The organism is Rhodoferax saidenbachensis (assembly GCF_031457975.1).
Taxonomy (GTDB): domain Bacteria; phylum Pseudomonadota; class Gammaproteobacteria; order Burkholderiales; family Burkholderiaceae_C; genus Allorhodoferax; species Allorhodoferax saidenbachensis_A.
In genome coordinates, this window is record NZ_JAVDXO010000006.1 from 167,043 (window position 1) to 224,146 (window position 57,104).

The window sequence follows — 57,104 nt, forward strand, 5'->3', positions numbered from 1 at the left end:
GTCGCCACCATGGTGCGCATTTCTTCCTGCGTTTGCAGGGCACGCTGTTTCGCATCTTTTTGTTTAAAGATAACGTCTTTTAAACGCCGTTCAACATCATCTAAACGACGTAGTGTTAAAGGCGGGGTGGCGGCTTCCATCAGCGCGTCCATCTGTCCCTTGAGCCACTGCTCGTCCAGGCTCAGCTCGGCCACGTTTTCAAACACTAGGTGCAACAGCTTCAACAACGTCACCCGAATCTCGGCCTGGTCTTCGGCCGCAAACGAGAGACGGTGGCTGTAGTTCACCAGCATCAGTTTGATGGCGGTCACATCGGCGCCGGGCTGGCGCATGGCCTTGAGCAGGTTGTCCGTTTGTTCGTTGAAACGTGGATCGTCCGAACCGAGCGCAGGCAACGCGTATTCGATCAGTCGTCCCATCTGGCCCAGAAACTCTGCGGAAATAGCGCTGCCCACGGCAGGTGCTGCAGCCGCAACGACATTGAGTGCTGGCGCCGCTGCACCATCGCTTCCACTTCCATTAACGGGCACAAAACCGCCGTAGGCAATCAGTGCCGACTTCACGCCTTCCCAGTTCAGACGATCAATCGCATAGTCCAACAGTCCTTTTTGCTTTTGCTGGCCCGGTGTCTTGGCAGGCAGTCCCTGCGAAATGTCCCGCAGTATGTCTGCGGGGAAATGCGGCACATGGGGGATGCCGGCAATTTCGTTATAGAGGGCCAGGTAATTGGCAGGCGTAGGCGTCAGCTTGCGGGCGGTCAGTTGCTTCAGCGTTTCCCGGGCAATTTCAAATGCTTTTTTATCAGCCATAAACACCGTTTCAGGTAATTTTCAGGAACTCTTTGACCGCGTGTACCGTGCTTTGGGCATCCTCTTCCTGGGGCACATGCCCCAGCTGCTCAAAAACCACCAAGTGTGCACCCGCAATATCGGCTGCAAAGTGCCTGCCATTGTCCAACGGAATCAGTCTGTCCTGCGCGCCCCAAAGGATCAAGGTGGGCAACTTCAAGGTTTTAATCTGTTCCACATGGTCCCAGCGCATTTGCCCGAAGCGCTGGACCAGTGCCGCACGGTTGCCCGCCCGCAGCGTCAGCTCGTAATAGCGGTCTACCAACTCCGCCGTCACCTTGGCAGGGTCACCATAAACATTGCGCACGCTGCTCTGGATCACACCACGCGGCAGCGTGTATTCCATGAGGCTTCCCAAGACAGGAGCGCGTGCGAGCCGAAACCCGAGCGGCACCGATTGCGATTGCATGGGATAGCCGCCTGCGTCCACCAAAATCAGCTGCGTCACCCGCAGGGGTTGGGCCAAAGCAAACTCCCAGGCGATCTGCCCACCTAGGGAATTGCCGCCCAGCACCACGTGCTGCAGACCGAGGCTGTCCAACACCTGTTGCACAAACTGCACATAGGCGGCCATCGAATAGTCGTTCTGCGGATGCGGCCCAGTCAAACCAAAGGCTGGCAAATCAAAGCGAATCACACGCCGTGTGGCAGTCAGGTTCTGTGCCCAGCCGTCCCAGGTGTGCAGGCTGGCCGCCGTGCCATGCAGCAACACGATGGGGTTAGGGTCATTGCGCGGCCCTTCGTCACGCAAATGCACCTGCATGCCCGCTACCGACACAAACTGTGACGGTGCCCGGGCCCACCGAGCCGACAATTGCGCCACCGAACGGTCTGGTGCCCAAGTGGCAATGACACCCGCGAACACAAACACCAGCATCGCGATCAGCGACACACCCAAAATACGGACAGCAAGTTTCATGGGGCTGAACTCTACCTGTCTCCACCCCCACCGTGTCAAAGAATAAACCTGTGCATAGATTTCGCATAAGTCAGTAGTTATCCACAGGCGGATGCCAAAACCCAAAGTTATCCCATTTCACGAAGCAAAACCAAAGCACAGTCACCCACAATGGTTAAGGTTGTCTAAGTCTTTGATTCTGTTCAACAAAAGAGGCTTGTCCACACCCAAGGGCTCCCCTTATCTACTACTACTATCTTTAAATAAGTAACTTAAGTAAATAGCAAGGCGCGCAACTTCCCTTCGTTGTTCCACTTTTTTAGAACAATAAAAAAAGATGTGTACATCTGCAAAGAAGCCATCGCCAAGTCCGTGTTTGGGACCATCCATCAAGTAAGATTTGCCCGCTTCACACAACCGCCCTTTGCACATTTCCTCCATGCCAGTTTCTTCTGCGGGTTCCGCCCCAGGCAACAGCCCTGCAAGTTTTGAAATCAAAAGCGCCCAGCTCCCGTTGGTGGCCTTGTTGCTCAAAACTTCTGACTGGACGCTCTTGGCCGAGGAACTCACCGCGCAATTTGGCAGTGAAAGCGACAGCGCAGACTTTTTCGACCATGACGCCCTGGTCATCGATTTTTCGCATCTGCCGGTGGATACCCCGGTGCAAGACATGGTGCCCTTGCTCAAGGTGCTACGCACCTGCAACCTGGTACCTGTAGCCGTGCGGGGCGCTAGCCCGGAATGGATGGCGGCAGCACTGGCGGTCGGACTGGTGGAAGCCCCGGTAGAGATCGTGCGCAGCAAGACGGTAGACGCCGTGGCACCCACTAAAACTGTGGTGCAGGAAGTGGTCAAAGAGGTGGTGCGCGAAGTGCCCGGTCCCGCCACCATGGTGATCGACAAGCCCTTGCGTTCCGGCCAAAAGGTCTATGCGCGCAATGCCGATCTGGTCGTGTTGGCCATGGTCAACCAGGGTGCCGAGGTGGTGGCCGATGGCAATATTCACGTCTACGCACCCCTGCGTGGCAAGGCCATGGCAGGTGCGCGTGGCAACACCAACGCGCGCATTTTTTCGCTCTGCCTAGAGCCAGAATTGATTTCCATCGCCGGTGTCTACCGCACCAGCGAAAATCCCTTGCCCAAGGATGTGCAGGGCAAGGCCGCCCAAGTGCGACTGAGTACCGATGGCCAGGAAAAGCTGCTCGTAGAGCCGCTCAAGGCCTGATTCGGGTTTGATTTTTAATTTCGAAAGACATTTCACGCATGGCAAAAATCATTGTGGTTACCTCCGGCAAAGGTGGTGTGGGCAAGACGACCACCAGTGCCAGTTTTGCAACCGGTCTGGCCCTGCGCGGCCACAAGACGGCCGTGATCGACTTTGACGTGGGCTTGCGCAACCTGGACCTGATCATGGGTTGCGAACGCCGTGTGGTGTACGACCTGATCAATGTGATCCAGGGTGAGGCCAATCTGAACCAAGCCCTCATCAAGGACAAGCAGTGTGACAACCTCTACGTGCTGGCTGCCTCGCAAACGCGTGACAAGGATGCCCTGACCCAAGAGGGTGTGGAAAAGGTACTGAACGACCTGAGCGCCATGGACTTTGAATTCATCGTCTGCGACTCCCCCGCCGGCATTGAAACCGGTGCGCTCATGGCCATGCACTTTGCTGACGAAGCCTTGGTGGTGACCAACCCCGAAGTCTCCAGCGTGCGCGATTCCGACCGCATCCTGGGCATGCTGGCCAGCAAGACCAAGCGTGCGATGAGCGGGGGTGACCCCATCAAGGAACACCTGCTGATTACGCGCTACAACCCCGCCCGGGTGGACCAAGGGCAGATGCTGTCGCTGGAAGACATTCAGGACATCCTGCGCATCAAACTCATTGGCGTGATCCCTGAAAGCGAATCGGTGCTGCAGGCGTCCAACCAGGGTGTGCCTGCCGTGCACATGCAGGGTAGCGACGTGTCCGAGGCTTACAAGGACGTGATTGACCGCTTCCTTGGCACTGACAAACCCATGCGCTTCACCGAAGCACCCAAGCAAGGCCTGCTCAAGCGCCTGTTCGGAGGGAAATAAACCATGGCCTCCCTTCTGTCTTTTTTTCTGGGTGAAAAGAAAACCACGGCCAGTGTTGCCAAGGAACGCCTGTCCATTCTTCTGGCCCACGAACGTTCTGGTCGCAATGCGTCCGAACCCGACTACCTGCCCGAACTCCAGCGCGAGCTGGTGGCGGTGATCAGCAAATACGTGAAGATCAATCCCGCCGACATCAAGGTCATCCAGGGCCGCCAGGACAATCTGGAGACGCTGGAAGTCAAGATCGAGCTGCCGGACGCCCGCTGAAGCAGCGGTAGTTCGCTACGGTATTGATAGCTGCTGGCGCAATATCTACGGGGGCTAGAGGCCTATTTGGCTTTTAATCATGCTGGCATCAGGCGCAAAAGCGTGATTTCCGACGGGGCGCCAAAGCGCTTGGGTGGGCCCCAGTAGCCCGTGCCCCGGCTGGTATAGACCCATAGCCCGCCCAGCTTGTGCAAGCCCGCGGTGAACGGCTGCTGAAAGCGCACAAAGTAGCCCCAAGGCCAGAACTGCCCACCATGGGTATGGCCTGATAGTTGTAAATCGAAGCCCGCCTGCTCCGCCACCGCCGCGCTGCGCGGCTGGTGTGCCAGTAGCAGCTTGAACAAGGCCTGCTCAGGCGCCTGCGCCATCGCCGCATGCGGGTCGCTGCGGTGGCTCTCGTCAAAGTGGTGGGCGCTGTAGTCGGCCACACCCGCCACCACCACCATGGCCCGTTCCGGGTCTTGCGTGTCGTTGCCATGGTGAATCACCACATGCTCGTTCATCAGCACTTGCACACCCAATGCACGCAACGCGTCAATCCAGCTGTGTGCACCCGAGTAGTACTCGTGGTTGCCCGTCACAAAGAAGGTGCCGTGGGTGGATTGCAGCTTGGCCAGTGGCGCAATGTGCTGGCCCAACTCCTTCACGCTGCCATCCACCAGGTCACCCGTGATAGCCACCATGTGTGCACCCAGGCTATTCACCCGGTCCACGATGCGCTGCAGGTAGTGCGTCTTGATCGTCGGACCTACATGGATGTCGCTGATCTGCACCATGGTGAAGCCATGCAGGGCCTGTGGCAGATTGGCAATGGGCACATCCACGCGCACCACGGCCGCGGTGCGGCGGGCGTTCCAGAAACCCAAAACCGTCATTAGCAAAGCGAGCAAGGGGACGGCTTCTGCACTGGTGTGACGCAGCACCGCCATATCCAGCTTCCATCCCACGGCTTGTGTGGCCCAAGCGCCTAACAACAGCACATCGCGCAACAGCGTGAGCACCAGCAGCGAGGAAAACAGGCCCATGCACAGCAGCCCAATCCACACCATGGCGGTACTCCACGGGCCACGCTTGGCACCACGGCCCATCAGGCCGCGTGGTACCAGCAGGGCGGATACCAGCAATACACCTCCCAGCAACGGGGCGGCGCCGGAGGGCAGGTCAGGCAGCAAGCGCCAGGCAATCAGCCCGTGGAACAAGAGGGAAATCAGGGTAACCGGGGCAAAAGCCATGGTGCGCGCCGCGTCGCGTGAAGGACGGCGGCAGAGTGGAAAGCTTGGTAGATGGTGCGTGAATCCTGGGGTTCAAGGGCTGGGGTGGGTTAGGCTGCTGTGGCCTGCGGCGCCGTTTGCACCAAAGCGCTGCTCGCTGAAGTGCGTTTTGTCGGCGTTCACTCGCACCACGCTGCAAGCTCGGGTTCCGTACCCCGGAGTGGCGATAAAAACCGCGGACAGGGCCCGCTCCAGTTCCAGCGGCACACCGGTATGTGGCAGTTCCGCGTCTGCCGCCAGTGCGCGCGACTGCAGCAGGGGCCACAGGTGTTCATCGCTGGTGTCACCCCGCGTCACACAAGCCGCCAAGCGGGCAGTCAGCTGGCGTAGTTTGGGCCAAGGGGTGAGGAAGTCGGCATTGGACACGGCCCCCAGGCCGGGCTGCAGTGCCACGATGCGGGCGCCGCGGCTTTCCAGGCCCAGCAGGGTCTGGCCGTCAAACACCAGCAGGTTGAAGGGGTTGTAAGTGCTGGCTTCGGGTTGCAAGGCTTGCAGATAGGCCTGGGCGCTGAGCGGGCTTTGCAAAAAGTCGGCGACCAGCGCCCCGCGCGAAGGCGCATCTGCGCGCACAGGTGTCGCACTGCGGTAGTTGGTCAGGGCCGCTACGCGGCCGCCGGGGCCCACACCCAGCCAGGTACCACCCGCTTGCAGGTCGCGCCCCGCCAGGATGGGTGCGTCTGGCCAGTGGTGCAGCGGCTCCGCCGGGCGGGCGTAAAACTCGTCGCGGTTACCCAACAGCAGCAGCGGCGTGGCGCTGCCGGGCTGCCAGTTCCAGGCGATCAGGCACATGGCTTGGTGCTCAGGGGGCGGAAGTGACGGACAGTGCGGTCCTGTCCACCACGCGGCGCAGCACAAAGCTGCTGTGCACGCCGGTCACACCTTCAATACGCGTGAGTTTGTTAAGCAGTAGCGCCTGGTAGTGGTCCATGTCGCGCACCGCCACCTTGATCTGGTAGTCCGCGTCTTGCCCGGTGATCAGCAGGCACTCCAGCACCTCGGGCAGCACGGCCACGCTGGCCTCAAAGTTGGCAAAGCGCTCGGGCGTGTGGCGGTCCATGGAGATGTGTACCAGCGCCATCAGCGACAACCCCAGCTTCTTGGCATCCAGCAGCGCGCGGTAGCCCACAATCAGGCCGGACTCCTCCAATGCCCGCACGCGACGCAGGCAGGGCGAGGGCGACAGGCCGATGCGGTCGGCCAGGTCCTGGTTGTTGATGCGACCGTCGGTTTGCAAAACTTCGAGGATTTGCTGGTCATAGCGATCCAATTTCATACTTCTGCCCTATTTCATATCAATATAAGCAGAGTATGCCAAACATTCCGCATATGAGCGCAATAACGCAATTATCTGCTGGCGTGACCAACCTACACTGGAGTCCTCTGTTACCCACAGCCCCAAGCAGCACCGGCCACCCGCCAACGTTGCGCAGCCTGGCCCCATAAGGGCCCGTATTGCAAAACCCCACCCCGGGCGAATTCACCGCCCGGGGCGTTGTTTCACCCCCAAAACGCTACTAAATTAATAGCTGCTTGCGCACATTCCGCGGGGGCTAGCGGCCTTTTTGGTATATCAGTTAGCATGGTGGCCATGCCCCACGAATTCCCCCATGAACCTCGTTTGACCCAGGCCTTGCGCCAGCTGCTGGCCCGCCAGCGCGTGGCGGCCCTGGCCACATTGGATGCCCAAGGTCTGCCTTTTGTCTCCATGGTGCCGTTTGCGGTGGATCACGACACGGGGCACCTCGTGCTGCACGTTAGCGGGCTGGCGCCCCACACGGGCAACCTGCTGCGCACGCCCCAAGTGTCGGTACTCATCATGCAAGCGGAGGTGGATGGAGAACCTGTGCACGCCCTGCCCCGCGTCAGCTTGGAGGGCGTGGCTGCGGTGCTGGAACCGCGGGAAGCCGCTTGGGCTTCGGGCCGGGCAGCCTATCTGGCGCGGTTTCCCGAGGCCGAACCCATGACGCAGCTGGGTGATTTCCGGTTTGTGGGGATTACCATCCACGCTGCCCGCCAGGTAGCGGGCTTTGGCGCGGCCCGCACGTTGGACGAGGCGGACCTGCAGCAGGTACTGCGTTCCCTGGCTTAGACGCTGGCGCGGCCTTCGACAAAGGCGACCATCACTTTGGCAAAGTCGATGCCTTCGTGGTCCTGCTCCAGGCTTTGCAGGCTGGCGCTGAAATGTTCGTCGCCCAGCACATGGCGGCGCTTGTGCAGCAGGTGGGCGCTGTAGTCCTTCACAAACTCGGGGTGGGGCTGGATGCACAGCACCTCCTGGCCCCGGGCATAGGCGGAAATCGGGCAGCGATCGCTGCTGGCCAGCAGCGTGGCACCGGGCGGCAGCTCCAGCACCTGGTCCTGGTGGCTGGCCAAGAGGGCAAAACTGTCACGGTTGTCGCTGGCGGCCATATCAGAGGCGTGCCAGGTATAGGTGTTGCGCCCGGTTACCCAGCCCTGAGGGGCACGGCCCACCTTGGCACCCATGCACAGGGCAATCAGCTGGTGGCCAAAGCACACGCCCAGCAGCTTGGTGTCGGTGTCTAGCAATGCGGTGACCCGGCGGCGCAACTCCACCACCCAAGGCTCGTCCGAGAAAGAATCTGCTTTGCTGCCGGTCAGCAGCACGGCGTCGTAGCTGTCAAAAGAGTCGGGGTACTGGAATTCAGGGGTGCTGAAGCGCTCCATGGCCCAGTGGGTGGCGCCGGCGTCGCGCAACACGCGCTCCATCATCGCAGCGTAGTTGCCGTAGGTGGGTACCAACGCGGGGTCAATCGTGTCGTTGTCCAGAATGCAGATCTTCATGGCCCCAATTTTCGCAGTTTCGGCCATAAAACGACAGCCAGTAGGGTCTTGCGTGGCAAAGTTACCCGTGTTTTTCTCGTCCGTGCTACATTAGGGAGTCGCTTTTTGGCGATCGGCCGTGTTCTGGTGTGCATGCCGCAACACATCCGCCCCCGGCAGTGGGGCCGCCGATTCCGGCCATTTCGCAGCGATCTGCAACCCGCCTTCCCACGGCACCGCAGTTTTTCCTTTTGAGCACGTCAGCCTCTGCCGCGGCCAGTGCGTTTGTATTTTTAATGATTCATAACCACAACAATATTGTTCCTTCGACACCAGTCACCATCGGCAAATACCGCATTGCCGCGTGCCCCAAGCCGCTTATCAGTGGCCGTTTTGGTGCACAAGTTTCTATCGCCAGCGGCCGAGGCAGCGCCTCGACCGACCGAGTTTTGAGCTTTACCGACGACTTTTCGACCCCCGACGCAGCGGCCAGCTACGCCATTGCACAAGGTATTCACTGGGTGCACGCTACCACCCGCCCCCAGTAAACTGTATCCCCCAAAGGAAACCACCATGGCCAAAGAAGATCTGATTGAAATGATGGGCGTTGTCAACGAAGTGTTGCCTGACACCCGTTTTCGCGTGACGCTGGACAACGGTCACCAACTGATTGCCTACTCCGCCGGCAAAATGCGCAAAAACCACATCCGCATCCTAGCGGGTGACCGCGTATCGCTGGAATTGTCGCCCTACGATCTGTCCAAGGGCCGCATCAATTTCCGCCACATCGAAGGCCGCGGCCCGATGACTCCTCGCCGCTAAAGCGAGGTGGACAAAAAAACGGGGGCTATGCCCCCGTTTTGCGTTTCTATTTGCTACCAAAATCGTAGCTGCCAGCGCAGCGTTTACGCGGGCTAGCGCCCTAAAAATACTGGATCAGTGACGACCCAGCTGCAACGACTGTCGGTGGGCCAGTTCTGTGGCCTGGTACATCGGGGCCTCTGGCTGATCTCCGGCATCGCCGCCCTGCCCCAACTTAAACACCGCGACCACCTGCACCAGGTCCTGCGCCTGAGACTTCAGGCTACTGGCCGCTGCTGCCATCTCCTCCACCAGCGCCGCATTCTGCTGCGTAGTCTGGTCCATGGAGGAGACGGCTTCTCCTACTTGGGCTACGCCACTACTCTGCTCAGAGCTGGCGGCCGAGATTTCTCCCATGATGTCGGTCACCCGTTTGATGCTGGTCACGACCTCTGTCATGGTGGTTCCAGCCTTGTCCACCAACGCCGTTCCCTGTTCCACCCGCTCTACGCTGGTACCAATCAGGGTTTTGATTTCTTTGGCGGCTTCTGCGGATCTTCCGGCCAGAGACCGGACTTCAGAGGCGACGACGGCAAAGCCTCTTCCCTGTTCTCCGGCCCGGGCGGCCTCCACAGCAGCGTTCAGGGCCAGGATGTTGGTCTGGAAGGCGATTCCGTCAATGACGCTGATGATGTCGGCGATCTTTCGGCTGGATTCGTTGATGCCTTTCATGGTTTCAACGACTTGGCCTACGACTTCTCCACCCTGGATAGCTACGGTAGAGGCGTTCATGGCCAGCTGATTGGCCTGGCGGGCGGAGTCGGCGTTTTGTTTGACGGTGGAGCCCAGTTCTTCCATGGAGGCGGCTGTCTCTTCCAGGGCGCTGGCTTGTTGTTCGGTGCGGGCAGAGAGGTCGTGGTTGCCCTGGGCGATTTCGGCGCTGGCGGTGGCGACGGATTCGGAGCCTTGGCGCACCTGGCCGACCACGCTGGCCAGGTTGGTCTGCATGCGCTTCAGGGCCATTAACAGCTGCCCGGTTTCATTCGTGGAGTGCACGTGAATGGACTGGGACAGATCGCCCTCAGCAATCCGGCTGGCCACGTCCACCACGGTATTGATGGGGCTGGTGATGGATCGGATCAGCCACAGCGCGGCCGCGGCCGCGGCAATCACCGCTACCACCAGTGCCACCAGCATGACGCTGCGCGCCGTGGTGAAGCTGTTGTCGGTGTTGTTGCTCGCGGTGAGCGCGCCTTCGTGGTTCAGGTCGGTGAGTTTTTTGACGGAGGCGTTCAGGCTGTCATAGGTGACCTTGGCCTCACCCTCAAGCAATTTGCGAGCGGGGAATTTCTCGCGTTTGGTGGACATGTCCACCAACTGTGCATGCTGCGCGAGGTATTTCTTCCAGTCTTCCTCGAAGGTTGCGTAGAGCGTTTTTTCTTCGGCGGTGTCAATCTGCTTGCCATAGTCGCCCCGCACCACTTCAATCGCGGCTAGTGCAGTCACCATGACCTTATCGATGCGGTCCATGGCCGTCTCATCGGTATTCAGCACGTGCTGGCTCTCTAGAGCCCTCAGGTCGGCTATGCCGGATTTCAGGCTGCCAACGAGCTCAATGCTGGGTAGCCAGTCTCCGGTGATTTGCTGCGTGTTGCCGCGCATGGCCTGCATCTGCAGGATGGCAACGACCACGACACCCACGAGCAATGCCGTTAACAAACCCATCGCGCTGATCAGGCGTGTTGATATCTTCAGATTCTTGAATTCCATAGCCCGCGCTCCTCGCTTGTTTTAATAAGGCAACTTCATTTAACCCGCAAACAAATGCGCTGGCAATCCGGGGCTGTTGACCTCCACGGAAAATAGTGCACCTGCCAACGGTTGCTGCAGCAATTGTGGCTCGCTCAGGCCGGTGCAAGCGCTGGAAATGAACAGGGTTTTCAAGTCCTTGCCGCCAAACGCGCAGTTGGTGATCTGGCTGGCGGGCAATGGGATGCGCAGCAGCTCCAACGCGGTGTCTGGATCATGGCAGGTGACGCAAGCACCGCCCCAGTGGGCGATCCAGATGCGCCCCGCGGCGTCGGTGGTCATGCCATCGGGGAGCCCATCGTCCGGCCCCATTTGCAACCAGACGGTACCGGTGCCGAGTGTTCCCGCGACAGGGTCAAACGGGTAGGCCATGACGCGTCCGCGCACGGTGTCGTTGGCAAACAGCGTGCGCTGGTCCAGCGACCAGGTAGGCCCATTGGTGACACTAACGCCCGTCAGCATGCGGTTGCACTGGGAGCCGCCCATGTAGCGGTACCAGGCGCCGCTCGGAGCCCGGCACGCCATGTCCATGGTGCCGACCCAAAAGCGGCCTTGCGCGTCGCACTTGCCGTCGTTAAAGCGGTTGCCCGGTTGGGCGGGTTCTGGCTGGTGCAGGCGCTCCAGGCGCCCGGTGTCAGTATCAAAAAACGCTAAATCACGTCGCAGCGCAACCAACAAGCCGGGGCCCGTTGCGCGCTCGGCAACCGCGGTGATTTCTTCTGAAAACTTCCAGCTGTCCCGCACCTTGTGGGTGGGACAGAAGCGGTGCAACTGGTGACCCAGGATGTCCACCCAATACAGGGCTTGCTCGCGCACCGACCAGACGGTGCCTTCGCCCAACAGGGCTTGGGCCGTCCAGACGCTACGCGCCTCCCCCCGCACCACGGGCAGTGCCATGGCCAATGCGGGCATCAGTGGGAGTCGCGCGGCACCCCAGCCCCACTGCCACCGACCAAAAAGTCGAGGTCGGCGCCCAGGTGGGCCTGCTGCACAGTCTCCACGTACAGCTTGTACCAGCCGCGCTTGGGCTTCTCGGGCGCTTGCCAGGCTGCCAGGCGGCGTGCCAGTTCTTCGTCCGAGACTTCCAAGTGCAGCTTGCGCTCGGGCACATTGAGTTCAATGATGTCACCGTTTTGCACCACGGCCAGAGGGCCACCGGCGGCGGCTTCCGGGCTGGTGTGCAGCACGGTAGTGCCATAGGCAGTGCCGCTCATGCGGGCATCGGAGATGCGAACCATGTCGGTAATGCCCTTTTGCAGCACCTTGGGTGGCAGGGGCATGTTGCCTACTTCGGCCATACCGGGGTAGCCGCGTGGGCCACAGTTCTTCAGCACCATGACGCTGTTTTCGTCGATGTCCAGATCCGGGTCGTCAATGCGGGAGTGGAAGTCTTCGATCGACTCGAACACCACGGCTGGGCCACGGTGTTGCAGCAGGTGTTTGGAGGCAGCCGAGGGCTTGATCACCGCGCCATTGGGTGCCAGATTGCCACGCACCACCGCAATACCGGCAGCGGGCATGAAGGGCTCGGCTACGGTCTTGATCACGTCGCGGTTGTAGCAAGGGGCGTTTTCCACGTTCTCCTGGATGGTCTTGCCGTTCACCGTCAGGCAGTCGCTGTGCAGCAAAGGCAGAATTTCACGCATCACCGCGGGCAGGCCGCCGGCGTAGCAGAAGTCTTCCATCAGGTACTTGCCCGAGGGTTGCAGGTTCAGGATGTTGTTCACTTCCGAACCCAGTGTGTCAAAGTCTTCCAGCTTCAGTTCCACACCCAGGCGGCCAGCAATGGCCAAGAGGTGGATCACCGCGTTGGTGGAGCCACCAATGGCAGCATTGGTGCGGATGGCGTTCTCGAAGGCCTTGCGCGTCAGGATTTGCGACATCTTAATGTCTTGCTTGACCATTTCCACGATGCGGCGACCGGTGAGCTGGGCCAGGCGCTTGCGGCGTGTGTCCGCGGCAGGAATGGCGGCGTTTTCGGGCAGGGAGATGCCCAGGGCTTCGACCATGCTGGCCATGGTGGAGGCGGTACCCATGGTCATACAGGTGCCGGTGGAACGGTGCATATCGCTTTCGCAGGACGAAAACTCTTGCATGGTCATCTCACCTGCGCGCACCATTTCGGACATTTGCCAGACGCCGGTGCCGGAACCTACATCCTTGCCACGGAACTTGCCGTTGAGCATGGGGCCGCCGGACAGGCCGATGGTGGGCAGGTCACAGCTGGCCGCACCCATCATCAAGGATGGCGTGGTTTTGTCGCAGCCCATGAGCAGCACAACGCCGTCGATCGGGTTACCACGGATGCTCTCTTCCACATCCATTGATGCGAGGTTGCGGAACAGCATGGCGGTGGGGCGCAGCTGGGTTTCGCCCAGCGACATGACGGGAAATTCGAGCGGAAAGCCACCGGCTTCGTACACACCGCGTTTGACAAATTCGGCCAACTCACGGAAGTGGCCGTTGCAGGGCGTCAGTTCGCTCCAGGTGTTGCAGATGCCGATGACCGGACGCCCGTCCAGCAGATCATGTGGGTAACCCTGGTTTTTGAGCCAGCTGCGGTGAACAAAACCGTCACGGTCTTGGCGGCCGAACCAGGCTTGGCTGCGGCGGAAGGGGGGTTTGGGGGAATCCATGAATGTGTGCCTCGTTTTTTTGGGTGGAGGAGGGCCTCCGGTTCTTGACAACAGGCATGGTAACCATGCACAGTGATAATAGAAAATGAATTTAGTAGCGATTCATATATCCAATTTGCAATCTTTATAAGGAAAAAGCATGTCGGTCGTTTCACAGTTGGCCCAGTACCTTAGTTTGCGTGGCAAAAACGTGTTCATCACAGGGGGAGGGACTGGAATTGGCGCGGCCATGGTCAGCGCATTTGTTGAGCAAGGCGCTCGGGTGGCGTTTGTCGACGTGGCGGCGCAGGAAAGCGCAGCCTTGGCGGAGCAACTGAGAGCACGGGGCGGCATCGTCTGGTGGCAAACCTGCGATGTGCGCGACGTTGCCGCACTGCAGCAGGCCATTGCCCAGGCGCAGACCGAGCTGGGGGACATTTCCACCTTGGTCAACAACGTGGCCCGTGACGACCGCCACACCCTGGAGTCGGTCACCCCCGAGTACTGGGATGAGCGCATGGCCGTCAACCAACGGCCCGCGTTCTTTGCCATCCAGGCGATTGCACCCAGCATGCGCCGTCTGGGCGGTGGTGCGGTGATCAACCTGGGTTCCACCGGTTGGCAGACCAAGGGCAGTGGCTATCCCTGCTACGCCGTGGCCAAGTCGTCCGTGAACGGCCTGACCCGGGGCCTGGCCGACAGCCTGGGTGCTGACCGCATCCGCATCAACACCGTGTCGCCGGGTTGGGTGATGACCGAGCGCCAGATTGCCATGTGGCTGGACGCGGCCGGTGAGGCCGACATCCAGCGCAACCAGTGCCTGCCCGACAAGCTCAAGCCCTCGGACGTGGCCCGCATGGTGCTATTCCTGGCCTCTGACGACGGCGCCATGTGCACCGCCCAAGAGTTCAAGGTGGATGCTGGCTGGTCCTAAGCAGGTCCGGTCGCGGCAAACTCTCTGCCGTAAACCGTCATGGCGGAGGCCTTCAGGGCGCGCAGCACCACCTCGCCTGCCGGCGAGAGCAGGCGGTCCCGACGGGTGATGAACCCGAAGGGCTCCAGTTCACAGGGCAGTGCCACAGGCAGGATCGACATCAGCCCGTGGTTGGAGTAATACCGCGCCACATCCACGGCCATCACGCTCACCATGTCGCTCTGCTGCATCATCTTGCTGATGAACAGCATGGCGCTGGTCTCCACGCTGTTGGAAGGCTGCTGCAAGCCCAATTCCTGGATCATCAAATCAAAGCGATGGCGCAACATGCTGCCATTCGGGGGCACGATCCAGCCATACTGGAACACATCCTCCAGGCTGGGTTTGATCGCGGTCAGCAATGGGTGACCTGGGCGTGCCACGGCGCAAATGGGCTCGTCGCTGACCTCCTCGTAGCGCAGCGCTGCCTTGTCGTGCTCGGGTGACAGGCGCCCCACCAAAATGTCTAGCGTGCCGCGGTTCAGCCGCTCGATCAGCACGTTGCTAGGTTCGATCTGGATGGTGATGTGCAGGTTGGGATGGGCCTGCTTCACTGCGGCCACCGTGGGTGGCAGCAGTGCCAGGCCTGGCGCGGTGATGGACCCCAGGTTGACCTGACCGAATTGCCCGTTCTTGGCGGCCTGCAACTCCTCATGCGCCTGGTTCAGGCTGGCCAGGGCTGCACGGGCGTGGCGGATCATGGTGTCGCCGTACCAGGTGGGCCGCATCCCTCGGGGTAAGCGCTCAAACAACGATACCCCCAGCACATCCTCCAGGTCTTTGAGCAATTTGGATGCCGCGGGCTGCGTCATGTTGAGCACTTGGGCCGCCCGGTGGATGTTGCCCTCTTCCGATAGTGCGACCAACAACAGAAGTTGTCGGGTTTTCAGCCTTGCGCGGAGAAACCAATGGGTGTAGTTAGTCATGTTAGGGTTATTACCAATCCGTAATTGAATATCAAATTCGTAACAAACTATATTAGAAATTAATCGCTCACGTCCTTATCATTCAAAGCCTGCGCCGACACCGGCAAAGACCTTAGTGTGATTGAAGTTCATTAAACAGGAGACAACCCATGAATGCACGTAGAACGACTCTGAAGGCGCTGGTCGCCAGTCTGGCCCTCGGCCTGGCCTTTGGCAGCACCGTGGCCAACGCCCAAGACAAAGGTCTGGTTGGCGTGGCTATGCCTACCAAGAGCTCTACCCGCTGGATCAGCGATGGCAACAGCATGGTGGCCGCTTTGGCTGCCAAGGGCTACAAGGCCGATCTGCAATTCGCAGAAGACGACATCCCCAACCAGTTGGCCCAGATCGAAAACATGATCACCAAGGGTGCCAAGGTCTTGGTGATTGCTGCCATCGACGGCACCACCCTGACCAACGTGTTGCAAAAAGCCGCGGACAAGGGCATCAAGGTCATCTCCTATGACCGCCTGATCGTGGGCTCCAAGAACGTGGATTACTACGCTACGTTCGACAACTTCCAAGTGGGCGTGTTGCAAGCGCAATCGCTGGAACACGGTTTGGGATTGAAAGAAGGCAAGGGTCCTTTCAACATCGAACTGTTTGGTGGTTCTGCTGACGACAACAACGCTTTCTTCTTCTATGACGGAGCCATGTCCGTTCTGGACCCCTACATCAAGTCTGGCAAGCTGGTGGTTCGCTCCAAGCAAACCGGCATGCAAAAGGTGGCAACCCTGCGTTGGGACGGCCAAGTGGCCCAGGCCCGTATGGAAAACTTGTTGAGCGCCTACTACGGCAAGGACAAGCTGAACGCAGTGCTGTCTCCCTATGACGGTATCTCCATCGGTATCCTGTCCGCACTCAAGGGCGTGGGCTACGGCACTGCCGCGCAACCCATGCCTTTCGTGAGCGGTCAAGACGCTGAAGTCCCTTCCGTGAAGTCCATCATCCGCAAGGAACAGTACTCCACCATCTTCAAGGACACCCGCGAGCTGGCCAAAGTGACTGCCAACATGGTTGACGCCGTGATGGGTGGCAAGGCACCTGAAATCAACGATACCAAGACCTACAACAACAAGGTCAAGGTCGTTCCTTCTTACCTGTTGAAGCCTGTGGCTGTCGATTTGTCCAACTACAAGCAAGTCTTGGTTGGCAGCGGCTACATCAAAGAAGAGCAACTGAAGTAATCTTCGTTATGCGCTGAAGAGGCCCTGTGCCCCCAAAGCACAGGGCTTTTTCCATTCTTTCGGGTTCACAAGAACGATCGTTGAGGCACCATGGCCGAACCAATTTTAGAAATGCGTGGGATGAAGAAGTCATTCCACGGAGTGACCGCCCTCAGCAACGTCAATCTGACGGTCTTGCCGGGTCAGATCCATGCCATCGTCGGCGAGAACGGTGCGGGCAAGTCCACTTTGATGAAAGTACTCAGTGGTGTGTACCCCCACGGAGATTACGAAGGCGAAATTCGCTACAAGGGACAAGAGTGCAAGTTCAGGGGCATTCACGACAGTGAGTCCGTGGGCATCATCATCATTCACCAAGAGCTGGCCCTGGTGCCGCTGCTATCCATCACCGAAAACATTTTTCTGGGCAACGAGCAGGCCACAGCCGGCGTGATTGACTGGAATACCTCCTACGTCAAAACCCAGGCCTTGCTGACTAAAGTGGGGCTCAAGGAGTCTCCCAACACCCTGATCACTAATCTGGGTGTGGGCAAACAGCAGTTGATTGAAATTGCCAAGGCCCTGTCCAAGGAAGTCAAGCTGCTGATCCTGGACGAGCCCACCGCCAGCCTGAACGAGAAAGACAGTGACGCCCTGCTGGAGCTGTTGCTGGAGCTCAAGAACCATGGCATTGCCTGCATCTTGATTTCCCACAAACTCAACGAAATTTCCAAAGTGGCCGATGCCATCACGGTGCTGCGCGACGGTGCCACCGTGGCGTCGTTGGACTGCCGTGCCGAAGCCGTCAGCGAAGACCTGATCATTCGCCACATGGTGGGCCGTGAGATGGCAGACCGCTACCCCAAGCGCACCCCCAACGTGGGCGAAAAAGTGTTTGAGGTCAAAGACTGGACCGTGCACCACGCCATCCACCCAGAGCGCAAGGTTGTCAAGGGCGTCAACCTGCACGTCAAGCGCGGTGAAATCGTGGGCATTGCCGGGCTGATGGGTGCGGGCCGCACCGAGCTGGCGATGAGCATCTTTGGCCGTACTTATGGCCAGAACATCAGCGGCAAGGTCTTTTTGCATGGCAAAGAGGTCGACACTAGCACCGTCCAAAAAGCCATCGACCATGGCATTGCCTATGTAACCGAAGACCGCAAGGGCTACGGCCTAGTGCTGGAAGAAACCATCGCCTGGAACACCACGCTGGCCAACCTCTCCGCCGTGTCCAAAAACACCGTAGTGAACGAAGGCCGCGAATTCGGTGTGGCACAGGACTTCCGCAAAAAACTCAATATCCGCAGCCCCAACGTGTTTGCCCGTACCGTCAACCTGTCCGGCGGCAACCAGCAAAAAGTGGTACTGAGCAAGTGGCTGTTTTCGGAACCGGATGTGCTCATCCTCGATGAGCCCACCCGCGGTATCGACGTGGGAGCCAAGTACGAGATTTACACCATCATTGCCCAGCTGGCGGCGGAGGGGAAATGCGTGCTCATGATTTCGAGCGAGATGCCCGAATTGCTGGGCATGTGCGACCGAATCTGTGTGCTGAACGAGGGTGCGTTTGTGGCGGAGTTTCCCGCTGCCGAAGCCACCCAGGAAAAAATTATGCGATCTATCGTGACATCAGGAGTGAATTGATATGGCAACCCCAACCCCGGAAGTGACAGCCTCCAAAACCGGCAGTGGTATGGCTTTTCTGAAAAGTAATCTGCGCGAGTACGGCCTGCTGATGTCGCTGGTCATCATCATGGTGTTCTTTCAGGTGCAAACCGAAGGCACCTTGTTCCAGCCGCTGAACCTGACCAACCTGATTCTGCAAAACAGCTACATCATCGTGATGGCGCTGGGCATGCTGCTGGTCATCGTGGCTGGCCACATCGACCTCTCGGTCGGCTCGGTCTGTGGTTTTGTCGGTGCGGTAGCGGCGGTGCTGATGGTGGAATACCACTGGCACTATGTGCCCGCGGCCATCGTCTGCCTGATTTTGGGCGGTGTCATCGGTGCGGCCCAAGGCTACTGGGTGGCGTTTTACAAAATCCCATCGTTCATCGTGACCTTGGCTGGCATGCTGGTCTTCAAGGGCTTGGCGCTGGCAGTGTTGCAAGGTGCCTCTGTGGGCCCCTTCCCACCCGAGTTCCAGTTGCTGAGCACGGGCTTCATCCCAGATCCGTTTGCGGGTGAGACCCTGCGTGTGGCGTCGCTGGTGATTGGCCTGCTGATTGCCCTGGTCATGCTGGTGATGAAAATCCGCGGCCGCGCAGACCGTGCCAAGCACGGCATGGAAAACGAGCCCGTCGCCTTCTTTGCGGTGACCAACCTGATTTTCGTCGGCATGATCGCCGCGTTCAGCTACCTGCTGTCTTCGTACAGAGGCCTGCCCAACGTGCTCGTGGTCATGCTGCTGCTGATGCTGGTGTATGACTTTGTCGCCTCCAAGACCACCATCGGTCGCCGCATTTACGCCTTGGGTGGCAACGAAAAAGCAGCACGCCTGTCGGGTATCCGCACGGAACGCCTGACCTTTTACACCTTTATCAACATGGGCGTGCTTGCTGCGCTGGCCGGTTTGATCTTTGCGGCCCGCCTGAACACCGCGACTCCCAAAGCGGGTCTGGGTTTTGAACTGGACGTGATTGCAGCCTGTTTCATTGGTGGCGCTTCGGCCTCCGGTGGTGTGGGCAAGGTTCTGGGTGCGGTGATTGGTGCTTTCATCATGGGCGTAATGAACAACGGCATGTCCATCATGGGCATTGGCATCGACTACCAGCAGGTCATCAAGGGCTTGGTGCTGTTGGCCGCCGTCTGCTTCGACGTCTACAACAAAAACAAGTAAGGAAATTTCATGAGCGCAGTTGCTTCCGCCCGCTACAAGGGCGTGTTTCCGGTCGTCCCTACGACGTTCTCTCAAGCCGGCGCCCTGGATCTGGAGAGCCAAAAACGCTGCGTCGATTTCATGATCGACGCGGGCTCCACAGGTCTGTGCATCTTGGCCAACTTCTCTGAGCAGTTTGTCCTGTCGGATGCTGAGCGCGAGACCCTGACCAAGACCATTCTGGAGCACGTCAAGGGCCGAGTGCCCGTCATCGTGACCACCACCCACTTCAGCACCGATGTCACCATCGCGCGCAGCGTGCAGGCGCAGCAGTGGGGCGCCTCTATGGTCATGGTCATGCCGCCTTACCATGGCGCCACATTTCGGGTGCCAGAAGCGCAGATTTACGAGTATTTCGCGCGCCTGTCGGATGCATTGAACATCCCCATCATGATTCAGGACGCACCGGTCAGCGGTACACCCCTGTCCGTACCATTCCTCGTCCGCATGGCGCAGGAAATCAAACAGGTCTCCTACTTCAAGATCGAAACGCCCGGTGCGGCTTCCAAGCTGCGCGAGCTGATCCGCATCGGTGGCGCCGCCATCGAAGGCCCTTGGGATGGTGAAGAAGCCATTACGCTGCTGCCCGACCTGGATGCAGGCGCCACCGGCGCCATGACCGGTGGGGGCTTTCCCGATGGCATCCGCAAGATCGTCGACGCTTATGCCGCGGGCCGCCGTGAAGAGGCCGTGGCGCTGTACCAGCAATGGCTGCCTCTCATCAACTATGAAAACCGCCAGGGCGGCATCTTGACCGCCAAAGCCTTGATGAAAGAAGGTGGCGTCATTGCCTGCGAAGCGGGCCGCCACCCCTTTCCGCCCATGCACCCTGATACCCGGTCCGGTCTCATTGAAACCGCCAAACGCCTGGACCCCCTGGTCCTTCGTTGGGGCAAGTAAGCCAAGGAAGCACGCATGTCCGACAACACCGTCTTCAAGCTCCTGGGGCGCCGTCTGCGGCTAGCCGTCATTGGTGGTGGTCCGGGCTCCTTCATTGGCGCCATGCACCGCCAGGCTGCGCGCCTGGATGATCGCTATGAACTGGTAGCGGCGGCGTTGTCATCGGACCCCGAGCGCTCGCGCATCACCGGCCAAGGCATCGGTGTGGCGCAAGACCGCTGCTACCCCAGCGGCCAGGACCTCATTGATGCCGAAGCCCAGCGCCCAGATGGGGCTGAGGTAGTGGCCATCATGACGCCCAACGACAGCCACTACCAGTTCGCCATGCAGGCGCTGGAGCGCGGGTTGGACGTGATTTGCGACAAGCCCATGACCAACACCCTGCCCGAGGCCGAAGCGTTGCACGCACGCGTGCAGGCCACCGGCTTGGTGTTTTGCCTGACCCATAACTACACCGGCTACCCCATGGTGCGCCAGGCCAAGGCCATGGTGATGGGGGGGCAGCTGGGCGAGATTCGCCTGGTGCAGGTGGAGTACGTGCAGGGCGGTCGCGCGAAGTCCGGCCCTGGTCGCAAGGCCTGGAAAGAAGACCCCGCGCGCGGTGGCCCTTCGCTGGTGCTGGGCGACATTGGCACCCATGCGCACAACCTGCTGCGCTTCATCACTGGCCTCGAAGTGGCCCAGGTGGCTGCCGAGGTGGGCAGCATCGTGCCCGACCGCATCACCCACGACTATGCGGGCGCCATGCTGCGCATGAGCAATGGTGCGCGAGGTAGCTTCTGGGTTACCCAGGCGGCAGCCGGCGTCGAGAACGGTCTGCGTATCCGCGTGAGTGGCTCGCTGGGTAGCTTGGAGTGGCACCAGGAGCACCCGCAGGTGCTGCAGTTCAAGCCGCTTGATGCTCCGGCCCAGGTGCGCACCCCCAATGGCCCCGGCACCCTGCCCCTATCGGCACGCGCCTCGCGCATCGTGGCGGGTCATCCCGAGGGTTTCCATGAAGCCTTTGCCAATCTCTACACCGATGCGGCGGATGCCATTGCCGCACGCCGCTCCGGCCAAACGGCGGACCCGTTGTCGCTCCATTTTCCCAATGCCACCGACGGCCTGCAGGGCATCCGCTTTGTGGCCGCTGCCGTGGCCTCCAGCCACCAGCAAGGTGCCTGGACGTCCCTCTAACTTTTGGACATCACCATGACTACTTCCCAACACAACAACCTGATCAACGGCGAATGGGTGGCTTCGGCCACTTACGCCCCCAACCTCAACCCCTCCAACCTTGCAGACGTGGTGGGCGAGTACGCCCAGGCGGACTTGGCCCAGCTCAACACGGCCGTCGCCGCTGCGCAAAAAGCCTTTCCCGCCTGGTCCACCGGTGGCATTCAGGCGCGTGCCGATGCTCTGGACAAGATCGGCAATGAAATCCTGGCACGCAAGGACGAGCTGGGCACGCTGTTGGCTCGCGAGGAGGGCAAGACCCGCGCGGAGGGTATTGGCGAAGCGGCCCGTGCTGGCAACATCTTCAAGTTCTTCGCTGGCGAATGCCTGCGCCTGGCCGGTGAGACCCTGCCTTCCGTGCGCCCTGGCATTGGGGTGGAAGTCACGCGCGAGCCCCTGGGCGTGATCGGTCTGATCACCCCCTGGAACTTCCCCATCGCCATCCCCGCCTGGAAGATCGCCCCGGCATTGGCCTACGGCAACTGCGTGGTGATCAAGCCTGCCGACCTGGTACCTGGCTGTGCCTGGGCACTGGCCGACATCATCCACCGCAGCGGCATTCCCGCTGGCGTGTTTAACCTGGTCATGGGTTCCGGCCGTGTGATCGGTGATGCGCTGGTCAACCACCCCGGCATCACCGCCGTCAGCTTTACCGGTTCCGTGGGCGTGGGCCAGCGCATTGCTGCGGCTTGCGCTGGTCACATGAAGAAGGTGCAGCTCGAGATGGGCGGCAAGAACCCACAAGTCGTGCTGGACGATGCCGACCTCAATGTGGCCGTCGAGCTCAGCGTGCAGAGCGCGTTCTACTCCACCGGCCAGCGCTGCACCGCGTCCAGCCGCCTCATCGTGACGGACAAGATCTATCCCGCCTTCATCGACGCCATGCAAAAGCGCATGGCCGCCATCAAGGTGGGCGACGCCCTGGAAGCCGGTATCGACATTGGCCCCGTGTCCTCGCAAGCGCAGCTGGAGCAAGATTTGTCGTATGTGGAAATCGGCAAGGCCGAAGGCGCCACGCTGCTGGCCGGTGGTGAGCGCCTGGTGCGTGCCACCGACGGCTTCTACATGGCCCCGGCCCTGCTGGTGGACAGCACCGCCGCTATGCGCATCAACCGCGAAGAAATCTTTGGCCCCGTGGCCAGCGTGATCCGCGTGAAGGACTACGACGAGGCTCTGGCCGTGGCCAATGACACGCCGTTTGGTTTGTCGGCCGGCATTGCCACCACCTCGCTCAAGTACGCCACCCACTTCAAACGCCATTCGCAAGCCGGCATGGTGATGGTCAACTTGCCCACTGCGGGGGTGGACTACCATGTGCCGTTTGGGGGCCGCAAGGGCTCCAGCTACGGCTCGCGCGAACAAGGTAAATACGCGGCTGAATTCTTCACTACCGTGAAGACAGCCTACACCCTGGCATAAACCTTCTGGGCTCCCACCATGCGCACCATTCGACGAATCTTTCTCAGTACTGTGTTGTTGGTGTCCTTGCCGTGGGCCCAGGCACAAAACGACAGCAAGGGTGGCGTGGGCATTCTCATGCCCACGGTTACTTCCCAGCGTTGGGTGGTGGACGGACTCGCCATGGTGCGTGCCCTGGACAAACTGGGTTATCGCCCAGACCTGAAGTACGCGAACGACGACATCGCGACCCAGATTGCGCAGACAGAGGAGATGCTCAAGAGCCCCGACATGAAGGTGCTGATCATCGGCGCGATCGATGGCAGCAAGCTGGCCCCCGTGCTGCAGAAAGCCGCAGAGCGCAAGATCAAGGTCATTGCCTATGACCGCCTGATTCGCGACACACCCAACGTGGATTACTACGCCACCTTCGACAACTTCCAGGTGGGCGTGTTGCAGGGTACGTACATCGTTGAGCACCTGGGGCTGGACAAAGGCAAGGGCCCCTTCAACATCGAGTTGTTTGGCGGCTCTGCCGACGACAACAACGCCTTCTTCTTCTACGACGGTGCCATGTCGGTGCTCAAGCCGTATATCGACAAAGGCAAGCTCGTGGTGGGTTCGGGCCAGATGGGCATGGACAAGGTGTCCACCTTGCGCTGGAGCGGTTCAGTGGCGCGTGCGCGCCTGACGCAGATTCTCGACAAGCACTACAGCAAGCAGCGGCTGGATGCCCTGCTCTCGCCTTATGACGGCATCAGCATGGAACTGCTCACTGCCATGAAGAAGGCCAACTACGGCCAGGGTGGCCAACCCCTGCCCGTGATCACGGGGCAGGACGCTGAGATGCCGTCCGTGCGTTCCATTATTCGTGGTGAACAGACCTCCACGGTCTTCAAGGACAACCGCGAACTGGCCCAGGTCGTCACCACCATGGTGGACGCCATCCTGTCGGGCAAAAAGCCCGTCATCAACGACGAGAAGACCTACAACAACGGGCAAAAGGTCGTGCCCTCCTTCCTGCTCAAACCCATGATCGTGGACGTGACCAACTGGCGCGCTGCGCTGGTCAACTCGGGCTACTACAAGGCCGACCAGTTCCGCTGAGCACGCCTGCTATTGCAGCGGTGGGGCGTAGCGCTTGTGGGTTTGCGAGGGCAGCTCGCCAAACATGGCCTGGTAGTCCTTGGCGAAGTGGCCAAAGTGCCAAAAACCCAGGTCGGTGGCCGCATCGGTCACCGAGGGTGCAGTCTTCAAGGCCTGACGCACCGCGCCCAAACGGATGGCCCGCAGGTAGGCCAGGGGGCTGATGCCCAGAATGCGCTGAAACGCGTTTTGCAAGGTACGCCGGCTCACCCCCAGGTGGGTGCACAGCTCACCCACGGTGGGCGGTTGCTGCAGCTGGCTTTGCACCAAGCCACGCGTTTGCTGCACCAAGTGCCAGTGCACATCGTGCGGCGCTTCTGATGGCGAGGCCGCAATGTTCAGCGCCGTGACTTTCTCCACCAATGTATCGACCATGCCCGCTCGCAACGCGGGCAACTCAAACAGGGCGGGTGTGGTGTGTGCGGTCTCAAACAGCATGAGCATGACCTGGCGCAGGCTGTCCAGCGCCAGCTGGTCGGTGGACAACAAACCCGACTCCTGACCCCGCAAGGCGCCATTGCCCCAGGGGTACAACGTGTTGGCAAGCTCGGGTTCCAGCTCGATGCCCATCATCACGTGGTCGCTGCCGGTGCGGAATTCAAACCCTGAGCGGCCCGAGAACACATGTAGCGCATCGCGGTGCGACGCTGTGCCGCAAAACACGCTGCTGCCATCGCAGCGCAGGGGCACGCCCAGCGCCAGCACGCCGGGCTGCAGGTAGCCGGTTTGGTACACGGTGGAACCCAGGCCCTCCATGAAGAGGCGGGCGGATCCCAGGTCCACGCGCTGGATGGCGCCATGAAACCCACCGCCCGAGAGCTGCAGGTACGACTGGTTCCACCCGGTCAGCGCTGCCGCCTGCTCGTCCACATCGGAAAACACCGCATTGGCAAACCCATGGGGCACCGCTGCCAGGGGGCTGGCGAGCGCCGCAATTGCCGAAATGGGATGTTGGGACATAAGCCAAAGATTTTGCAAAAAACATGCCACAGGTTTGCTAGGTGTTTACGCGAAGCCCCAGAGGCGGCTGCTTGGGTGCCGAAATGGGATAGCCCCGGGAGGGATGCCTCCGCAGAATGAATGCAGAAGTGAGAGTCAACCCATAACGAGACATACCGAGAGGCATCGATGGCATCACGTAAGCAAGCGCCCACAACCGTGCGCAAACCCCCGGCAAGCCCTAAAGAGCATGCTGCCGTAGCAGCTCTGCGCCAGTCTGGTGCGCCCAAGGTCAAGGTCGCTGTGACCGATATCGACGGCGTGCTGCGCGGCAAGTACCTGCACCGCGACAAATTCCTGGGTGCTGCCGAGCCCTACCCCGCAGGTGGCTTCGGCTTCTGTGATGTGGTGCTGGGCTGGGACATGATGGACACCTGCTACGACAACACCTCGGTTACGGGCTGGCAGCATGGCTTTCCGGACGCACTGGCGCGGCTGGACCTGAACACCGCGCGCCATGTGCCGTGGGACAACGGTGTGCCTTTCTTCCTGGGCGAGTTTGTGAATACCGATGGCACGCCCCACCCGCTGTGCCCGCGCCAGACGCTGAAGAAGGTGCTTAAGCGCGCCGAGAAGATGGGTTTCCAGGTCATGACCGGCATGGAATTCGAGTGGTACAACTTTCTCGAAACCCCGCAAAGCTGGGCCGACAAAAAAGGCGTGGGGGCCACGCCGCTCACGCCTGGCATGTTTGGCTATTCGCTCTTGCGCGCCAACCAGAACCGCGAGTTCTTCAACGCCATCATGGACGACATGCTGGCATTCAAGGTACCTATCGAAGGCCTCCATACCGAGACAGGGCCCGGTGTGTTCGAGGCCGCCATTGGCTTCTCGGAAGCGCTGGAGCAGGCTGACCGCGCCGTGTTGTTCAAGACCGGTGCCAAGGAGATTGGTGCGCGCTTCGGCATCATGCCCAGCTTCATGGCCAAGCCGCACCAGCCGCTGCCGGGCTGCAGCGGCCACATCCACCAAAGCCTGAGCGATGGCAAGAACAACCTGTTCTATGACGCGAAGAGCCCGCGCAAGATGAGCAAGGTGTTTGAGAGCTACCTGGCTGGGCAAGTCAATTGCCTGATGGAGTTTGGCGCACTCATCTGGCCCACCATCAACAGCTACAAGCGCCTGGTCGACGGCTTCTGGGCGCCGGTCAAGCCCACCTGGGGCATGGACAACCGCACGGCCAGCTTCCGTGTTATCGCTGGCAGCCCCAAGGCCACGCGCCTGGAGACACGCTGCCCCGGTGCCGATGTGAACCCCTACCTGGCCATGGCCGCGGTGATTGCGGCGGGACTGGACGGTGTGGAGAAGGGCCTAAAGCTCACGGCCCCGCCCATCACTGGCACCAACCAGGGTGCCGACCATATTCCCCGCGCACCCCGCACCCTGATCGAGACCACGCGCAACTTCCAGCAGTCCGCCGTGGCACGCGACTGGTTGGGCGACACCTTTGTCGACCACTTTGCCGCCACCCGCGAGTGGGAATGGCGCCAGTGGCTGGACGCAGTGACCGACTGGGAAATGAAACGCTACTTCGAAATCATCTGACACACCACCATGAGCATTACCTCCTTCTCCTTCCCCACCCCCATCAAGTTCGGTGCCGGCGCTCGCAAGCTCGTGGCCCAGCACCTGCTGGACCTGGGCCTCAAGCGCCCCCTTATCGTCACCGACAAAGCCTTGGGCGCGTTGCCCGTGCTGGCCGAGTTCCAGACCCACCTGGCAGGGCTGGACGTGGCCGTGTTTTCCGGCGTGTTTGGCAACCCCACCTGCAGCCAGGTGATGGACGGTGCGGCGGCCTACAAGGCGCACCGCGCTGATTGCGTGATCGGTTTTGGCGGCGGTGCCGCGCTGGACGTGGCCAAGGTCGTGGGCCTGGCCGCCACGCACGAGGGTGACATTCTGGAATACGTGTGGGACCACCCGCAGGTGCGCCCCATCGTCCATGAACTGCCGTACTTCGTGGCGCTGCCCACTACCTCGGGCACGGGCTCGGAAGTGGGCCGCTCCAGTGTGGTGAGCGAGAACGACACGCACTTGAAGCGTGTGGTCTTCAGCCCCAAGATTTTGGCCAAGACGGTGTTCGCCGACCCCGAACTCACGCTGGGCCTGCCCCCGCATGTGACGGCTGCCACCGGCATGGACGCACTCACGCACAACGTGGAGAGCTACCTCTCGCCTGCCTACCACCCGCTGTGCGATGGCATTGCCCTGGAGGGCACGCGCATTGCGGCGCACGCCTTGGTGACCGCGGTCAAAGACCCCGGCAACCTGCCCGCCCGCTCCGACATGATGATGTCCTCCATGATGGGTGCTATCGCGTTCCAGAAAGACCTGGGCGCCGTGCACTCTTGTGCGCACGCGCTGGGCGCCGTGTGTGACCTGCACCACGGCCTGGCCAACGCGCTGATGATCGACACCGTGATGGCCTGGAACCTGGAGGCTGTGCCCGCCAAGTTTGACGAGCTTGCCCATGTGTGCGGTGTGCAGGGTGGAGGCAAAAGCTTTGTGGCCTGGCTGCAGGGCATCAAGGCGCTGGTGGGCATCACCGGTACGCTGTCCAGCCACGGTGTGAAGCCCGAGCACCTGGCGCGCTTGGTGGAAGTGGCCACGGCCGACATCTGCCACCAGACCAACCCGCGCCCCTGCACGGCTGCCGACTTTGAGCGCCTCTTCAAGGCCGCCATGTGATGCACAGCGCTGGGGAACGCCTCAAGATCGCGGTGAGTGCATGCTTCATGCACCCGGACCCCGCGCGCGCCGCGTTTGCCAAAAAGACACTGAACTACGTGGAGCTGTCGGTGCCGCACTGGCTCATGTCCGGCGGCGCGCTGCCGGTCATGGTGCCTTCGGTGACGGGGGACACTGCGTCCGGCAACATCACGCTGGACGACTACGCTGCGTGGCTGGACGGCTTGGTGCTGCACGGTGGTGCCGACCTGTGGCCCGGCAGCTATGGCGAGGCGCCGATCGATGCACGCTGGCAGGGTGACAAGCTACGCGACGCGTACGAGATGGCGCTGGTGAAGGCCTTTGTGGCCGCGGGCAAACCGGTGTTCGGCATCTGCCGTGGCCTGCAGCTCATCAACGCGGCCTATGGCGGCACGCTGGTGCAGGACATTCCCACCCAGCGCCCCGATGCCTTGCAGCACCGCGACGCGGAGCGCTACGACCAGAACTTCCATGCGCTGGAGTTAGTGCCAAAAACCCGCCTCAGCTCCCTATTACAGGGCGTGAGTAGCTACAAAATCAATAGCGTACACCACCAGTGCATCAAGGACCTAGCGCCTGGTTTCGAGGTCGAGGCACGTTGCCCGGACGATGGCACCATCGAAGCCATACGCGCCACCGGCCCCGACTGGATTGCCGCGGTGCAGTGGCACCCCGAGTTTCACAAGCCCGAGCACGGCACGCTGGACGACACGCCGCTGCTGCACGATTTTCTGGCCCAGGCGCACGCAGTGCGTGCGGCGGCCAGCCACACCCTCTCCCCTGAACTTTGAGCACCACCATGAGCCAACTCGCCATCTACAACCCGGCCAACGGCCACCTGATTACTACCTTGCCGGCAGACGATGTCGTCTCCGTCGAGGCCAAAGTGGCACTGGCCCGCCATGCCCAGCCCGCCTGGGCGGCCACATCGTTGGCCGAGCGTAAGGCCTGCATCAGCGCGTTCCGCGCCGGTGTGGTGCATGACCTGGAATCGCTGGCCTTCATCATGACGCGTGAAACGGGCAAGCCCATCCAGATGTCGCGCAACGAGCTCAACGGCCTGCTGGGCCGCATCGACTTCTTTTTGGCCGAGGCCGACGCCACGTTGGCCACCCAAACCGTGTTTGCGGAAGGCGGCATGACCGAGCAGATCCAGCACACACCCTTGGGCGTAGTGGCCAATATTTCGGCGTGGAACTACCCCTGGTTTGTGGGCTGCAACGTCATCCTGCCCGCGCTGCTTACGGGCAACACGGTGGTCTACAAACCCTCGGAATACGCCACGCTGACCGGCCTGGAAATCACGCGTCTGCTGCACAAGGCGGGTGTGCCCGAGAACGTGATGATTTGCCTGGTGGGTGCGGGTGCCGTGGGTGCTGCGTTGCTGGAGCAAAAGGTGGATGGCGTGTTCTTCACCGGTTCGTACGCCACCGGTGCACGCATTGCGCAGGCCGTGGGCACCAAGCTGGTGAAGCTGCAGTTGGAGCTGGGCGGCAAAGACCCCACCTATGTGTGCGACGACGCCAATGTGCAAGTGGCCGCTGAGAGCCTGGCCGATGGCGCCATGTACAACACGGGTCAAAGCTGCTGCTCGGTCGAGCGTGTGTATGTGCATGAGAAGGTGTACGACCAGTTCGTGCAGGCCTTCGTCGCCACGGTCAAGACCTTCAAGACCGGCGACCCCGTGGCCGAGGACACCTATATCGGTGCACTGACGCGGGCCCCGCAACTCGAGGTGCTGGAGGCCCAGGTGGCCGATGCACAAGCCAAGGGCGCCACCCTGCTCACCGGCGGTGCACGCGGCACGGGCGAGGGCAACTGGTTCCAGCCCACAGTCTTCTCCAATGTGAACCACAGCATGGAGCTGATGCGCGAGGAAAGCTTTGGTCCCATCATTGGCATTCAGAAGGTGGGCAGCGACGCCGAGGCCGTGAAGCTCATGAACGACACGCGCTACGGCCTGACCGCTGGTGTGTTCACCCCCAACGAGGCACGCGCCAAAGCGGTGCTGGAGCAAGTGCATGCGGGCACGGTGTACTGGAACTGCTGCGACCGTGTGAGCCCACGCCTGCCCTGGAGCGGCCATGGCGATTCTGGGGTGGGCCTCACCCTCTCAACTTATGGCATTCAGACCTTCACGCGGCCCAAGGCATGGCATTTGCGTAAGGCGTAACCGATACAGCGAATTTGCGCAGTGGCACCAATAGCGGGCTACGCGCGAGGCCGCGGTATGCAAGTGAACTTTCCCGATAGATATCAACGTAAAGGACTGACCGATGAGCACTCAAAGCGTTACGCGCGAGCCGCACGACGCGGATGCACAACTGCTGGAAAGCATGGGCTACCAGCAGGACCTGCACCGACGGATGAGCAAGTTTTCGAACTTCGCGGTGTCTTTTTCAATCATCTGCATCCTGGCCGGTGGCATCACCGCCTTCCCTAGCGCATTGGGCGCGGGCGGTGGCTTGTCCATCAGCCTGGGCTGGATCGTGGGTGCGGCCTTTGCCACCGTTGTGGCCCTGGCCATGGCACAAATAGCCTCGGCCTACCCCACTGCGGGCGGCCTGTACCACTGGGGCTCCATCCTGGGCAACAAGGGCTATGGCTGGGTCACCGCCTGGTTCAACCTGCTGGGCCTGGTGCTGGTGGTTGCGTCGGTGAACTTCGGCGTGTACGACCCGTTCTTCAAGACCCTGATCGCTCCGCTACTGGGGCTGGACACCACCAACTGGGGCCTGACCGAGCAAGTGGGTTTCATCGCCTTGTTCACCTTCACCCAGGCCATCTTGAACCACAAGGCCGCGGCCCTGACCACCAAGTTGCTGGACATCTCGGGCTACCTGATCTTCGTGATCGCCACCGTGCTGACCCTGTCGCTGTGGATCTTCAACAAGACCCCGATTGATTTCTCGCGCCTCACCACCTTCACCAACTTCACCGGACAAGAAGGCAGCATGTGGCCCCAGTCCGGCAGCTCCGTGATGGTGTTCCTGGCCGGCCTGCTGCTCACCGTTTACACCATCACCGGTTTTGACGCTTCGGCCCACACGGCCGAAGAAACCCACGACGCGGCCGAGAACGTGCCCAAGGGCATCGTCTCCAGCGTGCTGTGGTCGGCCCTGTTTGGCTTTGTGATGATCTGCACCTTTGTGCTGGTGATGCCCAGCATCCCCGAAGCCGTGAAGCAAGGCATGGGCTTTTTCTCCGCCTTGCTGGACAGCCTGCCCCCCGCACTGAAAGCGATTTTGGGCATCGGCATTTTTGTGGCCAACTACCTGTGCGCCCTGGCCTGCTTGATGTCCACCTCGCGCATGATGTACGCCTTCGCGCGTGACGGCGGCCTGCCCATGTCCAACGTGCTGAAGGCCGTGGACCCCGTGAACAAGACCCCTGGCGCCGCCATCTGGGTGTCCTCGGTCGCGGCAGTGCTCGCCACCTTGTATGCCGACGCCTTTGTGGTGCTATCCACCGCTTGCGCCGTGTTCCTGTACATCTCGTACGTCATGCCCACTGCGGCTGGCATCCTGGCCGAAGGCAAAACCTGGACCCGCAAGGGCCCATTCAACCTGGGTGGCCTGTCCAAGCCCATCGCGGTGTTGGCGGTGCTGGGTGGCCTGGTGCTGATCTTTGTGGGCATCCAGCCACCGAATGAAAAGGTGCTCTACCTCATCATCGCGCTGGTGGTGTTTCTGGCTGTGTTCTGGTGGGGCTTTGGCGAGCGCAATCGCTTCAAGGGCCCGCCCGCAGTGAAGTAACTATTCGCGTTTGCTGTCACCGGTGAAGCGCGCTGGGCCGCAAGGCTTAGCGCGCTTCATTCGTTTCAGGGGTGCTGCGCTCAGGCGGCCGCGCGCCGCGCCCGCACGGCCACCGCCAGCTCTTGCAGCACCGGCACGGTTTGCACCATGCTGATGCAGGCATCGGTAACAGACACGCCGTGTTGGAGCGTCTTGCCCGGAACGATGTCCTGGCGCCCTTCGTTCAGGTGGCTCTCGATCATGATGCCGGTGATGCGGGCATCGCCCGCCGCGATTTGCGCAGCCACATCGGCAGCCACCACAATCTGGCGCGCGTGCTGCTTGCTGCTGTTGGCGTGGCTCACGTCCACCATCACCTGTTCGCGCAGGCCTGCAGCCTTGAGCAGCGCGCAGGCCGCGTCCACATCGGCTTTGCTGTAGTTGGGTTGCTTGCCGCCGCGCAAAATCACGTGGCAGTCGTCGTTGCCGCGCGTCTCAAAAATCGCAGCCTGGCCCATCTTGGTCATGCCCATGAAGGCGTGGGCGCCTTGCGCGGCCTGGATGGCGTCGGTCGCCACCTTGATGCCACCGTCCGTCCCGTTCTTGAAGCCCACGGGGCACGACAGGCCACTGGCCAACTGGCGATGGCTCTGGCTCTCGGTGGTGCGCGCGCCAATGGCGCCCCAGCTCACCAGCTCGCTGATGAACTGCGGGCTGAGTAGGTCCAGAAACTCCGTACCCGCCGGCAGGCCCAGCGCCAGCACATCCAGCAGCAGGCGGCGCGCCATCTCCAGGCCTTCGTTGATGGCAAAGCTGTCGTCCAGGTGCGGGTCGTTGATATAGCCCTTCCAGCCCACCGTGGTGCGCGGTTTCTCGAAGTACACACGCATCACCACCAGCAGGTCGTCCTTCAGCGCATCAGCCTGCACCTTCAGCTGCCGCGCATATTCCATGGCCTGGTCATGGTCGTGGATGGAGCAGGGCCCCACGACGACGACAAGCCGGTCATCCTGCCCATGCAGCACCTTGGAGATAGCCGCGCGGCTGCTCTCCACCAGCGCCTGCGCCGCGTCGGGCACAGGCAGCTTTTCATCCAGCAGCGCCGGTGTGATCAGCGGACGCACCGCCCCAATGCGCACATCGTCAATGCGCGTGGTGTCGTGGGTGGTGAGGGCGGCGGTTGTGGAGCTGGTCATACTATGAAATTGATAGCTGCTTGCGCAGATTGGACGGGGGCTGGGGGATGATTTGGCTTACATTCTAAGTGGTTGAGCACTCTGGAACCCGCGGAGCCAAGCCATAGACCTAGCCAAGTGGCAGAATGCTTTGCGGTCTCGCCATAGCCAGCGGCCGCGACCCCAAAAGAATTGGCAGGGAGCGCGCAAGAGCATGGACAAACACAAGCTTTCGGAAAGCGACATCAGCGACAAGTTCGTCCGCCCCGCCATGGTGCAGGCGGGCTGGCACACGCTGGACCAGATCTATGCCCAGTTCCCTTTGCGCGCAGGCCGCGTGATGGTGCGGGGCAACAGATCGCACCGCGACAAAGACACCGTCCTCAAAGCCGACTTCGCCCTGTTTCTCAAGCCCAACATTCCGTTGGCCGTGGTCGAGGTCAAAAAGGCCAGGTTGTCTCCCCAAGCTGGCATGCAGCAGGCCATTCAGTACGCCGAGCTGCTGGATGTGCCGTTCAGCTTCGCCAGCAACGGCGACAACTTTGTCTTCCGCGACGCCACTCTGTCGACTGGCGTACTGGAGCAAACCCTCACGCTGGACCAATTCCCCAGCCCCCAAGAGCTATGGGCTCGCTACTGCGCCTGGAAAGGCTGGTCCCCGGAGGTGCAGCGTGTCGCCGCCTTTGACTATTCACCCAGCAAAACCCCGCGCTACTACCAGCTCAACGCCATCAACCGCACGGTGGAGGCCATTGCCGCCGGGCAAAACCGCGTGCTGCTCGTCATGGCCACCGGCACCGGCAAAACTTACACCGCCTTCCAGATCATTTGGCGCCTGTGGAAAAGCGGCGCCAAAAAGCGCATCCTGTTCCTGGCCGACCGCAACATCCTCATCGACCAGACCATGGTCAACGACTTCCGCCCCTTCAAGGGCGCCATGGCCAAGCTCAGCCCCAATGCCAAAGGTGTGGAACGCGTCAATGCCCAAGGGCAAATCGAAGTGGACGACGTCGACCTGGCGGTGGACAAAACCACCAAGGCCGTCAACAAGAGCTACGAAATCTACCTCTCGCTCTACCAGGCCGTCACCGGCACGGAGGACGAAGCCAACATCTACAAACAGTTCAGCCCCGACTTCTTCGACCTCATCGTGGTGGACGAGTGCCACCGCGGCAGCGCCAACGAAGACTCGGCCTGGCGCGACATCCTCACCTACTTCAGCAGTGCCACCCACGTAGGCCTGACCGCCACGCCCAAAGAAACCAAGGACACCTCCAACACCTTTTACTTTGGCGAGCCCATCTACACCTACAGCCTCAAGCAAGGCATTGAAGACGGCTTCTTGGCGCCCTACAAGGTCATCCGCGTGGACCTGGACAAAGACACCTTTGGCTGGCGCCCCACAGCGGGTATGACCGACAACAAGGGCCAGCTCATCGAAGACCGCGTCTACACCGGCCGCGACATGAACCGCAAACTGGTGATGGAGCCGCGCGACGCCGTGGTGGCCGAGCGCATCACCACCTACCTGCGCGCCACCGACCGCATGGCCAAAACCATCGTGTTTTGCGAAGACATCGACCACGCTGCCCGCATGCGTCAGGCACTCACCAACGCCAATGCCGATATTTGCGCCACCCAGCCCAACTACGTGGTGCAAATCACCGGTGACAACCCCGAAGGCAAGCGCGAGCTGGACAACTTCATCGATCCCGAGAGGTCCTATCCCGTCATCGCCACTACCTCCAAGCTCATGAGCACCGGCGTGGACGCGCAAACCTGCAAGCTCATCGTGTTGGACCAGAACATCAAGTCCATGACGCTGTTCAAGCAGATCATTGGCCGCGGCACCCGCATCAACGAATACTTCGACAAAACCTGGTTCACCATTCTCGACTTCAAGCGCGCCACCGACAACTTTGCCGACCCCGCCTTTGACGGCGAGCCCGTGCAAATCTACGAACCCAAAGGCGACGACCCGATCGCCCCACCAGACATCCTGTTGCCTGGCGATGGGCGGCCCGGAGGTGATGGCAATGCCATTGTGGGTGACCCGCTTGGACCGTTCCGTGGCGGAGGCGAGTCCGTCATCAAATACGTGCTCGGCAACCAGGTCACAGTGGCTGTGGCCCGCGAGCGCGTGCAATACCTCAACGCCCAAGGCAAGCTCATTACCGAGAGCCTGCGCGACTACACCCGCATCAACCTCACCAAGCAGTACGACTCGCTGGACAAGTTTTTACAAGCCTGGAACGACGCCGACCGCAAAGCCGCCCTGCTGGAAGAGTTGGAGTCGCGCGGCGTGATGATCGAGGCCCTGGGTGAGGAGGTGGGCAAAGACCTAGACCCCTTCGACCTGCTGCTGCACGTGGCCTACAACATGCCGCCCCTCACCCGGCGCGAGCGCGCCCGCAGGGTGAAGAAGCGCAACGTGTTCACCCATTACGGCCCGGTAGCCCGCCAGGTCATCGACGCGCTGCTGGACAAATACGCCGACGAAGGTATCGCCACCATCGAGGCCGACACCGTCTTCAACGTCCAGCCCTTCACCGACATAGGCCGCCCCGCCGAACTCATCAAAAGCTTTGGCGGCCGCCCCCAGTACAAAGCGGCGCTGCAAACCCTGGAGCGCGAGCTATACACTTCGGGGCCAGAGGCTTAAAAGTGCTACCAAATTAGTAGCTGCTCGCGCATAGTCCATGGGGGCTAGAGCCTTATTTCATTCATAAAACCAAGAACAGCATGTCCAACCTCTCCAGCGTCATCAAATCCATCCAGGACGTGATGCGCCAAGACAGCGGCGTCGATGGCGACGCCCAACGCATCTCCCAGCTCACCTGGCTCCTGTTCCTCAAAGTGTTTGACGCGCTGGAGGAGGAAATGGAGCTCACCCGCGACAGCTACCAAAGTCCCATCCCAGAAGCCATGCGCTGGCGCAACTGGGCGGCAGACGCCGAAGGCATCACTGGCGACACGCTGCTGGCCTTTGTCAACAACGAACTCTTCACCGCGCTGAAAAACCTGAGCGGCGATGCCCAGCGCAACCCGCGCGGTTATGTGGTGCGCGGCGTGTTTGAAGACGCCTACAACTACATGAAGAGCGGCCACCTTCTGCGCCAGGTGATCAACAAGCTCAACGCCATCGACTTCAACCGCCAGGCCGAGCGCCACCAGTTCAACGACCTGTACGAAAAAATCCTCAAAGACCTGCAAAGCGCCGGTAACGCGGGCGAGTTCTACACCCCCCGCGCCGTCACCCAGTTTATGGTGGACATGGTCAACCCCCAGCTGGGCGAAAAGGTACTGGACCCGGCCACCGGCACCGGCGGCTTTCTGGTTTGCGCCATTGAGCACATGCGCAAGCAGGTCAACAACACCGAGCAAGAGGCCGTGCTGCAGAGTTGCATTGGCGGCGTGGAGAAGAAGCAACTGCCCCACATGCTGTGCGTCACCAACCTCATGCTGCACGGCATCGAGGTGCCCAGCCAGGTGGTGCATGGCAACACCCTGGCCCGCCCGCTGCGCGACTACACCCCCGCCGAGCGCGTGGACGTGGTGCTCACCAACCCGCCCTTTGGCGGCGTGGAAGAGCCGGGCATTGAACAGGGCTACCCCAGTGACGTGCGCACCAAAGAAACGGCGGACTTGTTCTTGGTGCTCATCAAGCACATCCTCAAACCCGGTGGCCGCGCCGCGCTGGTGCTGCCCGATGGCACCCTGTTTGGCGAAGGCGTCAAAACGCGCATCAAAGAGCAACTGCTGAATGAGTGCAAGCTGCACACCATCGTGCGCCTGCCCAACGGCGTGTTCGCCCCCTACACCGGCATCAAAACCAACCTGCTCTTCTTCACCAAAGGCCAGCCTACGACGGATGTTTGGTACTACGAGCACCCCTACCTGCCGGGCGTGAAGAACTACAACAAAACCAAGCCCATCCGCATCGAAGAGTTCGACGCCGAGAAAGCCTGGTGGGGCACCGAGGCCGATGGCTTTGCGGGGCGCATAGAAAACGAACGCGCCTGGAAAGTCAGCATCGACCAGATCAAAGCCGCCAACTACAACCTCGACCAAAAGAACCCCCACGTGGGCGAGGTGCAAGACCACAACCCCGAACACCTGCTGGCCGACTGCCAGCGCCTGCAGGGCGAAGCCCAGGCGCTGCGCGACCAGTTGCGCGACATACTGGCCCAATCGCTCGCTAGCCCCCGTTGAATCTGCGCATGCTGCTATCAAATTTGAACCTATTGGCCGCCGCGCCCGACGGCGTGGCCAAGTTGCGCGAGCTGATTTTGACTCTGGCTGTGCAAGGCAAACTGGTGCCGCAAGACCCCAGTGATGAACCGGCGAGCGCGCTGCTGAAGAAGATTCGCGCCGAGAAAGATCGGCTGATTGCCGAAGGCAAGATAAAACGTGACAAGCCGCTGGCTGAGATTGCGGTGGAGGAAAAGCCGTTTGCGTTGCCGACAGGGTGGGAGTGGGTGCCGCTTCAATATATTGGCTACACACAAACCGGCACCACCCCTGATAAGAAGAATCCTGAGTTCTACGGCACCTACATCCCATTTATCAAACCAGGTGACATCTATCCTGGGTACGTCGACTATGACAATGAAGCCTTGTCAGAGCGCGGCCTTCAAGATTCTGGTCGGGCCGCACCGGCAGGCTCCATCTTGATGGTGTGTATTGGCACCATCGGCAAAACAAACATCATTGAAAGAGATTGCTCCTTCAACCAGCAGATCAACTCGATAACGCCGCTGTGCTGCCTGCCGGAGTTCATTAGTCTCTACTTGCGTTGCCCTGAATTTCAGTCACAGGCTTGGTCTCGCTCAGCGAGTACCACCATTGCAATTCTCAACAAAGGCAATTGGGAGCAAATTCCGGTAGCGCTCGCACCCCTCGCCGAACAATTCCGCATCGTCACCCGCGTCGAAGAACTCATGCGCCTGTGCGACGCGCTGGAGGCCAAGGCCTGCCTCGAAGCTACGCAACACGAACAGCTAGTTCGCACCCTGCTGGGCACCCTCACCTCCAGCACCACACCTGAAGAGCTGGCCAACAACTGGCACCGTGTCGCCACCCATTTCGACCTGTTGCTCGACCGCCCCGAAGCCGTAGACGCCCTGGAGCAAACCATCCTCCAACTCGCCGTCCGCGGCCTCCTCGTCCCCCAAGACCCCCAGGACGAACCCGCCAGCGAACTCCTCAAGAAAATCCGCGCCGAAAAAGACCGCCTCATCGCCGAGGGCAAGATCAAACGCGACAAACCCCTGCCGCCGATTGCGGAGGATGAGGAGCCTCCCATGTTGCCGCAAGGCTGGGAGGTTGCTCGATTCGGCGATTACTTCTTTGAGCTATGTACTGGCCCATTCGGATCAGTCATTCATAAAGAGGACTACGTCGAGGGTGGCGTTCCGCTTATCAATCCGTCGCACATGATTGGCGGGCGAATTTCACACGATCCGTCTGTTTCTGTATCGCCTGCTATGGCAGGCCAGCTTGGCGCATATCGCCTCACGGCGGGAGACATCGTGCTAGCGCGTCGCGGCGAGGTGGGACGATACGCGCTGGTCACTGATGATGAGGACGGCTGGTTATGTGGGACAGGTAGTTTCTTTGTAAAACTTCACGAGGTCTGCAACCGTGAGTTTTTGGGCTTGGTTTTTGAAGACCCAGACTTGCGGAAGCATTTGCTTGGTGAGTCTGTGGGTTCGACCATGACGAATTTGAATCAACGCATCTTGATTGAAACGCCAATCGCGCTCCCACCCCTCGCCGAACAATCCCGCATCGTCGCCCGCGTAGCTTCCCTGCGCGCCCTGTGCGCCGACCTGCGCCAGCGCCTCACCACCGCCCGCACCCAGCAGGCGCTGCTGGCGGAGGTGTTGGTGCAAACTGTGGCCGCGTGAGGAATCACTATGGCCGTACCCAACCCCGTTCGCCTGTTTCACATCACCGCCATCGCCAATTTGCAGGCGATGTGCCAAGTGGGTGCTTTGCTGTCCAAAAATGCGGGCGCTGCGGCCGGGATTGCGTATACCAACATTGCCCACGGCGGCGCTCAGGGTGTGCGTGCCGCCAAGCCATTGCCCAATCCACCGGGCGGCGCGGTGCATGACTATGTGCCGTTCTACTTTGCGCCACGCTCTCCCATGTTGTCCGCCATCCATGCGGGCAAGGTGGCCGGTTGCACGGTTCCGCAGCACGATGTCATACACCTGGAAACGACCGTGGAGCGCATCACCGCGCAGGGCGCTCCTTTCGTGTTCTACGACCGCAATGCCACCTTGGCCTACAGCAAGCCCTATACGGACCTAGCGCAGTTGGACGCAGTGGCGTGGGATTTGCTTACAGAGCAACCCCGACTGGATGGCTTCTGCAAGTATTTCTTGAATAAACACCAAGAGGAGCGGTATGTAGACCGCATGGAGCGCCGCATGGCCGAGTTTCTGGTACATGACCGCGTGCCGCTGGCCCAGTTCATTCGTATTGGGGTGTGTACTCCAGCCAAGGCTGCCCAGGTGCAAGGCATTTTGGATGCGGCAGGAGTACCATTGCAGGCTGAAGTGAAAACCGACTGGTACTTTCTGGGCCAGTAAGCATGAGCATCCACCTTACCCACGGCGATTTGTTGAAGCAGGACGATGTTGACGCCATAGTCAACACGGTCAATTGCGTCGGCGTGATGGGCAAAGGCATTGCGCTGCAGTTCAAGAACAAATGGCCCGATAACTTCACTCAGTACCAAGCTGCTTGCAAAGCTGGCAAGGTGCGCCCCGGCACGATGCATGTGTATGACGCGGGCGCCTACGCGCAGCCGCACTTCGTCATCAACTTCCCCACCAAAGACCATTGGCGCGGTAACTCAAAGCTTTCATTCATTGAAGATGGATTGAAGGATTTGATTGCGCAAGTGCAAAAGCTTGGCATTCGCTCTATAGCCATTCCGCCCCTGGGGTGCGGGAATGGTGGTTTGAACTGGGCTGACGTAAAACCAATGATCGAGGCGGCGTTTGCAGCTTTGCCCGACGTGGTTGTGCGCCTGTTTGAGCCGGGTGATGCGCCAAGTGCCAAGAGCATGGAGGTGCGCACGGCGCGCCCCAAAATGACCGTTGGCCGTGCCGCGATCCTCAAGTCCATTGATACCTACCGCGATCTGAATTACGGACTGACCAAGATCGAAGTGCAGAAGCTTGGTTACTTTTTACAGGTCGCCGGACAAGACTTGGGCTTGAAGTTTGAGAAGCATCTGTACGGCCCTTACTCTGAGCAGCTGCGTCATGCATTGAATCGCATGGAAGGCCATTTCATTGTGGGACTTGGTGATGGTTCGGTGGATTCGGAGATTGAGCCATTGGCCGATGCGATAAAAGAAGCTGATGAGTTCCTTGCGTGTAGTGGTGATGCGGAGATTCAGCATCGCTTAGCCCGACTGCAGGCTTTGATCGATGGTTTTCAGTCGCCCTACGGTATGGAGCTGTTGTCCACTGTGTATTGGGTCGCACACCACGAGCCCAATGTGACCTCGCCAGACGATGCTTTGCTAGCAATCGGTGAATGGAATCCTCGTAAAAAACGATTGATGCAATCAACCCATGTGCGAGCAGCTTGGGACAGGCTGGTGCAGCAGAGTTGGATTGCTGCTTAGCATTCGCAACCCTCAAACCAACCCACACCCCTCCATCACCTCCCGCCACGCCGCCAGCTTGCGCTCAAAGCTCCAGCTGGCGTTAGCCGGGCTGGTGCTGGGCAGTTTGTAGACCGGCACGCCCAAGGTTTGGGTGTGGCGCGCGTGCTTGTGGCTTTCGCCGCCGTTGTGGGCAATGGCCTGTAGCTGCGGTAGTCGCAGGCCGGCAATATCGTTGACTACGGCGTTGCGGATGGCGGTGTCCAGGCTGCCTTCGCGCTCGCAGCTGGCGTACACATCCCACACGCCCAGGCCACGCTCCAGCAGCCAGGCGCTACGCTTTTCATAGCTGCTGGCGCATATTTCATGGGGGCTAGCGGGCCAAATGGCTTGCAATATCTTCCAGAACTGGTTTTGCGGGTGGGCGTAGTACTGCTGCGTCTGCAGCGAGCGCACACCCGGGAAGCTGCCCAGAATCAGCACCCGTGTGGCGGGTGACACCAGGGGCGCCAGCCCGACCAGCGGTGCGGCGTCCATGGCGCCTTATTTCTTGGCCAGTGCCTTGCGCGCCTGCTCGATGCCGCCCGCGTTCTCGGCTTTGCTGTAGCCCAGGTCTTTCAGCGTGGTCAGCGCCCGGCCACTCAGCACGCCCGACTGGCAGTAAAGCTTGATGGTGTCATCCTTGCCAATGCCGGCCTTGGCGACACCCTGGGCGATGCTGCCGTGTTCGATGTTGATGGCGCCGTCCACATGGCCCGCCGCATATTCCTGCGGGGTGCGCACGTCCACGATGACGTCTTTGGCCTGGGCGGCCAGGCTGAGCAGGGCAAGCACGCAGCTTGCAAGCAGTGTTTTCATACGGTTTCCTTTTTCAAAATGCACCAACGGCAAACCGCCATTGTGGACAATTGCCAAAACCCCTGCCAACCGGAGCCCCGCGATGAACAAAAACCGACTTGAGGCCTTTAGCGATGGCGTGATCGCCATCATCATCACCATCATGGTGTTGGAGTTCAAGGTACCGCATGGCCAAGAGTTTGCCGACCTGCTGCCGCTGTGGCCCATCTTTCTGAGCTATGTGCTGAGCTTTGCCAACGTGGGCATTTACTGGAACAACCACCACCACATGCTGCACGCGGTCAAGCAGGTGAACGGTGCCATTCTGTGGTCCAACCTGAACCTGCTGTTCTGGCTGTCGCTGATGCCCTTTGCCACTGCCTGGATGGGCGAGAACCACTTTGGCGAGGTGCCGGTGGCGGTGTACGCGGTGGACCTGCTGATGTGCGCCATCAGCTACACGCTGCTGCAGGCACAGATCATCAAGTCGCAGGGGCCTGAGTCGCTGCTGCATGTGGCCGTGGGCAACGACCGCAAGGGCAAGATCTCGGTCGCCAGCTACGTGCTGTCTATCCCGCTGGCGCTGCTGGGCTACCCCTGGTTGTCAGGGATTCTGCTCGCCGTCGTGGCCTGCATCTGGTTCATCCCCGACCGGCGGATTGAGAAGAAGCTGGTGGGTGAGTGACGCTGGCTACTGCGGAATAAACCGCAGCCGGTAGATCAGCGCACTCTCCGCATTCATGCGGGGCAGGGGCAGGCCCACCGCGGCCAGCCATGCGCCATGCGCAGTGGGTGGCAAGGCCTGCTGGGCACCAGCGGCCAGGGCCGCGTCGTTCAGCGGGCTGCTGGTCCAGTCGGGCGGCGTAGGGTCCAGCCGTTCGATGGTGTAGTGCGCGGCCGGGCGCAGCATGGGAAGGCGCAGCGGTGGTGTGTTGCGGTGGCTAGTGGGCGTGGTGCGGTAAACCAGTAGCAGCACCTCGCTGGCATTGGCGTCGCCATGGGCTTGCCACAGTACGCCATCGCCCGCCTCACCCAGCCACACCTGGCCGGTGTGCAGGCGGTTGCGCAACTGCTTGTACAGCCCCACCCAGCGGCCCAGCGCCATGCGCTCGTCGTCGCTCAGGTGGCGCACATCGGCCTCAATGCCGAGGTGGCCGCTGAGTGCCACACCGGCGCGAAAGTTCAGGCTCTGGCTGCGGCCCGTGGTGTGCGCAGGCGAGGGGCCAATGTGGGCGCCCAAAATCTCGGGTGGCAAAAACTGCAGCGCACCGCGCTGGATGGCCACGCGCGACAGCGCATCGTTGCAGTCGCTGGTCCACACGCGGTGGGTGTGGGCCAGCACGCCCATGTCGAGTCGCGCACCGCCAGAGGCGCAGCTTTCAATTTCCACCTGCGGGTGGGCGGCGCGCACACGGTCCAGCAGCGCGTACAGCGCGTGCACAAAGCTGCGGTACGCCGGCCGGCCCAGTGCGTTGCCGGCCGTGGTCAGGTCGCGGTTCATGTCCAACTTCAGGTAGGCAATGGGCACGTTGCTCAGCAGGCTGTGCAGCTTGGTAAAGAGGTAGTCGGCCACCTCGGGGCGGGCCACGTCCAGCACCAGCTGGTTGCGCATGGTGAGCAGCGGGCGGCCTTCCAGTTGCAGCGCCCAGTCGGGGTGGCTGCGGAAGAGCTGGCTGTCGGGGTTCACCATCTCGGGTTCTACCCATAGGCCAAACTCCATGCCGAGTTCGTTCACATAGCTGGCCAGCGGCTGCAGGCCATGCGGGTACTTGCCGGCATCGGGCCACCAGTCACCCAGCGCGGCCTGGTCGCTGTGGCGGCCCTGGAACCAGCCGTCGTCCAGCACAAAACGCTCTACGCCAACGCTGGCCGCTGCCGCAGCCAGGGCGCGGATGTCGTCGGTGCGATGGTCAAAGTACACCGCCTCCCAGGTGTTCAGGTGCACGGGGCGCGGACGCATGCGGCCGCCGGGCCAAGGCAGGCGGCTGCGCACCGTGGCGTGGAAGTTGGCAGCCAGGCCGTTCAGGCCCGTGGTGGCGCAGCTGGCAAACAGCGTGGGCGTCTGCAGCGATTCGCCCGCAGCCAGGCGCACTTCGCCCGGCGCCAGCCATTCGCCCATCTGCCATTGGTACTGGCCGTCGTGCAGCCACTCAATGGCTTGTTTGTGGTTGCCCGACCAGGCTAGGTGCGCGCCATACACGGTGCCCGTGTGCTCGGTAGCGCCCGGCGTGGTGACCACGGCGCCCGGAAAGCTGTCGTGCGAGGTGCGGCCGCGCCGGTTCTCGCGCTGCCAGGTGCTGCGCGAGAGCGCATCGGTCTGCAGCTGGAATTCATTGGCCCATTGGCCGGTGTAGGAGCGCACGGCCTGCGCATCACCTGGCAGCGGCACGGTGCCGGCAGCCAGCCACTGCACGTCCAGCACATCGCTGCCATCGTTGAACAACTCACTGCGCAACTGCAGCACGTCGTGCGCGTCCAGCGCCATATGCAGCACCAGGCGCAGCTGGGCCACACTGTCCGCCAGATGGATGGCAATGCTTTGACCGGCCACCAGGGTCTCAACACGGCAGGCGGTGAACTGCTGTGCAAACTGCTGCCCACCCCGGTGCGCCAGCAGCGCGCTCTGCATGTACCAGCCCACGCCAAAGGTGGGCGCCACGGTCAGCGGCTGGTCGAACTCCATGCTGCTGGGCGGGATGGCCCGGCCATCGCGCAGCGGCGCCAGTGGCACGCAGTTATCCGGCAGGCGTGGGCCCCAGTAGCGCCACAGCGGCGCCTCGTGCGGGCGCACCTCCAGCACCACACTGCTGTGGGTGCCGTGCAAAACGGTGAAGGTGGCAGAGGCCTCGGGCGCGTGGGTGGGCATGTTCAGTTGCAGTAGATGCGCTGGCCGCTCTTGTCGAACAGCAGTGCCCTGGCTGCGTCAAAGTGGGCGTCCAGTGTCTGGCCCGAGCGCAGGCTGCGGCCGTGCTTGCTTTCCATCACCACCATCACGCCGCTGGCCGAGCGTGCGTACACAAAGGTTTCGCCGCCCAAGTGCTCCAGCATGTCGATGGTGACTGGCAGTGTGGCGCCACCGTCCTCCATGAAATGTTCGGGACGCACACCCACCGACACCTCGGTGCCCACGGCGGGCAGGTTGCCGTCCAGTGGCAGCGTCACCACGGCGTTGTCAAAGCCGGCCAGGCTCACCTGGCACTGGTTCACACCGTTGGCGTGCAGGTGTCCGGTCACCGTGCCGTCAAAGAAGTTCATGCGCGGCGAACCAATGAAGCCAGCCACAAAGGTGTTGGCGGGGTTGTCATACAGCTCCAGCGGCGCGCCCACCTGTTCCACCACACCGGCGCGCAGCACCACGATCTTGTCGGCCAGCGTCATGGCCTCTACCTGGTCGTGCGTCACGTAGATGATGGTGCTGCCCAGCTCGCGGTGCAGGCGCGCGATCTCGATGCGCATGTGCACGCGCAGCTCGGCGTCCAGGTTGGAGAGCGGTTCGTCAAACAAAAACACCTGTGGGTCGCGCACGATGGCGCGGCCAATGGCCACGCGCTGGCGCTGCCCGCCCGACAGGGCCTTGGGCTTGCGCTCCATCAGCGGCTCCAGGCCCAGAATCTTGGCGGCGGCGTCCACCTTGGTGGCCACCTCGGCCTTGGGCACACCGGCATGCTTGAGGGCAAAGCCCATGTTTTCGCGCACCGTCATGTGCGGGTAGAGCGCGTAGCTCTGGAACACCATGGCAATGCCCCGCTTGGACGGGTCCACGTGGTTCATGACCTGGTTACCGATGCGCAGCTCGCCGCTGGTGATGTCTTCCAGGCCCGAGATGGCGCGCAGCAGCGTGGACTTGCCGCAGCCCGAGGGGCCCACGAACACCACAAATTCGCCATGCTTGATGTCCAGGTCCACGCCGCGGATGATGTCGATCTCGCCGAACGACTTGCGGACCTGGGTGAGTTTGACGTCTGCCATGGATGGTTCCTCGTTTTATTCTGCGCGCAGCGCCAACACCTGCTCGCCCATGCGGCGGGTCGATACGCGTACGGTGATGTCGCCCACGGCGCCGGTGGTTTCCACCCAGAAGCCGGTGGTGCCCCCCTTGAGTGTGAGCAAGTCCGGGCCCAGCAGCTTGGCCGCACCGGTCACTTCCACTTGCACCACATCGTCCATAAACGGCAACAGGCGGCCGGCCTGGTCCAGCGCGCGCACGATGACGCGGGTGGCGTCCTTCTCATGGGCGTGCAGTTCGGTGTCGTCCGCCTGCACTTGCAGCGTGGTGGGCAGCGGGTTGCCAGAGAGCTTGACGGTGGCCACGGCCTTGCCGTCGATGAAGCCGGTTACCGTGGCATCGCGCCATAGCATGCCCCAGGCACCCAAGTCAGCCATGTTGACATGGCGGTTGTCAAAAATGACGGGGGCGTGTGGCAGGTGCGGGTAACGCTCGCGGTCGGGTTCGGCGCGTTTGGCCGCAAAGTCGCCCACCTTCAGTTCCACGTAGTCGCAATTGGTCAGCACGATGAGGGGCAGCACCTCGCAGCGGTCTTTCTCGCCACGCGCCCAGTAGGTGACGGGCTCCAGCACGACTTGTTCGGCCGGGCTGCACTGGCTGGTGTAGCCCCAGGCGGCGAACTTGGGTTCGCGGAAGATGTCCAGCACGCCGTGGTGGCAGATGCGGTCACCCGCGCCAAAGTCCTTGTGCGTGTTGTAGTCGTACATGCACCAGCCAATGGCGCCGCTGATGACGGGGTTCTCGTAGGCCTTGTTCAGCACATCCAGGTGGCGGCTCACATGTTCGGCCTGGCGGTCTTCGGGGTCGATGCGCTTGGTGGGGTACATGTGGCCATTGAACTCGGTGATGAGGTAGGGCACCTCATGGTCCAGGCCGGTTACCTGGCGCGGCTGGCGCAGCGGCGTGGGGGGAATGCCCTTCATCCACTCGGGCGCGGCTACGTGGCAGAAATCGTTCACGGTGTACACGTCTTCGAGCAGCTCGCTGTTCTCGATGTAGCGCACGCCGCCGGTCTGGCGCGTGCTGTCCAGGCTGCGCGCCATGGCGTTGGTGCGGGTGTAGAAGTCGTGGTGGTCCTGCGACTCATTGATGCGCACGCCCCAAATGATGATGGAGGGGTGGTTCCAGTCGCGTTCCACCATGCGGCGCACGTTTTCTACCGATTCGTCTTGCCAGGCTTGGCCGCCAATGTGTTGCCAGCCAGGGATTTCTTCAAACACCAGCAGACCAATTTCGTCGCAGCGGTCCAGGAAGTAGGTGGACTGCGGGTAGTGCGAGGTGCGCACCAGGTTGCACTTCAGCACGTCCTTCATCACGTCGGCATCTTTTTCCTGCGCGCGCTGGCCCATGGCGTAGCCCACATAGGGGTAGCTCTGGTGGCGGTTCAGGCCGCGGATCTTGAGGTGTTTGCCGTTGAGGAAAAAGCCCTCGGTGGTGAAGCGTGCGGTACGAAAACCAAAGCGCGTGCTGAGCTGGTCGCGGTTGTCCAGGGTGGCGCGCACCAGGTACAGCTGGGGCGCGTCCAGTTCCCAGAGCTTGAGTCCTGCGAGCTGTGCAAAGCTGGCTTCAAAGCCTGTGGCGCCCAGGGTAACCGTCTGCTGCTGTAGCACGGTGCCGTCCACGTGGCAGAGTTCCACCAGGGCCTTGCCACTGACGGCGGCGTTTGTGGGGTTGGCGATGAAGCCCTTGACGAGCACACCCTTGGCGTCGGTCAGCTCATGCGAGGTCTCGACCTTGAGGTTGGCGATGGACACGGCATCCGTGACCTGCAGCCACACATCGCGGTAGATGCCGGCGTAGGTGAGGTAATCGATCTGGCCACCGAAGGGCGGAATCTCGGGGTTCTCGCTGCCGTCCACCTTCACGGTGATGAGGTTGTCGCCTTCCTTGAGCAAACCGGTGAGGCGGGCGCTGAAGGGGGTGTAGCCATCCTTGTGCGCTGCGACTTGCTGGCCGTTGACCCAGACCACGCTGTTGGCCATGGCGCCGTCAAAGCGCAGGGCGATTTCGCGGCCGGCAAACGCGGGCTGCCAGGCCAGGGTGTACTGGTAGCCAAACTCTGCCTGGAAGCTGCGTTCGTCCAGGTAGGTCATCTCCAGGTCGACAGCGTTGTGCGGTAGGCGCACGGGGGTGCCGGTTGCGGCCTTGGCCACGAGTTCGCCAGAGAAAGAGGTGTGAAAAGTCCAGCCCGAGACGAGCTTGGTGACGGTACGCATGTGAAAAACCTTATTTGACGGAGCCCAGCATGCCCTGTACGAACTGCCGTTGCATTGCGAAGAAAACGACCAAGGTGGGCAAGGTGGCCAGCATGGCGGCCAGCATGATCACGCCGAAGTCGGGGAAGTAGGCTGAGCCCAACGAGGACAACACCAGGGTGATGGTCTTGAGCTCGGGCGACTGCAGCACGATGAGGGGCCAGAGGAAGTTGTTCCATGCCGCCATGAACACGATGATGAAGGCCGCCGCATAGGTGGAGCGCATCACGGGCACATAGACAAACAGGAAGATCTGCCATTCCTTGAGGCCGTCCAGCCGGGCGGCTTCCCGCAGCTCGGAGGGGAAGGCCTTGGTGCTCTGGCGGAAGTAGAAAACGATGTAGGCCGAGGCCAGCACGGGCAGGATGACGGCCAAGTGGGTGTCCAGCAAATCAAACTGTGCCATCAGAATGAACAGCGGAATCATGAGTGCGGCAAACGGCACCATCAGCGTGAGCAGCAGGCCGTTGTAGACGCGTTCACGCGCCTTGGAGCTGAACACCTCAAAGCCGTAGCCGGCCATGGAGGAGATGAGCAGCGTGAAGAAGCCGCCCACGATGGCAATTTTTCCAGAGTTCCAGAAGACCTGGGCTACGTCAAAGCTCTTGTTGAGCTTGGCCAGGTTCTCCACCAGGGCGCTGCCCAGGGTGAACTTGCCTTTGGTGACGTCCACCGAGGCGTTGGTGGCGCTGATGACCATCCAGGCAAACGGGAACAGCGACACCGCCGCCATCAGCCCCAGGAACAGGTAGACGCCGCCCATGCGGAATTTTTCGGCCCAGTTGGTCATCATGTGCGCTCCCGGGCGGCGTAGAACTGCAGGCATGCCAGCAGCGCCACCAGTGCGACGATGACGTAGGACACCGTGGCGGCGTAGCCGAAGTTGGGCACGAACTTGAACGACAGGTTGTAGATGTACATGGACAGCGTGAGCGTGTTGTCGGAGAACACGGTGCCCACGGTGGTGATGTTCATGGGTTCGTCGAACAGCTGCAGGGTGCCGATGGTGGAGGTCACCGTGGTGAACAGGATCACCGGCTTGAGCATGGGAATGGTGATGGAGACAAAGCGGCGGTAGGCCGAGATGCCATCGATGCGGGCGGCCTCATAGATCGACTTGTCGATGTTCTGCATGGCCGCGAGGTAGAAGATCATGTTGTAGCCGGTCCAGCGCCAGGTGATGGCGATGATGATGACCACCTTGGACCAGAACGGATCGTTCAGCCAGGGAATGGGCTCGCTGATCAGGCCCAGCCACGCCAGTGCGTGGTTGACCAGGCCGTCATACGAAAACATGCTCTTGAACACGACCGAATACGCCACCAGGGAGGTGACGCACGGCAGAAAGACCGCCGTGCGCAACAGCCCGCGAAAGCGCAGGTTCGGCATGTTCAGGCAACTGGCCATCACCAGGGCCAACATCAGCATGATGGGCACCTGGATCACCAGAAAGATGCAGGTGTTTTGCAATGCCTTGAGAAAGACCGGATCACCGGCCAGACGCACCATATTGCCCGTGCCTACGAACTCAACCACCGTGCCTTGCCCGGCGTGCAGGGACATCCACAGCGACCGGACAATCGGGTAGGCCATGAAGACCCCGATCAGCCCCAGTGCGATGGAAACAAATAGCCAACCGTTGACGTCGTAAAAACGCCGGTAGCTGGTCGTAGGCGTGGGCGCCATGGTGCTCCTTGGGTGCCGTGTTGCCGTGTCTTACTTGATTTGCGAGGCGAGCTGGTTGTGGATGTTCTCCAGCGCCTTCTCCACCGGCAGACCTTGTGCCAATCCAGGCAGTTGGGCGGCCACTGCAGCGTCGCCTTCGGCGGTGTAAATGCCGTAGTTCACGCTAGGCACCTTGCCCATCCAGTCGCTGAACTGTTGCCACACCTTGGCGCCACCGAAGAAGGGGTCGGCTTCGGAATAGGCCTTGCCGCTGCGCGATGCCAGCAGCGAGCCCACGGCACCGCGGGATTGCAGAATGGTTTGGTAGAAGTCCACATCCTTGGCGTAGATCTCGTTCAGGAAGTCAGCCGCAGCAGCCTTCTCTTTGCCCGCGGCCAGCACGTACCAGCTGGAGCCGCCCAGGTTGGAGGCGTTCACGGCGCCCGGCACGTTCAGGCGCGGTGTGGCGGCCACGGCCCATTTGCCGGACTGGCTGGCTTCGGCCTTGACCGAGCCAGTGATCCACACGCCGGTGATGACGGAGGCCACATCGCCCTTGTTCAAGGCACCGACCCACTCGCCCCAGCCCGAGGTGGGTTTGTAGATGCCGGCCTTCATGAACTTGACCTGGGTTTCCAGGGCGGCCTTCAGGGCGGGGTTGTTTTTGATGTCGAGCTTGCCGTCCTTGTCGAAGTACCAGCGGCCGGCGGACTGCATCATGATGCGGATGCTGGCAATGTCTTGCGGGTCCATGGCAAACATCTTTTTACCCGTCTTGGCTTCGACCTGCTTGCCGATTTCCAGGTAGCGGTCCCAGGTGATGTTTTGCATGTCCTTGTCGCTGAAGCCGGCCTGCTTGATCAGGTCGCTGCGGTAGTACATGCCGGTGGTGCCGGTGTCAAAAGGCAGGCCGTAGACCTTGCCGCCCATGGTCATGAGGTTGACCTTGTAGTTGGCAAACGCCTTGTGGTCCACCTTGCCGGACAGGGGCTCGAAGGCGCCGGGGAAAGAGCGCAGGTACTTGGGGGCGTTGTAATCCTCCACCAGCACGATGTCCGGCAGGGTCTTGGTGACGCCGGAGGCCAGGGTGGTTTGCAGCTTTTGCTCCACGTCGGCCTTGGCCATGTCCACGATCTTGAAGGTCACGTCGGGGTGCTTGGCGGTGTAACGCTTGGCTGCCTCTTGCATGATGGCGATGTTGAAGTTGGGGTCCCAGGCCCAGATGCTGACTTCACCGGCGTTGGCGGCGTGACTGGCCATCAGGCCGGTGGTGCCCAGGGCTAGGCCGATCATGGCGCTGCAAGTGGCGCGAAGGGTGCTGCGTTTGGCGAAATGCATGGTGTGTGTTCCTGTCTTTGTGTCAATGAATTAGGTGGCAAGTGGCGTTCAGTGCGTTACTGGGGCGCCTGGCTTGTTGTCTCCGGTAGCGTGTGATGACGGTAGTGCGACTGGCATCCTTTCCAAAATTTAAGCGGTTAAATTTTCAAGCCGACTGCAGGCTTGTGCTCGCTGATTTGTCGGGAAACGTCATCTGGGACGCTTCCCTAAAACACCCCGAAAATTAAAATTTAAGCGGTTAAATTCAGCAGTTTTTGGAGTATACCTAGGGGTATTCGCAAATCAACCGCCTCCTAGGGTAAGTCCTAGGATTCAAAAAACGTATCCATTGATGCCAGTTCACACAAAGTTGCAGCGCCATGGCCACCCTGAGTGAAGTCGCTCGCCTGGCCGGTGTCACCACCGCCACGGTCTCCAACGTGCTGCGCAACACGCAGAAGGTGAAGCCTGCCACCGTGCAAAAGGTGCAGGAGGCCATTGCCGCCACCGGCTACCGACCCAACCTCATGGCCCGTGCGCTGGCCGAGGGCAAGTCGTCCATGGTGGCGCTGGTGCTGCCTGACATCAATAACCCGTTCTACCCGGAGTTCGTGCGTGTGGCCGAGCGCGTGGCGCGGCACCGCAACTACTTCCTCATGGTCTGCAACACTGACGAGCGCCCCGACATTGGCCGCGCCTACCTGCACCAGATTGCCGGCACGCTGGCCGACGGCGTGCTGGTGCTGCACACCGGCATCAGCGCAGACGACATCAATGAGCTGAAGACGCGCCGCTCGCCCATCGTGCTGGCGTCCGAGGAGAAGGTGGATCTGGGCGACAACATACCCCATGTGGTGGTGAACTTTCACCGTGCCGGGGAGATCGCTGGCCAGCACCTGCTGGCGCTAGGGCACACGCGTATCGGTGCGATTGTGGGGTGCGGTCTGGAGGGGATGCAGGTCGGGCGGCTGGACGGTTTTCGCAGCGCACTGGAGGTGGGGGGCGTGGCCTTGCCCGACGCAGTGATCCGCAATGTGAGCGACACCGTGGCCGGCGGCCACGATGCCGCGGTCTCGCTGCTGGAGCAGCACCCAGACATCACCGCCATCTTCTGCACCAACGACCTGATGGCCTATGGCGCCTCGCAGGCATTAGCGGACCAGGGCATCCGCATTCCGCAAGACATCTCGCTCATCGGCGTGACGGACATCCAGATGGCCAGGGACATGCGCCCAGCACTCACCACCGTGGCGCTGGGCATTGAGCAGGTGGCCACCCTTTCCATCAACCTGCTGCTGGACCTGATTGAAAACCCCGCGCATCAACCCACCATCGTGCGCGTACCTGATCCGGTGTTGGTGGTGCGTTCCTCTACGGGGCCGGTGCGCAGCATCTAGCATTTGCTCCTGAAACAGGAGCTACTCGCGCACATTCCACGGGGGCTAGTGGCCGTTTTGCCTTAATCTGAAGCCTGGAGCGCCTCAACCAGCAGGCCATGCTTGCGCGCCCGGTAGGCCAGTTTGGGGCGGGTGGTGTTGAGCAGTCGCGCTGCGGCGGACAAATTGCCACGCGCGGCGGTGATTGCCCGTTGCAGGGTGTCGCGCTCCATTTGCTCCAACGAGGGCGCCGCGGTTGGCGCATTTGGCAATGCAGCATCCGTGTTCGGGCCCGGATGGGTGGGGGAGTCCCGGTTCAGGGTTGCTGAATCTCCCTGCATCCGAAGCGTCATGATGTCGTCGCTGAGCACCTCTCCACCGGTAAACAGGTGGTGCACGCCAATGAGCCCGTCTGCCTCCGCCAGGATGACGGCGCGCTCAATCAGGTTTTGCAGTTCACGGATATTGCCTGGAAAGCCGTAGTTGAGTAGGGCGCGAACAGCGGGTTGTGTGAACCCGCCCACATTGCAAGCGTGCTTGTGCCGGTAGTGGTTGAGGAAGTGGTTCATCAGCAGCGGAATGTCGTCTCGCCGCTCCCGTAACGGTGGGAGGTGAATGGGAAACACGTTGAGCCGAAAGAACAGGTCGTTGCGAAAACGCCCCTCAATCACCGCCTGGCGCAGGGTTTCGTTGGTGGCGGCCACTACGCGCACGTCCACCGCAACGCTGCGGGTGCCGCCCACGCGCTCTATTTCTCCTTCTTGCAAGGCCCGCAGCAACTTGCCCTGTGCTACGAAGCTAAGGGTGCCGATTTCGTCCAGAAACAGCGTGCCGCCGTTGGCACGTTCAAACCGTCCGGGTCGTGACTGGTTGGCGCCGGTGTAGGCGCCGCGCTCTACCCCAAACAGCTCGGACTCGATCAGCGTATCGGGAATGGCGGCGCAGTTGATGGCAACAAAGGGTTGGTCTTTGCGTGGGCTGATTTTGTGCAGCATGCTGGCAAACTTTTCCTTGCCCACTCCGGACTCGCCCGTGAACAGGACGGTCGCGGAGGTGCGTGCCACGCGGTTGAGCTGGTGGCACGCCGCGTTGAACGCGGAGGACGCGCCCACCATGGCATCACCGGCGGCTCCTACTGCGGGGAGTGACGCGGCCTCGGGGCCGGGGCGCGCATAGGCCGCCGTGTCGACAAATTCCGTGGCGTTGAGGTAACGCATGTCTTCCTCAATGTCGTCCCACTTGTGGGCGGACTTGCCGATCACGGCGCAATGGGCATCGCCCATGGAGCGGCACAGTGTTTCCCGGAAGACGATCAGGCTGCCAAACAACGTGCTCACGTAGCCGGTGGCGTAGCCCACCTGCATCCAGCAGCTCGGCGACCCGCCTATGCCATAGGCGGCGATGTGTTCATCGTCTTCGCTGGAGTTGTGCCACAGGAATTCGCCTTCGTAACCGCCCGTGTCCGGGTCGTAGGCGGCGCGCACCAGCTCCACTTTCACCAACCCTTCCAGGGCATGCAAGCGCGTACCGGCCATGGCAGCGGCCAAGGGGTCGGCTTCGGGCCACTGTTTGCGCACCAGTTCGGCATCGCGCGCGCCGCTCACGTAGCCAGCCCGGGTGAAGAGGCCGCGTGCGCGCTCCGTCCCCAGGCTGTCAATCATTTCCCGACGCAATGAACCCAAGGCCTCGGTATGCAGCAGCACCATGCGTTGGTCTTGCAGCCAGATGCGGCCATCACCCGGCGAGAAAAACAGGCATTCGCTGATGTCCGCCACGGTGGGGTGGGCGCTACCGCCGGCCTGGGTGCTGGTAAAGCCACCCAGGACTTTGGTGCCGCCACCCGCAGCCAGGGACTCCGGAATGGTGGCGCCAGCGTTGCGCGCCACGGCTGCCAGAGAGATGCGCTGCGAAATTTGCATGATTTGGAACGATTGTTTGAGCAAATGAGTAGTCGCTCCGGCGAATTGTTTACCAAATGGTCAAAAAGCAGGTGCTGGTTTTCCCTTGGTCGGTGGCCGATGGTCTCCCTAGGGTATGTCCCTAATTTCCCTCCCAAAATTACCTGACGCGCGGTTGTACGGCATCCCACGGGCCGCGCACATGGCGCGCGCATTGCAAAAGAAGGGTACGCCGCACGAATGTGGCGATTTGATCAACCTACCGAAAGGACAAGCAAATGGGTGCTACCGAAGCCATGGCATTTTTTGACGTTTCCAGCCTGGCGCCTACCGCCCACGGTGCGGGAACGCGTGACGTGATTGAACCGGCTACCGGCCAGGTGATGTGCACGGTGGGGGTGGCCAATGCGCAGGATATGACGGCTGCCATTGCCGCCGCCGCCGCCGTTCAGAAAGCCTGGGTGGCAGTGCCTCCACGCGAGAAGGCAGATGTGTTCCGCCGTGCAGCGGCCCTGTTCCAGCAGCACTTTGACGAATTGGCGCTGTATGCCACCCGTGAGACCGGCGCCATATTGCCCAAGGGCCAACACGAAATTCGCGAGGCCATCACCATCTGCAACCTGGCCGCAGCCATGCCACTGCAATCACAAGGCCATGTGCTGCCCAGCGTGCAAGGGCGCATCAGCATGGCCCGCCGTGTGCCCCATGGCGTGGTGGGCGTGATCTCGCCGTTCAACTTCCCATTGATTCTGACCATCCGTGCCGTGGCGCCCGCGCTGGCGGCGGGCAACGCGGTGGTGATCAAACCCGATACCCGCACCCCAGTGACGGGTGGGCTGATGATTGCGCGCATTTTTGCCGAGGCAGGTTTACCGAAAGATTTACTGCAAGTGCTGCCCGGGGATGCAGAAGCGGGTGAGGCTTTGGTGGTGGACCCGTTGGTGCCCATGATTGCCTTCACCGGTTCGCCCGCAGTGGGCCGCCGCATTGGCGAGCTGGCAGGCCGCCATCTCAAGAAGGTATCGCTGGAACTGGGGGGAGCGAACAACCTCATCATTCTGGACGATGCCGATTTGGACATTGCCGCCAGCAATGCGGCCTGGGGTGCCTACCTGCACCAGGGACAGATTTGCATGGCCTCCAACCGCATCCTGGTGCATGAAAGCATTGCGGCGGAGCTGACCCAGCGCCTGGTCATGAAGGCGACCCATTTGCCTGTGGGCGACGGTGCCAGCGGCCAAGTGGCTCTGGGGCCGCTGATCGATGCCAAGCAGCGCGACCGCGTTCATGCCATGGTGCAAGACAGCGTCAAGGCCGGCGCCAAGCTGGAGGCGGGCGGTACGTTTGACGGCCTGTTCTACAAACCCACCGTGCTTTCCGGCGTGAAGCCCGGCATCCGCGTGTTTGATGAAGAAACCTTTGGTCCGGTGGCCAACATCGTCACCTACAAGACGGACGAAGAAGCCATTGCCCTGGCCAACAACCACACCGGCAGCCTGGCGTCTGCGGTGATTTCCAAGTCGGTGGGGCGCGCCATGGCCATAGGGCAGCAGCTCAAGTCGGGCATGGTGCACATCAACGACCAGACGGTGAACGACGACTGCGTGAACCCCTTTGGTGGCCCCGGCATTGCCGGCAACGGCACCAGCGTGGGCGGCCCTGCCGATTGGGAGGAATACACCCAGTGGCAGTGGATCACGATCAAAGACACCGCGCCCATGTTCCCGTTCTAAACGGCGTTCAACACCTTTTCACCAGGAGACATTCTTCATGAGCTTGCAAGGAAAAACCATTGTCGTTACGGGCACCTCTTCCGGTATCGGCGCCGAAGTCGCGCGTCTGGCCCGCTTTCAGGGGGCCACGGTCATTGGCGTAGACCGCAATGACCCGAGCCTGACCCTGGACGGCTTTGTCAAAGCCGACCTGTCCACTGTGGAAGCCATCAACGCAGCGGTGGCCCAGTTGCCCCAGCGCATCGACGCGTTCTGCAATATTGCTGGCGTGCCGGGCACCGCGAGCGGCGAGCTGGTGGCCACAGTGAATTACCTGGGCCTGCGCCATTTGACCGAACAGGTGCTGCCACGCGTTCCGCGCGGGGGCAGCATTGTCAACGTGGCCTCCATCCTCGGTGCGGAATGGCCGCAGCGTTTGGCATTGCACAAAGAGCTGGCCGCAGCACAGGGGTTTGAGGCTGGTGCGAAATGGCTGCGCACGCACGAGGTGCCCCATGAGACGTGCTACCAGTACTTCAAGGAAGCGCTGATTGTGTGGAGTGCGGTGCAGTCGCAGAAGTGGTTCATGGAAAAAGGTGTGCGCATGAACTGCGTGGCGCCCGGCCCGGTGTTCACACCCATCTTGGGTGACTTCGTGTCCATGTTGGGGGAAGAGCGGGTGCAGAAAGATGCGCACCGCATGTTGCGCCCCGGCTTTGCCGACGAAATTGCACCAGTGATTGCCTGGCTATGCAGCGATGCATCGCGCTGGGTCAGCGGCGCAAACATTCCGGTGGACGGCGGCCTGGCCTCTACCTACATCTAGCGCAGACATTCGTCTGACGTTCACGCTACCAAAAACACATAACGACGAGACATTGCATGAACCCGAAAAACACACCATTCAAACTGGGCGCATTGGCACTGGGTGCTGGCCTGTTGTGCGCCTTGCCTGCCCATGCACTGGAGCTGGACTCTGGAGACCCGGACACCAAGATCCGGTTGGATTTCACGCCCAAGTACAGCATGGCCTATCGCATGCAGGATGCATCAACGGACCTCACCCCTGCGGGGAATGAAAACGACGGCAACCTGAATTTCGCAAAAGGATTGATTTCCAACCGCGTGGACTTGCTGACCGAGTTTGATTTCAGCCACGGCAACTGGGGCCTGCGTGTGAGCCATACAGCGTGGTACGACGCAATGTACATGCGTGGCAATGCCAATGACGGCACCAAAGGCGTGAACAACGCCAGTGGTCAGGCGGCCAATGAGTTCATCCAGGCCACGGTGGATCAACACGGGCGCGGAGACCAGTTCCTGGACGCCTTTGTGTATGGCAAGGGTTCGCTGGGCGATATACCTGCCTCGGTACGTCTTGGACGGCACGCTGTGCAATACGGGGAGAGCGTGTTCTTTGGGCAAAACGGCATTGCGGCTGCGCAGGGACCGGTAGATGTTGCCAAGATCCTGTCGGTTCCCAACTGGCAGTTCAAAGAGGTCTTGCTGCCGGTAGAACAACTCTCCGGCACGCTGCAGGTCGCAGAAGGCGTGACCTTGGGAGGCTATTACCAGTTCAAGTGGCGGCCCAGCAAAATTCCCGGTGTTGGCAGCTACTTTTCCAATCAGGACTACATAGGCGGCGGCCGTGTCTACTTCAGTGCACCTCCTTCACTGACTACAGACGCCAGCAAAGACCAGACCCCTGGAGACAGTGGCCAATTTGGCGCACAAGTGCGTTGGGCTCCCACGGGGGGAGCTTTTGAGTACGGACTGTATGCAGC

General features: G+C 61.1%; 50 protein-coding genes (2 of these 50 cut by a window edge). 29 read left to right on the plus strand and 21 right to left on the minus strand.

Features of this window, described 5'->3' with window-relative positions; genetic code table 11:
* Positions 1-809 carry the 5' portion of a GGDEF domain-containing protein gene (locus J2X15_RS14105; protein ID WP_310343913.1) on the minus strand. Its footprint begins 748 nt before the window's first position, so 809 of the gene's 1,557 nt are visible here — the first part of the coding sequence; it begins with the start codon at positions 807-809; its stop codon lies beyond the left edge, outside the window.
* Positions 810-819: 10 nt separating this feature from the next.
* On the minus strand, positions 820-1,767 hold the full coding sequence (locus tag J2X15_RS14110; RefSeq protein WP_310343915.1) for an alpha/beta fold hydrolase: 948 nt from the start codon (positions 1,765-1,767) through the stop codon (positions 820-822).
* A gap of 418 nt (positions 1,768-2,185) precedes the next feature.
* Between J2X15_RS14110 and minC the strand changes: the two genes are divergently transcribed.
* The 3 genes from minC to minE are packed head-to-tail and all read left to right on the plus strand — an operon-like array spanning position 2,186 to position 4,092.
* Positions 2,186-2,971 (plus strand): septum site-determining protein MinC, encoded by a 786-nt coding sequence (minC, locus tag J2X15_RS14115; RefSeq protein ID WP_310343916.1) that lies wholly within the window; start codon positions 2,186-2,188, stop codon positions 2,969-2,971.
* Between the two features lie 38 nt (positions 2,972-3,009).
* A complete protein-coding gene (minD, locus tag J2X15_RS14120; RefSeq protein WP_310343918.1) occupies positions 3,010-3,825 on the plus strand; it encodes a septum site-determining protein MinD in 816 nt (271 codons plus the stop codon).
* A 3-nt stretch (positions 3,826-3,828) separates the two neighbouring features.
* Complete coding sequence (gene minE / locus J2X15_RS14125) at positions 3,829-4,092, plus strand: cell division topological specificity factor MinE (protein WP_105260189.1); 264 nt, start codon at positions 3,829-3,831, stop codon at positions 4,090-4,092.
* 77 nt (positions 4,093-4,169) lie between these two features.
* Here minE and J2X15_RS14130 read toward each other — a convergent pair whose 3' ends face one another.
* The 3 genes from J2X15_RS14130 to J2X15_RS14140 all read right to left on the minus strand — a co-directional run bounded on the left by J2X15_RS14130 (position 4,170) and on the right by J2X15_RS14140 (position 6,636).
* Complete coding sequence (locus J2X15_RS14130; protein WP_310343921.1) at positions 4,170-5,324, minus strand: metallophosphoesterase; 1,155 nt, start codon at positions 5,322-5,324, stop codon at positions 4,170-4,172.
* A gap of 72 nt (positions 5,325-5,396) precedes the next feature.
* Positions 5,397-6,152: an NRDE family protein gene (locus tag J2X15_RS14135; protein WP_310343923.1), complete on the minus strand. Its 756-nt coding sequence runs from the start codon at positions 6,150-6,152 to the stop codon at positions 5,397-5,399.
* Positions 6,153-6,162: 10 nt separating this feature from the next.
* On the minus strand, positions 6,163-6,636 hold the full coding sequence (locus tag J2X15_RS14140; RefSeq protein WP_310343925.1) for an Lrp/AsnC family transcriptional regulator: 474 nt from the start codon (positions 6,634-6,636) through the stop codon (positions 6,163-6,165).
* 315 nt (positions 6,637-6,951) lie between these two features.
* On the opposite strand from J2X15_RS14140, the gene J2X15_RS14145 reads away from it, so the two are divergent.
* Positions 6,952-7,452: a HugZ family pyridoxamine 5'-phosphate oxidase gene (locus tag J2X15_RS14145; RefSeq protein ID WP_310343926.1), complete on the plus strand. Its 501-nt coding sequence runs from the start codon at positions 6,952-6,954 to the stop codon at positions 7,450-7,452.
* On the opposite strand, the gene J2X15_RS14150 is transcribed toward J2X15_RS14145, so the two are convergent.
* Positions 7,449-8,165: a glutamine amidotransferase-related protein gene (locus tag J2X15_RS14150; RefSeq protein ID WP_310343928.1), complete on the minus strand. Its 717-nt coding sequence runs from the start codon at positions 8,163-8,165 to the stop codon at positions 7,449-7,451. The genes J2X15_RS14145 and J2X15_RS14150 overlap by 4 nt on opposite strands.
* Positions 8,166-8,395: 230 nt before the next feature.
* Between J2X15_RS14150 and J2X15_RS14155 the strand changes: the two genes are divergently transcribed.
* Both J2X15_RS14155 and infA read left to right on the plus strand, forming a co-directional pair.
* Positions 8,396-8,692: a hypothetical protein gene (locus J2X15_RS14155; protein ID WP_310343930.1), complete on the plus strand. Its 297-nt coding sequence runs from the start codon at positions 8,396-8,398 to the stop codon at positions 8,690-8,692.
* Positions 8,693-8,717: 25 nt separating this feature from the next.
* Positions 8,718-8,966: a translation initiation factor IF-1 gene (gene infA / locus J2X15_RS14160; protein ID WP_087495722.1), complete on the plus strand. Its 249-nt coding sequence runs from the start codon at positions 8,718-8,720 to the stop codon at positions 8,964-8,966.
* Between the two features lie 114 nt (positions 8,967-9,080).
* Here the strand turns inward: infA and J2X15_RS14165 are convergent, their stop codons facing one another.
* The 3 genes from J2X15_RS14165 to J2X15_RS14175 are packed head-to-tail and all read right to left on the minus strand — an operon-like array spanning position 9,081 to position 13,390.
* Positions 9,081-10,715: a methyl-accepting chemotaxis protein gene (locus J2X15_RS14165; protein WP_310343933.1), complete on the minus strand. Its 1,635-nt coding sequence runs from the start codon at positions 10,713-10,715 to the stop codon at positions 9,081-9,083.
* Positions 10,716-10,754: 39 nt separating this feature from the next.
* Complete coding sequence (locus J2X15_RS14170; protein ID WP_310343935.1) at positions 10,755-11,666, minus strand: SMP-30/gluconolactonase/LRE family protein; 912 nt, start codon at positions 11,664-11,666, stop codon at positions 10,755-10,757.
* Complete coding sequence (locus J2X15_RS14175; protein WP_310343937.1) at positions 11,666-13,390, minus strand: IlvD/Edd family dehydratase; 1,725 nt, start codon at positions 13,388-13,390, stop codon at positions 11,666-11,668. The genes J2X15_RS14170 and J2X15_RS14175 overlap by 1 nt, the downstream gene beginning before the upstream one ends.
* A 139-nt stretch (positions 13,391-13,529) precedes the next feature.
* Between J2X15_RS14175 and J2X15_RS14180 the strand changes: the two genes are divergently transcribed.
* Positions 13,530-14,303, plus strand: a complete 774-nt coding sequence (locus tag J2X15_RS14180) for an SDR family NAD(P)-dependent oxidoreductase (protein ID WP_310343938.1) — start codon at positions 13,530-13,532, stop codon at positions 14,301-14,303.
* On the opposite strand, the gene J2X15_RS14185 is transcribed toward J2X15_RS14180, so the two are convergent.
* A complete protein-coding gene (locus J2X15_RS14185; protein ID WP_310343940.1) occupies positions 14,300-15,268 on the minus strand; it encodes a LysR family transcriptional regulator in 969 nt (322 codons plus the stop codon). The two genes, J2X15_RS14180 and J2X15_RS14185, sit on opposite strands and share 4 nt — an antisense overlap.
* Positions 15,269-15,417: 149 nt before the next feature.
* On the opposite strand from J2X15_RS14185, the gene chvE (J2X15_RS14190) reads away from it, so the two are divergent.
* The 7 genes from chvE (J2X15_RS14190) to chvE (J2X15_RS14220) all read left to right on the plus strand — a co-directional run bounded on the left by chvE (J2X15_RS14190) (position 15,418) and on the right by chvE (J2X15_RS14220) (position 23,971).
* On the plus strand, positions 15,418-16,494 hold the full coding sequence (gene chvE, locus J2X15_RS14190; RefSeq protein WP_310343942.1) for a multiple monosaccharide ABC transporter substrate-binding protein: 1,077 nt from the start codon (positions 15,418-15,420) through the stop codon (positions 16,492-16,494).
* Positions 16,495-16,584: 90 nt separating this feature from the next.
* Entirely contained in the window at positions 16,585-18,117 is a 1,533-nt protein-coding gene (gene mmsA / locus J2X15_RS14195; RefSeq protein WP_310343944.1) for a multiple monosaccharide ABC transporter ATP-binding protein, read from the plus strand.
* Position 18,118: 1 nt separating this feature from the next.
* On the plus strand, positions 18,119-19,312 hold the full coding sequence (gene mmsB, locus J2X15_RS14200) for a multiple monosaccharide ABC transporter permease (RefSeq protein ID WP_310343946.1): 1,194 nt from the start codon (positions 18,119-18,121) through the stop codon (positions 19,310-19,312).
* Positions 19,313-19,321: 9 nt separating this feature from the next.
* Positions 19,322-20,251 carry a dihydrodipicolinate synthase family protein gene (locus J2X15_RS14205; RefSeq protein WP_310343948.1) on the plus strand — a complete coding sequence of 310 codons (930 nt, stop codon included), beginning with the start codon at positions 19,322-19,324 and terminating at the stop codon, positions 20,249-20,251.
* 15 nt (positions 20,252-20,266) lie between these two features.
* Complete coding sequence (locus J2X15_RS14210) at positions 20,267-21,427, plus strand: Gfo/Idh/MocA family protein (protein ID WP_310343949.1); 1,161 nt, start codon at positions 20,267-20,269, stop codon at positions 21,425-21,427.
* Positions 21,428-21,442: 15 nt separating this feature from the next.
* A complete protein-coding gene (locus J2X15_RS14215; protein ID WP_310343950.1) occupies positions 21,443-22,885 on the plus strand; it encodes an aldehyde dehydrogenase family protein in 1,443 nt (480 codons plus the stop codon).
* 18 nt (positions 22,886-22,903) lie between these two features.
* Positions 22,904-23,971 (plus strand): multiple monosaccharide ABC transporter substrate-binding protein, encoded by a 1,068-nt coding sequence (chvE, locus tag J2X15_RS14220; protein ID WP_310343951.1) that lies wholly within the window; start codon positions 22,904-22,906, stop codon positions 23,969-23,971.
* 9 nt (positions 23,972-23,980) lie between these two features.
* On the opposite strand, the gene J2X15_RS14225 is transcribed toward chvE (J2X15_RS14220), so the two are convergent.
* Complete coding sequence (locus J2X15_RS14225; protein ID WP_310343952.1) at positions 23,981-24,970, minus strand: helix-turn-helix domain-containing protein; 990 nt, start codon at positions 24,968-24,970, stop codon at positions 23,981-23,983.
* A 168-nt stretch (positions 24,971-25,138) separates the two neighbouring features.
* Between J2X15_RS14225 and J2X15_RS14230 the strand changes: the two genes are divergently transcribed.
* From J2X15_RS14230 to J2X15_RS14250, 5 genes are all read left to right on the plus strand, one after another.
* The gene (locus J2X15_RS14230) at positions 25,139-26,554 is read left to right on the plus strand and encodes a glutamine synthetase family protein (protein ID WP_310343954.1); all 1,416 of its coding nucleotides are present in this window, start codon (positions 25,139-25,141) and stop codon (positions 26,552-26,554) included.
* 9 nt (positions 26,555-26,563) lie between these two features.
* Positions 26,564-27,697 (plus strand): iron-containing alcohol dehydrogenase, encoded by a 1,134-nt coding sequence (locus tag J2X15_RS14235; protein WP_310343957.1) that lies wholly within the window; start codon positions 26,564-26,566, stop codon positions 27,695-27,697.
* Positions 27,697-28,509 (plus strand): gamma-glutamyl-gamma-aminobutyrate hydrolase family protein, encoded by an 813-nt coding sequence (locus J2X15_RS14240; RefSeq protein ID WP_310343959.1) that lies wholly within the window; start codon positions 27,697-27,699, stop codon positions 28,507-28,509. The genes J2X15_RS14235 and J2X15_RS14240 overlap by 1 nt, the downstream gene beginning before the upstream one ends.
* Positions 28,510-28,517: 8 nt before the next feature.
* Positions 28,518-29,891 carry an aldehyde dehydrogenase family protein gene (locus J2X15_RS14245; RefSeq protein WP_310343961.1) on the plus strand — a complete coding sequence of 458 codons (1,374 nt, stop codon included), beginning with the start codon at positions 28,518-28,520 and terminating at the stop codon, positions 29,889-29,891.
* 103 nt (positions 29,892-29,994) lie between these two features.
* Positions 29,995-31,473 carry an amino acid permease gene (locus J2X15_RS14250; protein WP_310343962.1) on the plus strand — a complete coding sequence of 493 codons (1,479 nt, stop codon included), beginning with the start codon at positions 29,995-29,997 and terminating at the stop codon, positions 31,471-31,473.
* An 80-nt stretch (positions 31,474-31,553) separates the two neighbouring features.
* Here the strand turns inward: J2X15_RS14250 and J2X15_RS14255 are convergent, their stop codons facing one another.
* Positions 31,554-32,648 (minus strand): 3-deoxy-7-phosphoheptulonate synthase, encoded by a 1,095-nt coding sequence (locus tag J2X15_RS14255; RefSeq protein ID WP_310343963.1) that lies wholly within the window; start codon positions 32,646-32,648, stop codon positions 31,554-31,556.
* Between the two features lie 193 nt (positions 32,649-32,841).
* On the opposite strand from J2X15_RS14255, the gene hsdR reads away from it, so the two are divergent.
* The 5 genes from hsdR to darG all read left to right on the plus strand — a co-directional run bounded on the left by hsdR (position 32,842) and on the right by darG (position 40,275).
* Complete coding sequence (gene hsdR / locus J2X15_RS14260) at positions 32,842-35,289, plus strand: EcoAI/FtnUII family type I restriction enzme subunit R (RefSeq protein WP_310343966.1); 2,448 nt, start codon at positions 32,842-32,844, stop codon at positions 35,287-35,289.
* A gap of 80 nt (positions 35,290-35,369) precedes the next feature.
* Positions 35,370-36,839 carry a type I restriction-modification system subunit M gene (locus tag J2X15_RS14265; protein ID WP_310343968.1) on the plus strand — a complete coding sequence of 490 codons (1,470 nt, stop codon included), beginning with the start codon at positions 35,370-35,372 and terminating at the stop codon, positions 36,837-36,839.
* Positions 36,836-38,536 carry a restriction endonuclease subunit S gene (locus J2X15_RS14270; protein WP_310343970.1) on the plus strand — a complete coding sequence of 567 codons (1,701 nt, stop codon included), beginning with the start codon at positions 36,836-36,838 and terminating at the stop codon, positions 38,534-38,536. The genes J2X15_RS14265 and J2X15_RS14270 overlap by 4 nt, the downstream gene beginning before the upstream one ends.
* A 9-nt stretch (positions 38,537-38,545) precedes the next feature.
* Positions 38,546-39,226 (plus strand): type II toxin-antitoxin system toxin DNA ADP-ribosyl transferase DarT, encoded by a 681-nt coding sequence (darT, locus tag J2X15_RS14275; protein WP_310343972.1) that lies wholly within the window; start codon positions 38,546-38,548, stop codon positions 39,224-39,226.
* Positions 39,227-39,228: 2 nt separating this feature from the next.
* Complete coding sequence (gene darG / locus J2X15_RS14280; protein WP_310343973.1) at positions 39,229-40,275, plus strand: type II toxin-antitoxin system antitoxin DNA ADP-ribosyl glycohydrolase DarG; 1,047 nt, start codon at positions 39,229-39,231, stop codon at positions 40,273-40,275.
* A 12-nt stretch (positions 40,276-40,287) separates the two neighbouring features.
* Here the strand turns inward: darG and J2X15_RS14285 are convergent, their stop codons facing one another.
* Together J2X15_RS14285 and J2X15_RS14290 are read right to left on the minus strand one after the other, a co-directional pair.
* Entirely contained in the window at positions 40,288-40,791 is a 504-nt protein-coding gene (locus J2X15_RS14285) for a DNA-deoxyinosine glycosylase (RefSeq protein ID WP_310343975.1), read from the minus strand.
* A 6-nt stretch (positions 40,792-40,797) separates the two neighbouring features.
* Positions 40,798-41,112, minus strand: coding sequence for a rhodanese-like domain-containing protein (locus J2X15_RS14290; RefSeq protein WP_310343977.1), 315 nt, complete (start codon positions 41,110-41,112; stop codon positions 40,798-40,800).
* An 82-nt stretch (positions 41,113-41,194) separates the two neighbouring features.
* On the opposite strand from J2X15_RS14290, the gene J2X15_RS14295 reads away from it, so the two are divergent.
* Positions 41,195-41,776 (plus strand): TMEM175 family protein, encoded by a 582-nt coding sequence (locus J2X15_RS14295; RefSeq protein WP_310343979.1) that lies wholly within the window; start codon positions 41,195-41,197, stop codon positions 41,774-41,776.
* 6 nt (positions 41,777-41,782) lie between these two features.
* On the opposite strand, the gene J2X15_RS14300 is transcribed toward J2X15_RS14295, so the two are convergent.
* Genes J2X15_RS14300 through J2X15_RS14325 form a run of 6 tightly spaced genes read right to left on the minus strand, consistent with a single transcriptional unit; the run spans position 41,783 to position 50,355 of the window.
* A complete protein-coding gene (locus J2X15_RS14300) occupies positions 41,783-43,957 on the minus strand; it encodes an alpha-galactosidase (RefSeq protein WP_310343980.1) in 2,175 nt (724 codons plus the stop codon).
* 2 nt (positions 43,958-43,959) lie between these two features.
* Positions 43,960-45,060, minus strand: coding sequence for an ABC transporter ATP-binding protein (locus tag J2X15_RS14305; RefSeq protein WP_310343982.1), 1,101 nt, complete (start codon positions 45,058-45,060; stop codon positions 43,960-43,962).
* A gap of 15 nt (positions 45,061-45,075) precedes the next feature.
* The gene (locus tag J2X15_RS14310) at positions 45,076-47,313 is read right to left on the minus strand and encodes a glycoside hydrolase family 2 protein (RefSeq protein WP_310343983.1); all 2,238 of its coding nucleotides are present in this window, start codon (positions 47,311-47,313) and stop codon (positions 45,076-45,078) included.
* A 10-nt stretch (positions 47,314-47,323) separates the two neighbouring features.
* The gene (locus J2X15_RS14315) at positions 47,324-48,145 is read right to left on the minus strand and encodes a carbohydrate ABC transporter permease (RefSeq protein WP_310343985.1); all 822 of its coding nucleotides are present in this window, start codon (positions 48,143-48,145) and stop codon (positions 47,324-47,326) included.
* On the minus strand, positions 48,142-49,038 hold the full coding sequence (locus tag J2X15_RS14320) for a carbohydrate ABC transporter permease (protein WP_310343987.1): 897 nt from the start codon (positions 49,036-49,038) through the stop codon (positions 48,142-48,144). Before J2X15_RS14320 ends, J2X15_RS14315 begins: the two co-directional genes overlap by 4 nt.
* Before the next feature lie 30 nt (positions 49,039-49,068).
* Entirely contained in the window at positions 49,069-50,355 is a 1,287-nt protein-coding gene (locus J2X15_RS14325) for an ABC transporter substrate-binding protein (protein WP_310343989.1), read from the minus strand.
* A gap of 359 nt (positions 50,356-50,714) precedes the next feature.
* On the opposite strand from J2X15_RS14325, the gene J2X15_RS14330 reads away from it, so the two are divergent.
* Complete coding sequence (locus tag J2X15_RS14330; RefSeq protein WP_310343990.1) at positions 50,715-51,731, plus strand: LacI family DNA-binding transcriptional regulator; 1,017 nt, start codon at positions 50,715-50,717, stop codon at positions 51,729-51,731.
* 62 nt (positions 51,732-51,793) lie between these two features.
* Here the strand turns inward: J2X15_RS14330 and J2X15_RS14335 are convergent, their stop codons facing one another.
* The gene (locus J2X15_RS14335; protein ID WP_310343991.1) at positions 51,794-53,629 is read right to left on the minus strand and encodes a sigma 54-interacting transcriptional regulator; all 1,836 of its coding nucleotides are present in this window, start codon (positions 53,627-53,629) and stop codon (positions 51,794-51,796) included.
* A gap of 257 nt (positions 53,630-53,886) precedes the next feature.
* On the opposite strand from J2X15_RS14335, the gene J2X15_RS14340 reads away from it, so the two are divergent.
* The 3 genes in view from J2X15_RS14340 to J2X15_RS14350 are tightly spaced (at most 56 nt apart) and all read left to right on the plus strand, a layout consistent with a single transcriptional unit that may run on beyond the window.
* Entirely contained in the window at positions 53,887-55,341 is a 1,455-nt protein-coding gene (locus J2X15_RS14340; protein WP_310343995.1) for a benzaldehyde dehydrogenase, read from the plus strand.
* 37 nt (positions 55,342-55,378) lie between these two features.
* A complete protein-coding gene (locus J2X15_RS14345) occupies positions 55,379-56,146 on the plus strand; it encodes a coniferyl-alcohol dehydrogenase (protein ID WP_310343996.1) in 768 nt (255 codons plus the stop codon).
* A 56-nt stretch (positions 56,147-56,202) separates the two neighbouring features.
* Positions 56,203-57,104, plus strand: the 5' portion of a protein-coding gene (locus J2X15_RS14350; protein ID WP_310343997.1) for a DUF1302 domain-containing protein. It continues 754 nt past the right edge of the window; only the first 902 of its 1,656 coding nucleotides appear in the window; it begins with the start codon at positions 56,203-56,205; the stop codon falls past the right edge of the window.

Coding starts and splice junctions, on each gene's coding strand:
- J2X15_RS14110 (WP_310343915.1), bottom strand. CDS start 1,767: ATGAAACTTGCTGTCCGTATTTTGGGTGTGTCGCTGATCGCGATGCTG.
- minC (WP_310343916.1), top strand. CDS start 2,186: ATGCCAGTTTCTTCTGCGGGTTCCGCCCCAGGCAACAGCCCTGCAAGT.
- minD (WP_310343918.1), top strand. CDS start 3,010: ATGGCAAAAATCATTGTGGTTACCTCCGGCAAAGGTGGTGTGGGCAAG.
- minE (WP_105260189.1), top strand. CDS start 3,829: ATGGCCTCCCTTCTGTCTTTTTTTCTGGGTGAAAAGAAAACCACGGCC.
- J2X15_RS14130 (WP_310343921.1), bottom strand. CDS start 5,324: ATGGCTTTTGCCCCGGTTACCCTGATTTCCCTCTTGTTCCACGGGCTG.
- J2X15_RS14135 (WP_310343923.1), bottom strand. CDS start 6,152: ATGTGCCTGATCGCCTGGAACTGGCAGCCCGGCAGCGCCACGCCGCTG.
- J2X15_RS14140 (WP_310343925.1), bottom strand. CDS start 6,636: ATGAAATTGGATCGCTATGACCAGCAAATCCTCGAAGTTTTGCAAACC.
- J2X15_RS14145 (WP_310343926.1), top strand. CDS start 6,952: ATGCCCCACGAATTCCCCCATGAACCTCGTTTGACCCAGGCCTTGCGC.
- J2X15_RS14150 (WP_310343928.1), bottom strand. CDS start 8,165: ATGAAGATCTGCATTCTGGACAACGACACGATTGACCCCGCGTTGGTA.
- infA (WP_087495722.1), top strand. CDS start 8,718: ATGGCCAAAGAAGATCTGATTGAAATGATGGGCGTTGTCAACGAAGTG.
- J2X15_RS14165 (WP_310343933.1), bottom strand. CDS start 10,715: ATGGAATTCAAGAATCTGAAGATATCAACACGCCTGATCAGCGCGATG.
- J2X15_RS14170 (WP_310343935.1), bottom strand. CDS start 11,666: ATGCCCGCATTGGCCATGGCACTGCCCGTGGTGCGGGGGGAGGCGCGT.
- J2X15_RS14175 (WP_310343937.1), bottom strand. CDS start 13,390: ATGGATTCCCCCAAACCCCCCTTCCGCCGCAGCCAAGCCTGGTTCGGC.
- J2X15_RS14180 (WP_310343938.1), top strand. CDS start 13,530: ATGTCGGTCGTTTCACAGTTGGCCCAGTACCTTAGTTTGCGTGGCAAA.
- J2X15_RS14185 (WP_310343940.1), bottom strand. CDS start 15,268: ATGACTAACTACACCCATTGGTTTCTCCGCGCAAGGCTGAAAACCCGA.
- chvE (WP_310343942.1), top strand. CDS start 15,418: ATGAATGCACGTAGAACGACTCTGAAGGCGCTGGTCGCCAGTCTGGCC.
- mmsA (WP_310343944.1), top strand. CDS start 16,585: ATGGCCGAACCAATTTTAGAAATGCGTGGGATGAAGAAGTCATTCCAC.
- mmsB (WP_310343946.1), top strand. CDS start 18,119: ATGGCAACCCCAACCCCGGAAGTGACAGCCTCCAAAACCGGCAGTGGT.
- J2X15_RS14205 (WP_310343948.1), top strand. CDS start 19,322: ATGAGCGCAGTTGCTTCCGCCCGCTACAAGGGCGTGTTTCCGGTCGTC.
- J2X15_RS14210 (WP_310343949.1), top strand. CDS start 20,267: ATGTCCGACAACACCGTCTTCAAGCTCCTGGGGCGCCGTCTGCGGCTA.
- J2X15_RS14215 (WP_310343950.1), top strand. CDS start 21,443: ATGACTACTTCCCAACACAACAACCTGATCAACGGCGAATGGGTGGCT.
- chvE (WP_310343951.1), top strand. CDS start 22,904: ATGCGCACCATTCGACGAATCTTTCTCAGTACTGTGTTGTTGGTGTCC.
- J2X15_RS14225 (WP_310343952.1), bottom strand. CDS start 24,970: ATGTCCCAACATCCCATTTCGGCAATTGCGGCGCTCGCCAGCCCCCTG.
- J2X15_RS14230 (WP_310343954.1), top strand. CDS start 25,139: ATGGCATCACGTAAGCAAGCGCCCACAACCGTGCGCAAACCCCCGGCA.
- J2X15_RS14235 (WP_310343957.1), top strand. CDS start 26,564: ATGAGCATTACCTCCTTCTCCTTCCCCACCCCCATCAAGTTCGGTGCC.
- J2X15_RS14240 (WP_310343959.1), top strand. CDS start 27,697: ATGCACAGCGCTGGGGAACGCCTCAAGATCGCGGTGAGTGCATGCTTC.
- J2X15_RS14245 (WP_310343961.1), top strand. CDS start 28,518: ATGAGCCAACTCGCCATCTACAACCCGGCCAACGGCCACCTGATTACT.
- J2X15_RS14250 (WP_310343962.1), top strand. CDS start 29,995: ATGAGCACTCAAAGCGTTACGCGCGAGCCGCACGACGCGGATGCACAA.
- J2X15_RS14255 (WP_310343963.1), bottom strand. CDS start 32,648: ATGACCAGCTCCACAACCGCCGCCCTCACCACCCACGACACCACGCGC.
- hsdR (WP_310343966.1), top strand. CDS start 32,842: ATGGACAAACACAAGCTTTCGGAAAGCGACATCAGCGACAAGTTCGTC.
- J2X15_RS14265 (WP_310343968.1), top strand. CDS start 35,370: ATGTCCAACCTCTCCAGCGTCATCAAATCCATCCAGGACGTGATGCGC.
- darT (WP_310343972.1), top strand. CDS start 38,546: ATGGCCGTACCCAACCCCGTTCGCCTGTTTCACATCACCGCCATCGCC.
- darG (WP_310343973.1), top strand. CDS start 39,229: ATGAGCATCCACCTTACCCACGGCGATTTGTTGAAGCAGGACGATGTT.
- J2X15_RS14285 (WP_310343975.1), bottom strand. CDS start 40,791: ATGGACGCCGCACCGCTGGTCGGGCTGGCGCCCCTGGTGTCACCCGCC.
- J2X15_RS14290 (WP_310343977.1), bottom strand. CDS start 41,112: ATGAAAACACTGCTTGCAAGCTGCGTGCTTGCCCTGCTCAGCCTGGCC.
- J2X15_RS14295 (WP_310343979.1), top strand. CDS start 41,195: ATGAACAAAAACCGACTTGAGGCCTTTAGCGATGGCGTGATCGCCATC.
- J2X15_RS14300 (WP_310343980.1), bottom strand. CDS start 43,957: ATGCCCACCCACGCGCCCGAGGCCTCTGCCACCTTCACCGTTTTGCAC.
- J2X15_RS14305 (WP_310343982.1), bottom strand. CDS start 45,060: ATGGCAGACGTCAAACTCACCCAGGTCCGCAAGTCGTTCGGCGAGATC.
- J2X15_RS14310 (WP_310343983.1), bottom strand. CDS start 47,313: ATGCGTACCGTCACCAAGCTCGTCTCGGGCTGGACTTTTCACACCTCT.
- J2X15_RS14315 (WP_310343985.1), bottom strand. CDS start 48,145: ATGATGACCAACTGGGCCGAAAAATTCCGCATGGGCGGCGTCTACCTG.
- J2X15_RS14320 (WP_310343987.1), bottom strand. CDS start 49,038: ATGGCGCCCACGCCTACGACCAGCTACCGGCGTTTTTACGACGTCAAC.
- J2X15_RS14325 (WP_310343989.1), bottom strand. CDS start 50,355: ATGCATTTCGCCAAACGCAGCACCCTTCGCGCCACTTGCAGCGCCATG.
- J2X15_RS14330 (WP_310343990.1), top strand. CDS start 50,715: ATGGCCACCCTGAGTGAAGTCGCTCGCCTGGCCGGTGTCACCACCGCC.
- J2X15_RS14335 (WP_310343991.1), bottom strand. CDS start 53,629: ATGCAAATTTCGCAGCGCATCTCTCTGGCAGCCGTGGCGCGCAACGCT.
- J2X15_RS14340 (WP_310343995.1), top strand. CDS start 53,887: ATGGGTGCTACCGAAGCCATGGCATTTTTTGACGTTTCCAGCCTGGCG.
- J2X15_RS14345 (WP_310343996.1), top strand. CDS start 55,379: ATGAGCTTGCAAGGAAAAACCATTGTCGTTACGGGCACCTCTTCCGGT.